This window comes from Agarivorans sp. 2_MG-2023 (assembly GCF_030548085.1).
Lineage (GTDB): Bacteria > Pseudomonadota > Gammaproteobacteria > Enterobacterales > Celerinatantimonadaceae > Agarivorans.
In genome coordinates this window covers 1-42,960 of the sequence record NZ_JAUORQ010000021.1, presented here as the reverse complement: position 1 = coordinate 42,960, position 42,960 = coordinate 1, and the positions used below count along the sequence as shown (strand labels likewise).

37 protein-coding genes are annotated in these 42,960 nt (G+C 44.8%); 20 read left to right on the top strand and 17 right to left on the bottom strand.

Going from position 1 to position 42,960, the window contains the following annotated elements:
• Nucleotides 1-130: 130 nt before the first annotated feature.
• The gene (galE, locus tag Q4549_RS20925) at nt 131-1,150 is read right to left on the bottom strand and encodes a UDP-glucose 4-epimerase GalE (RefSeq protein WP_303554374.1); all 1,020 of its coding nucleotides are present in this window, start codon (nt 1,148-1,150) and stop codon (nt 131-133) included.
• Nucleotides 1,151-1,498: 348 nt separating this feature from the next.
• Here galE and Q4549_RS20920 point away from each other — a divergent pair, with 348 nt between their 5' ends.
• The 3 genes from Q4549_RS20920 to Q4549_RS20910 are packed head-to-tail and all read left to right on the top strand — an operon-like array spanning nt 1,499 to nt 4,478.
• Nucleotides 1,499-2,722, top strand: a complete 1,224-nt coding sequence (locus Q4549_RS20920) for a hypothetical protein (protein ID WP_303557271.1) — start codon at nt 1,499-1,501, stop codon at nt 2,720-2,722.
• Nucleotides 2,719-3,741, top strand: a complete 1,023-nt coding sequence (locus Q4549_RS20915) for a sensor histidine kinase (RefSeq protein WP_303554370.1) — start codon at nt 2,719-2,721, stop codon at nt 3,739-3,741. The genes Q4549_RS20920 and Q4549_RS20915 overlap by 4 nt, the downstream gene beginning before the upstream one ends.
• Nucleotides 3,729-4,478 (top strand): LytTR family DNA-binding domain-containing protein, encoded by a 750-nt coding sequence (locus Q4549_RS20910; RefSeq protein ID WP_303554369.1) that lies wholly within the window; start codon nt 3,729-3,731, stop codon nt 4,476-4,478. Before Q4549_RS20915 ends, Q4549_RS20910 begins: the two co-directional genes overlap by 13 nt.
• A gap of 74 nt (nt 4,479-4,552) precedes the next feature.
• On the opposite strand, the gene Q4549_RS20905 is transcribed toward Q4549_RS20910, so the two are convergent.
• A complete protein-coding gene (locus Q4549_RS20905; protein ID WP_137672309.1) occupies nt 4,553-6,256 on the bottom strand; it encodes a solute:sodium symporter family transporter in 1,704 nt (567 codons plus the stop codon).
• A gap of 66 nt (nt 6,257-6,322) precedes the next feature.
• Entirely contained in the window at nt 6,323-8,425 is a 2,103-nt protein-coding gene (locus tag Q4549_RS20900; protein WP_303554368.1) for an alpha-galactosidase, read from the bottom strand.
• A 263-nt stretch (nt 8,426-8,688) separates the two neighbouring features.
• Here Q4549_RS20900 and Q4549_RS20895 point away from each other — a divergent pair, with 263 nt between their 5' ends.
• The gene (locus tag Q4549_RS20895) at nt 8,689-9,750 is read left to right on the top strand and encodes a LacI family DNA-binding transcriptional regulator (protein WP_303554366.1); all 1,062 of its coding nucleotides are present in this window, start codon (nt 8,689-8,691) and stop codon (nt 9,748-9,750) included.
• Here the strand turns inward: Q4549_RS20895 and Q4549_RS20890 are convergent.
• Nucleotides 9,747-10,067 carry a hypothetical protein gene (locus Q4549_RS20890; RefSeq protein ID WP_235836160.1) on the bottom strand — a complete coding sequence of 107 codons (321 nt, stop codon included), beginning with the start codon at nt 10,065-10,067 and terminating at the stop codon, nt 9,747-9,749. The genes Q4549_RS20895 and Q4549_RS20890 overlap by 4 nt on opposite strands.
• Before the next feature lie 213 nt (nt 10,068-10,280).
• Here Q4549_RS20890 and Q4549_RS20885 point away from each other — a divergent pair, with 213 nt between their 5' ends.
• Nucleotides 10,281-11,081: a PEP-CTERM sorting domain-containing protein gene (locus Q4549_RS20885; RefSeq protein WP_303513653.1), complete on the top strand. Its 801-nt coding sequence runs from the start codon at nt 10,281-10,283 to the stop codon at nt 11,079-11,081.
• A gap of 372 nt (nt 11,082-11,453) precedes the next feature.
• Here Q4549_RS20885 and Q4549_RS20880 read toward each other — a convergent pair whose 3' ends face one another.
• Nucleotides 11,454-12,110, bottom strand: a complete 657-nt coding sequence (locus Q4549_RS20880) for a cupin domain-containing protein (RefSeq protein ID WP_303554365.1) — start codon at nt 12,108-12,110, stop codon at nt 11,454-11,456.
• Between the two features lie 169 nt (nt 12,111-12,279).
• On the opposite strand from Q4549_RS20880, the gene Q4549_RS20875 reads away from it, so the two are divergent.
• A complete protein-coding gene (locus tag Q4549_RS20875; protein WP_303554362.1) occupies nt 12,280-12,744 on the top strand; it encodes an OsmC family protein in 465 nt (154 codons plus the stop codon).
• 72 nt (nt 12,745-12,816) lie between these two features.
• Here the strand turns inward: Q4549_RS20875 and Q4549_RS20870 are convergent, their stop codons facing one another.
• Complete coding sequence (locus Q4549_RS20870; protein ID WP_303554361.1) at nt 12,817-13,302, bottom strand: VOC family protein; 486 nt, start codon at nt 13,300-13,302, stop codon at nt 12,817-12,819.
• 346 nt (nt 13,303-13,648) lie between these two features.
• On the opposite strand from Q4549_RS20870, the gene Q4549_RS20865 reads away from it, so the two are divergent.
• From Q4549_RS20865 to Q4549_RS20825, 9 genes are all read left to right on the top strand, one after another.
• Nucleotides 13,649-14,278 carry a hypothetical protein gene (locus Q4549_RS20865; protein ID WP_303554360.1) on the top strand — a complete coding sequence of 210 codons (630 nt, stop codon included), beginning with the start codon at nt 13,649-13,651 and terminating at the stop codon, nt 14,276-14,278.
• 9 nt (nt 14,279-14,287) lie between these two features.
• Nucleotides 14,288-14,974 (top strand): ABC transporter ATP-binding protein, encoded by a 687-nt coding sequence (locus tag Q4549_RS20860; RefSeq protein WP_303554358.1) that lies wholly within the window; start codon nt 14,288-14,290, stop codon nt 14,972-14,974.
• On the top strand, nt 14,962-16,176 hold the full coding sequence (locus tag Q4549_RS20855) for an FtsX-like permease family protein (protein ID WP_303554357.1): 1,215 nt from the start codon (nt 14,962-14,964) through the stop codon (nt 16,174-16,176). The genes Q4549_RS20860 and Q4549_RS20855 overlap by 13 nt, the downstream gene beginning before the upstream one ends.
• Nucleotides 16,169-16,912 (top strand): outer membrane lipoprotein-sorting protein, encoded by a 744-nt coding sequence (locus Q4549_RS20850; protein WP_303554355.1) that lies wholly within the window; start codon nt 16,169-16,171, stop codon nt 16,910-16,912. The genes Q4549_RS20855 and Q4549_RS20850 overlap by 8 nt, the downstream gene beginning before the upstream one ends.
• 159 nt (nt 16,913-17,071) lie before the next feature.
• Nucleotides 17,072-17,794, top strand: a complete 723-nt coding sequence (locus Q4549_RS20845; RefSeq protein ID WP_137672320.1) for a YebC/PmpR family DNA-binding transcriptional regulator — start codon at nt 17,072-17,074, stop codon at nt 17,792-17,794.
• Nucleotides 17,795-17,908: 114 nt separating this feature from the next.
• Complete coding sequence (locus tag Q4549_RS20840) at nt 17,909-18,499, top strand: 5-formyltetrahydrofolate cyclo-ligase (RefSeq protein ID WP_303554353.1); 591 nt, start codon at nt 17,909-17,911, stop codon at nt 18,497-18,499.
• A 135-nt stretch (nt 18,500-18,634) separates the two neighbouring features.
• Nucleotides 18,635-19,288, top strand: a complete 654-nt coding sequence (rpiA, locus tag Q4549_RS20835; RefSeq protein WP_303554351.1) for a ribose-5-phosphate isomerase RpiA — start codon at nt 18,635-18,637, stop codon at nt 19,286-19,288.
• Nucleotides 19,289-19,542: 254 nt separating this feature from the next.
• Nucleotides 19,543-20,772: a phosphoglycerate dehydrogenase gene (gene serA / locus Q4549_RS20830; protein ID WP_137672322.1), complete on the top strand. Its 1,230-nt coding sequence runs from the start codon at nt 19,543-19,545 to the stop codon at nt 20,770-20,772.
• 300 nt (nt 20,773-21,072) lie between these two features.
• A complete protein-coding gene (locus tag Q4549_RS20825; RefSeq protein WP_303554349.1) occupies nt 21,073-22,422 on the top strand; it encodes a hypothetical protein in 1,350 nt (449 codons plus the stop codon).
• 187 nt (nt 22,423-22,609) lie between these two features.
• Here Q4549_RS20825 and Q4549_RS20820 read toward each other — a convergent pair whose 3' ends face one another.
• The 3 genes from Q4549_RS20820 to Q4549_RS20810 all read right to left on the bottom strand — a co-directional run bounded on the left by Q4549_RS20820 (nt 22,610) and on the right by Q4549_RS20810 (nt 24,724).
• Nucleotides 22,610-22,900: a putative quinol monooxygenase gene (locus Q4549_RS20820; protein WP_303554348.1), complete on the bottom strand. Its 291-nt coding sequence runs from the start codon at nt 22,898-22,900 to the stop codon at nt 22,610-22,612.
• A 253-nt stretch (nt 22,901-23,153) separates the two neighbouring features.
• On the bottom strand, nt 23,154-23,630 hold the full coding sequence (locus Q4549_RS20815; protein ID WP_303554346.1) for a thioredoxin family protein: 477 nt from the start codon (nt 23,628-23,630) through the stop codon (nt 23,154-23,156).
• 104 nt (nt 23,631-23,734) lie between these two features.
• Nucleotides 23,735-24,724, bottom strand: a complete 990-nt coding sequence (locus Q4549_RS20810; RefSeq protein ID WP_303554344.1) for a LacI family DNA-binding transcriptional regulator — start codon at nt 24,722-24,724, stop codon at nt 23,735-23,737.
• A gap of 351 nt (nt 24,725-25,075) precedes the next feature.
• On the opposite strand from Q4549_RS20810, the gene Q4549_RS20805 reads away from it, so the two are divergent.
• Genes Q4549_RS20805 through Q4549_RS20785 form a run of 5 tightly spaced genes read left to right on the top strand, consistent with a single transcriptional unit; the run spans nt 25,076 to nt 30,840 of the window.
• Nucleotides 25,076-26,128 (top strand): sugar phosphate isomerase/epimerase, encoded by a 1,053-nt coding sequence (locus tag Q4549_RS20805; protein ID WP_303554342.1) that lies wholly within the window; start codon nt 25,076-25,078, stop codon nt 26,126-26,128.
• Nucleotides 26,129-26,138: 10 nt separating this feature from the next.
• Nucleotides 26,139-27,308, top strand: coding sequence for a Gfo/Idh/MocA family protein (locus tag Q4549_RS20800; protein ID WP_303554340.1), 1,170 nt, complete (start codon nt 26,139-26,141; stop codon nt 27,306-27,308).
• On the top strand, nt 27,295-28,830 hold the full coding sequence (locus Q4549_RS20795; RefSeq protein ID WP_303554338.1) for a sugar ABC transporter ATP-binding protein: 1,536 nt from the start codon (nt 27,295-27,297) through the stop codon (nt 28,828-28,830). Before Q4549_RS20800 ends, Q4549_RS20795 begins: the two co-directional genes overlap by 14 nt.
• Complete coding sequence (locus Q4549_RS20790) at nt 28,827-29,828, top strand: ABC transporter permease (protein ID WP_303554337.1); 1,002 nt, start codon at nt 28,827-28,829, stop codon at nt 29,826-29,828. The genes Q4549_RS20795 and Q4549_RS20790 overlap by 4 nt, the downstream gene beginning before the upstream one ends.
• A 37-nt stretch (nt 29,829-29,865) precedes the next feature.
• Entirely contained in the window at nt 29,866-30,840 is a 975-nt protein-coding gene (locus Q4549_RS20785) for a substrate-binding domain-containing protein (protein ID WP_303513717.1), read from the top strand.
• A gap of 126 nt (nt 30,841-30,966) precedes the next feature.
• On the opposite strand, the gene Q4549_RS20780 is transcribed toward Q4549_RS20785, so the two are convergent.
• The 8 genes from Q4549_RS20780 to Q4549_RS20745 form a co-directional block, all read right to left on the bottom strand.
• Nucleotides 30,967-31,656, bottom strand: a complete 690-nt coding sequence (locus Q4549_RS20780; protein WP_303554335.1) for an SIMPL domain-containing protein — start codon at nt 31,654-31,656, stop codon at nt 30,967-30,969.
• 20 nt (nt 31,657-31,676) lie between these two features.
• Entirely contained in the window at nt 31,677-33,608 is a 1,932-nt protein-coding gene (locus Q4549_RS20775) for an EAL domain-containing protein (RefSeq protein ID WP_303554333.1), read from the bottom strand.
• A gap of 9 nt (nt 33,609-33,617) precedes the next feature.
• Complete coding sequence (locus Q4549_RS20770; RefSeq protein WP_303513725.1) at nt 33,618-34,289, bottom strand: transglutaminase-like cysteine peptidase; 672 nt, start codon at nt 34,287-34,289, stop codon at nt 33,618-33,620.
• 9 nt (nt 34,290-34,298) lie between these two features.
• Nucleotides 34,299-34,901, bottom strand: a complete 603-nt coding sequence (locus Q4549_RS20765) for an OmpA family protein (RefSeq protein WP_137675324.1) — start codon at nt 34,899-34,901, stop codon at nt 34,299-34,301.
• Nucleotides 34,901-36,196 carry a TolC family outer membrane protein gene (locus Q4549_RS20760; protein WP_303554331.1) on the bottom strand — a complete coding sequence of 432 codons (1,296 nt, stop codon included), beginning with the start codon at nt 36,194-36,196 and terminating at the stop codon, nt 34,901-34,903. The genes Q4549_RS20765 and Q4549_RS20760 overlap by 1 nt, the downstream gene beginning before the upstream one ends.
• Nucleotides 36,197-36,244: 48 nt before the next feature.
• Nucleotides 36,245-37,639 (bottom strand): HlyD family type I secretion periplasmic adaptor subunit, encoded by a 1,395-nt coding sequence (locus tag Q4549_RS20755; RefSeq protein ID WP_303554329.1) that lies wholly within the window; start codon nt 37,637-37,639, stop codon nt 36,245-36,247.
• Nucleotides 37,632-39,791, bottom strand: coding sequence for a type I secretion system permease/ATPase (locus Q4549_RS20750; protein ID WP_303554327.1), 2,160 nt, complete (start codon nt 39,789-39,791; stop codon nt 37,632-37,634). Before Q4549_RS20750 ends, Q4549_RS20755 begins: the two co-directional genes overlap by 8 nt.
• 82 nt (nt 39,792-39,873) lie before the next feature.
• Nucleotides 39,874-42,960, bottom strand: a 3,087-nt coding sequence (locus tag Q4549_RS20745; protein WP_303557267.1) for a type I secretion C-terminal target domain-containing protein, incomplete at its 5' end; no start/stop codon positions are given.

The window sequence follows — 42,960 nt, the reverse complement described above, 5'->3', positions numbered from 1 at the left end:
CCAATATCCACTGTCCCGTTAAGGGGTTATAACGGCGATGCGGATGCTCGGTAGGGTCAAAGTCTGTGTTTAACATGGGGTCTAACTCCGTTCAAAGCGCCCTTTTGAGGCGCTCATTATTTCTAAAATTCTAGTTGTCGTAACCGTTAGGGTTATTGGATTGCCAATGCCACGTATCTGCCGTCATATCTTCAACACTGCGGCTAGCCTTCCAGCCCAGCTGTTGCTCGGCTTTGTCGGTAGCTGCCCAACATTCGGCAATATCACCGTTACGGCGCGGGCAAATTTCATAGGCAATATCTTTACCGCAAGCATTGCCAAAGGCCTTAAGCATTTCCAGAACAGAACTGCCTTTACCGGTGCCTAAGTTAAAGATGTGCAAACCTGCTTGCTCGCCCACTTTGGTTAACGCGGCTACGTGGCCATCGGCTAAGTCCATTACGTGGATATAGTCGCGAACACCAGTGCCATCAGGTGTTGGGTAATCATCACCAAATACTGATAGGCTTTCGCGACGCCCTACTGCCACTTGGGCAATAAACGGCATAAGGTTGTTAGGAATACCTTGCGGATCTTCACCCATAGTGCCGCTTGGATGGGCACCTACTGGGTTAAAGTAACGTAGCAAGGTGACGCTTAAGTCAGGTGCGGCTAATTGAATATCACGGTAGCACTCTTCCACCATGTATTTGCTGCGTCCGTAAGGATTGGTTACATCACCGGTAGGTGTGTTTTCATTAATAGGCATTTCGCTAGGTTCGCCATAAACGGTAGCAGATGAGCTAAATACAATGCTTTTCACGCCCGCTTTTCGCATTACGTCGATCAGCACTAAAGAACCATTTACGTTGTTATCATAATACTCAAACGGCTTTTGCACCGACTCGCCCACGGCTTTTAGGCCAGCAAAGTGAATCACCGAGTCAATTTTGTGCTCGTTAAATATCTTTTCTAGCACACTGCGGTCTCGCACGTCACCTTGATAAAAAACCGGTTGTTGATGAGTTAAGCTTTCAATACGCGCCAGCACTTCACTTTTACTGTTGCATAAATTATCCAGAATGATCGGAGTTAAACCGGCGTTAATCATTTGCACGCAAGTGTGGCTGCCAATGTATCCCATGCCACCAGTTACTAAGATCTTATTCATTTGCTCTCCTTATTGATTGAGCGCCTTACCCATACTTTATGGCCGCGTTATACGACCGTTCAGAACCAACTAACAGTATTTAATCACAAAAAGGGAAAACGTTTCCACAACTATTCATTGAAAAGTCAACGAATCCCACCATAAACTTGATCTTCTGCACAAATACACCCCACCACCAAGGGAAAACGTTTACCCTAAGGATCACGATATTAAACAAAAACGGTAAGAAAACCGTGTTAGTGCTGCTCTTTGGTGAATCAGGGTGATTATCCAACCCCCACAATTAACCGTTTATCTGAGTTAATCCCCCTTTATCGCATTTACCCTAAGCTTTGCCAGAAGCGCTTTATGCTAAGGCTAAAAGGAATTGACCTAGGACGCATTTTGCTTGGTATTCGAATATGTAGTTACTGCTTTGCTGCTTTGATAAGCCTTAGTGTCCATGCAGCTTGGCAGCAACAATGGCAGTTAGAATTAGACAGCGGCTATGCTCAAGCATCGGCTAGCCCGGTATTTGCCAGCCAAGACCAATGGCTTGCCGATGCCGCCTTACGCTGGTATCCACAATACCATAATCTGCAAGGGCAGCTGGTCGCGCTGAGTCAGAGCAAGCAAAAACAAGACAATCAACATGACTTGATTCTTGCTGAGTTATTTTGGAAAACAGAACTGGCCGAACGTGACTTACTCGTTGGCAAGCAACGGATCGACTTAGGGGTGAGTTATGGATTCCGCCCGCTAGACATGTTTTTACCCTACCGGCGCAACCCTGTCGCGATTCAAGTAGAAGAAGGCGTAGGCGTGTTTAGCCTAAGCCAGTTTAGTGGCAATGGAGAATACGCTCTGTTTTACACTGATTCTTATTTGGCGACAGATTCAGAAGGTTTACAACAACGCGGAGCAGGCTTGCGCTGGTATCAACTTAGCAATAATAGTGAATGGCAAACCCTTGCTTACTACGATAATCAACGGGCACTAAACTTAGGCGGCAGTTGGGTAAGCACCTTTGGTGATGCCTGGGAAGTGCACGCCGAGAGCCGTTACCAGCAACATTACCGGCGCATGGTAAGCCACTTAACACAAACCAACATTGGCCAAGTTGCTCCCATCTCTGAGCAAGAGTTTGATGATGGCATACAAGCGCTGCTGGGGATGACATGGGCAAACTTAGCCGGTGACAACCTAATAGTGGAATATTGGTTTGATAACCGCGCATTAAGCCAGCAGCAGTGGCAAAAGGTAGCCGATGTTAGCCGCTATTTAGCCCAACAGGATGGTGGTTTGAATCAACTACGCTATTCGCAGGGCGCTGTGTTTAACGGACAGAATATAATGCAACACAATGTGATGCTGCATTGGCATCGCGATATAGACGATTGGCAACCAGCCTTTGACTTAATGCTAGCGCCTGAAGATGGCGGCGTGATCGCCACAGCAAGGCTGGACTATGAATTTGTCCAAGGATGGACGCTTGGTGCAAGGCTGCGTTATCTTGGAGGTGCTGACAACGCCGTTTACCAATTATTACCAGAAAGTAGAGTTGGCTTAATAAAACTTGAGGGACGCTTTTGAAATCGAATTGCTATAAATCACTAGGGCGTTCGCTAGCCATATGTGCATTGTTTTCTATTCCCATAGCATACCTTACCAATGCAATTTGGGGCGGCCCATACTGGATGCACTTTATTATTGCTTTAGTATTTGGCTGCGTGGGCACCGTGGCTACCATGCTCATCGACTGGCTTTTCCCTAAACTAGATACCTTTTGGAGTTTTGTACTCAGCGCCCCTATCACCTTAAGCTTAGGCAGCGCCCACACTTGGTATTGGATCAGCCCTTATTACGACAATTTTAATTGGCCATTAATGTTAAAAGTTGTCTTGATTGGCCTGCTATTTTGCGCGGCAATTTACTACTACTTTTTTAGCCGAGAACAAAACCTTGAAATGTCCTCTGCCCTACAAACTGCCGAGTTAGAAAAGCTTAAAGCAGAGCAAGCACTTACCTACAGCCAGCTTCAGTTATTGCAAAGCCAAATAGAACCGCATTTCTTATTTAATACCTTAGCCAACTTAAAAGCCCTCATCGCAGTAGAACCCAAACAAGCTGAGGTGCTTTTAGATAAGTTTACCGAGCTACTCAGAGTCACCCTTAAAAAGAGCCGCCAAGAAAGCATTCGCTTAGAAGATGAAGTAGCAGGAATTAGCGCTTATTTGGCGATTCAGCAAATTCGCTTAGGCGAGCGCCTGCAGTTTAATATTGAATTAGACAGCCCTAATCTCACGCAACAACAAATCCCCCCCATGTTGTTACAACCACTGGTAGAAAATGCAGTATTTCATGGTATTGAACCCAAACCCGAAGGCGGCGATGTGAGTGTTCACATCGCGATGCAAGACCAGCGCTGGAAGATAGCAATTAGTGATACTGGCATCGGTTTTCAGCCATCACCGAAGCAAGGTAATGGTATGGCATTGGCCAATATTCAGCAGCGCTTAGCCAGCCTTTACCCTAATCAGGCAAGTTTGAGCATAAGCCCACAAGCAAGCGGTGGCACCTTGGCTACCTTGGAGTTTCCATGCGAGCAATAATTGTTGATGACGAACCGCTATTGCGCTTTCACCTAGACAAAATGTTAGCTGAATGCTGGCCAGAACTAGACATTGTAGATAAAGCCGGTGATGGACCAAGTGCACTTACCGCCGTAGAACAGCTTGGCGCCGACATTGTGTTTTTAGACATTCGCATGCCCGGCATGACAGGTATCGAAGTCGCCCAAAAGCTTAATCAACTTGAGCAACCTCCACACATTGTATTTACCACCGCATTTGATGAATACGCCGTACAAGCCTTTGAGCAGCAAGCCATTGATTACTTGCTAAAACCGCTTGATGAACAGCGTTTATTACAAACTTGCCAACGAATTCAGCAGCGCCAAGCTAGCCCACAAACCAAACCAGATTATGACTTACAAGCCCTAGTGACAGCACTGGACGACAAGCCGCAATATCTGCAGTGGATTAAAGCCAGTAAAGGCGAATCGCTAGAGTTAGTGGCCATAGATAGCGTATTGGCTTTTGTTGCCGAAGATAAATACACCACGGTGCGCAGCCAGCAAGGCGATTATGTTATTCGAACTCCGCTAAAAGAGTTGCTGGGACAAATTCAGCCAGGACATTTTTGGCAAATTCATCGCTCCACCTTAGTCAAAGTGAATAGCATTAAGCGCGTTAACAAGAACATGTTAGGCAAGCTAACGGTAGAGTTAGTGGATGGCAGCCAATACCCCGTTAGCCGCAGCGCCAATCATTTGTTTAAAGCAATGTAGCCCAGACTTATTAGCGCCTCTAAAACAAAAAAGCCCAGCTAATTAGCTGGGCAAATAACACAACGAACTAGGAATTAACCTGCTTCAACCTCTGGTTGCAGTTGCTTGCGTTTCATATGTCTAAAGAAGATCCCCACTAACATAATCAAGCCACAGAAACCGTAGGTTTGCATAATCGTTGGATCGTCTGACATTAGGCCCACGTCAGAGAACATAATGAAGGCACCTAGCACCATATAAAGCACCACGGCTGAGGCTTCAAAGCGGAATTCCCACGGCGTAACGTCCATGCTTTCATTAATTGGCATCACATAGGCCTGCTCACGCGGTTTAATAGCGCCAATAACAAACATTAAGATGGTACACACCACAAACAAAATCGCTAATTGGTGTAAGAAGTGTAGCGGCGTTTCGAATACCAACTGCATCGCTGCGTAAGAAGATACAAACACAACTAACGACACTTTAGCGGCAATAGCGGGTACCCGTTTTGAAATGTAACCTACAAATACAATGGTAAAAATTGGCACACTAAAGAAGCCGGCAACCATTTGTAAGTATTGGAATAGACCTTCTGGCGCAAACATAATAAACGGGGCAATACATACTGCAATAATGGCAATCAATACCCCAAAGATTCGGCCTTTAGCTACCAGTTCTTGGTCTGATTTACCCTCGCCAAATAATGGCTTGTAAACGTTAAGCGCGAACAAGGTTGTTGAGCTGTTCAGTACGCCGTTAAAGGTACTAAGAATGGCACCAAACATTACCGCGACAAAAAAGCCCACTAATGGTTTTGGCAGTACTTCATTCACTAATCGGGTGTACATCGTGTCTGGGTTGCCTGCGTCGGCGCCAAACATATGAAATGCAATAATGCCTGGAATAATCAAAAACAGTGGCGAGATAACCTTAATGGCACCGGCTAAAATCACCCCTTTCTGGCCTTCTTTAAGGTTTTTAGCGCCTAAAGCGCGCTGGATAATCGATTGATCGGTTCCCCAGTAATATAGGTTTACTAATAGCAAACCGGTAAACAGCGTTGAGAACGGCAGTGGGTCACTGGATGTACCTACCGATTGTAACTTCTCTGGCGCAACAGTAATGATTTGGTGTAAACCGTCACCAAAGCTGCCGCCACCTAGCACCATTAAACCAAACACTGGGATCATTAAACCACCAATGATCAAACCAACACCATTGATCGTATCGGCTATCACCACAGCTTTTAAACCACCATAGATGGCGTAGAAAAAGCCGAGAATACCAATAGTGGCAGAGATAATCGCAATCGCAGCAAACTCAGAGACACCCAGTAAGGTTTGAATATCGAAGATTTCACCCAGTACCACTGCACCTGCGTACAAAGTGGTAGGCAAAATGTTAATCACGTATTGGCACAAGAACAGCAAGGTAACGAACTTCTTCACCGATAAGTCATAACGGCTTTCTAAGAAGTCTGGAATGGTAGTAATACCTTGCTTTAAATAACGCGGCACTAATAACAGCGCAATAATCACTAAGGTAACGCCCGACGCCACTTCCCAGCCCATTACACTCATATTGTGAGTGTAAGCTTGGGCACTCATGCCCACAAAACTGGTGGCACTAAGGTTGGTTAAAATCAGCGAGCTAGCAATTAAGCCGCCGGTTAAACTACGGCCACCGAGAAAGTAGCCATCTTGTGAATCGTGCTTGTTTTTCTTCACTTTGTTGTAGGTAAACACCCCAACAAAGCCAGTAAACAGCAAGAACGATAAGAACACTGTTATAGACATAGTTAATCCTTCATAAAGTTGGCGAGTGGCGGTCACTGGCCACTCGGTGAATACAAAAATTGTTGGTTAAATGCGTTTTAGGTGCACCATTAGTGCTGACTCTGGATCGAGAATCGGTAAGGTAAGGCCAATTTCTCGTAGGTTGTCGCCGCTCAAGGTGAGGGTTTTATCAAGCCAACTTGGGCGCTGCTTCATCAGTTGAAAACTGGTTTCTGGCATCTCTACTAACTTCACTTGGTAGTGCGCATTTTCGTCTACACAGCTCACTCGCAAAGGAGCTGGCAAGGCGTAATCGGGCATGGCTAATTGGCAAACAGTAATCAACATTTCGTCGTCACTTTGCACCCCATTGATATGCTGGCGATGGTCTGAAGCGTTTAAACGGAAACTACGGCCAGTGTGTAACAGCTGGCGATATTTCTTATGCAAGGCAATGTAATGAGCAAATGCTTGTTTCTCTTGCGGGTCGACTTTTACAGGATCTAGCTCTACGCCCATATGGCCGCTAAGTGCGGTCATGCCACGCATATTGATATGGTGACAACGGCGAGTAGTGTGGCTTTCTCCAGGGCCAATATGTGCGCCCATTACCTCTGGTGGGAAGAAATAGCTCATACCACGCTGAATAGTTTGGCGCTCTAAGGCATCGTTACAGTCAGAGGCCCAAAAACGGTGAGTACGTTTAAGAATTTCAAAATCGATTCGACCACCGCCCGACGAACAAGACTCAATTTCAACTTTAGGGTGTGCAGCAAGTAGTTTGTCGAGTAAGGCATATAAGGCTTTGGTTTGGCCGTTTACTGCTGGGCGACCAATATGGCCAGGCTGCACCAATTCTCGGTTCATATCCCACTTAAGGTAGGCAATATTGTAACGCGTCAGCAATTCACTTAAGCGCTCAAATAAGTACTTAAAGCAGTCTTGGTTTTGTAGATCCAATACATACTGCCATCGACCTGAAGGCTGGTGATAACCCTTAAGCTCCAATACCCACTCTGGGTGCTCACGGAACAAAATGGAATCTTTGCTGATCATCTCTGGCTCGACCCACAAACCAAACTCCATGTCCTGTTGGTTCACGTGTTCAATAACCGGCTCTAGGCCATTAGGATATTTTTTCTCATCGAGGTACCAATCGCCTAAAGCACTACGCTCACCATCGCGGCCAATAAACCAGCCATCATCAATGATGAAGCGCTCTACGCCCATCTCGGCGGCTTCGCTAGCCATTTTCATAATGTATTCAGGATCATGTTCAAAGTAGATCCCTTCCCATGTATTAAGGTGCACCGGACGAGGTTTGTTCTCTGGGAAATGAATAATGTTGGCGCGAACATAACGGTGGAAGCGATCTGAAATGCCATTTAAACCGGTATTGCTGCAACAAGCATATAACCACGGCGTACTGTAGCTTTGCATATAATCTAGGCGTACTTCACCAGCTAATAGCAGTTCACCGGCTTGAACAAACCGGCGGCCGTCACTTTTTACATCGGCGCGTAATTGGTGGTTACCGCTCCAGCCTAGGTGGAAACCCCACACTTGGCCATTTTGTTGGTCAAAGTTGTTACTGCCTGCAAATAGCCCTGGAAAGTTTTCATGCGATGTACGACCGCGACGATTCTCCTGCATAAACCCACCGTGAGAGAATGCTTGGCGATGGGTTTGAAATTCTCGGCTCCAGCGGCCATGAAAAGTCATTAGTTCATTAGCATGATGTGGCAACGGCAAGGTAGCAGACAACTTAGTGAGGTAGTATTTGGTATGAACCAAGTTGGTCACAGTAATACGCTTTTTCACCACATCACTGTCGTAATCTAATTCAATCTCAATACTTAGCTCTAGGTTAGCGACCTCATCGCGTAGGGTGAACACCGCGCAACCATCACTGGCGTAATGATTGGTGGTGGTAAACACCGGCGCCCAATCAAATCCATTGCGGTGTCCTTCAATACCCGGTGCATTAAAATGACCACTACCCAGCTCAGGACATAGCGTTAAGGGTACATCTACGTCTAAACGTGCTTGTGAAATCGGCCGCTCAGTAGACAGCAGTAAATCTTCATCAATTTGTTCAATCTTGTTTCCCCAATGCAAAATTTCGGGAACACGTTCAACTTTAATAATCAGGCTGCAATTTTTGCTACAAAGGTGAATAATCTGGCTCATCGCTATATCCATGTGTTTGCGTAAACATTGAGCGCAATATGCGCTTTTATTGCTTAATAAACTAACAAGCCGGTTTTAATGCGTGACACAGATCAAAAGGGAAAACGTTTACTTGTGACAAGGATCAAATAATGTTTACGAAAACACATAGGTGATAGGAAGCCTTATTCGCAGTTTAGGTGCATCGATAAGATTTCCTTATATCGCAGTGTTACACTTTGCCACTATTAGCAACTAGGTCGGAAGAAGTAAGGGATTTACAGGTGAACGTGACATTCAAACAAGTGGCAGAATTAGCCGGCGTATCTACGCAAACCGTGTCACGAGTCACCAATGGCGCAAGCAATGTTGCCCAAGATACCCGTGACAAAGTGAATGCGGCCATTGAACAGCTAGGTTATGTGCCCAACAAAGGGGCTCAGCTGTTAAGTGGTGCTAAATCAATGGTAATTGGGCTAATTACTTTGGACGTGTCGTTACACGGTATTTCGATTATTGCTAACAACATCCGTAAACAAGCCAAATTGCGCGACTACGGTATTGCATTGTCGGTGGTAGACGAACACGCCTTTGACAAAATTGTAGAGGCCACTCGCGAACTAAAATCACAACGCATTGAGTACATTATTGTCAATCTGCCGCTTACCAAAGTGGAAGCCGAGCAACTTGTAATGTTATTTGCCGACTTACATTTTGTATTTATTGATGTGCCCTACGATAGTCAGGTAAACCTAGTTAGCGCCGCTCATCAGCAGGGTGCAGCCGATGCCGCCAGTGTAATGTTAAAACAGCAGCGCAATCGCTTATTGCTGATTACGGGTCCCGGAGACTCCAGTGCTTCACAGTTGCGTTTGCAGGGTTGGTTAGAACAAATCCACCAGCACCAAGCTACCGTAGTAGCTCAGTTGGAAGGGAACTGGCTAGCCAGCAGTGGTTACCAACTAACCCGAGAGGCTTTAGCTAATGGCGCAAACATAAACGGAGTACTGGTAGCCAGTGACCAAATGGCGTTAGGAGTGTTGCGCGCCTTACACGAACAAGGCTTAAACGTGCCTCAACAAGTGGCGGTAATAGGCTTTGATGACAGTGCCGACAGCGCCTATTTTTACCCGCCGCTAAGCACCATTAAGCAAGATTTTGCTCAAATATCGGAGCAGGCCGTTGCCATGTTGTTTAGTGATGAAAGCAGCCCTCGGCCAATTAAGGCATCCATTGCGACTCAAGTTGTTGAACGGCAAAGTACTCAAGTGTTCACAGAAAGCAGCTACCAAAAATCAAATATTGAGCAATTACTTCAGCAAATTAAAAATGCCCTACCCGACTAGCTAAAAGCGGGTGCTAACAGCCTTACTTTTACGCTTTGCTCTTCGATAAGACTAAACACAGTGGGCCGAATGTTGTCTATCCACCACTGATCATAAAGATTTTCATAAATCTCTTGGCGGCTCACTTCATCGTCAAATTCACGCAGCCAAACAAACCACTCTCGGTTTTCCTCATCTCGATATAAGTAGCTGTTAAGTAACTTAACCCCCTTGCTGATCTGGTAAGGCAGAATCTCTTGATTCATCAACGCCAACCATTGCTCAGTTTTACCCGCTTGTATTCGATACTCGCGTAACTCTATTACTGCCATATTCATTGTCTCTATTTAACTAAGCTATTGATATTAAAAGCATGTCAGCTTCTTTTACAAATGCAACCATTTGATATGTAAAAGAAAAGTTAAATACCATACTAATCATAAGGTTATAAACATCGGACCAGTTATTGCTTATAGATAATTGAATCAATATATTTGCTGATTTAGCAAAAATCAATTAATACCAATAACTTACCAATGGAATGTATAAAAATGAAATATTTCCCCTCTCTTTGTTCCGCATTACTATTAGCTGCTTCGAGTGGAGCAAGCGCGGTACCGTTTTACTTAGATTTGGGCGGTAATACCACGGCCACCGCAGACTACCTTACAACCAATGTTCAGGCTCAATCTACCTTACAAAATGGCAGTTGTTCAGCGGGTGTATGTGGGCCAAACGCTAACTCTACCTTTACCGAAGAAGGTCATGGCAGCGCTACAGGCATATTCAGAAACCCAAATACGCCATTGTATTCAGCTGGGTTAGGTAACAACTGGGCGATGTCATTTGACTACAACGATTTGGGTGGCAACTTCAATAACGATGGCAAAGTATTTTTTGATGCTGGCGGCCACATCAATGTTAGCTACAGCGAAATTTTAGGTTTTGACCAAGTCAGTGGCGAAGTAGTCTACGGCGACAGCATTAAAGTAGCTCAACTAGTGGTTGATTCTGGTACCGCGGTTATGGGTGACGTTGCACTTAAAGGATCTTTAGATTACAGCTGGTACGATCAAGCCGTTGATGATGCCTTGGCTGAAGGGTTCTTTGGCACCGATTACGGCTCGCTATACGAGCTTTGGTTGAATGACGACAATCTAGTATGGCAGCTTAACTTTAACATTACCGATAATACGTCTAATCCTTACCTAGGTGACGAAAACAGTGCTGTTAGAAGTAGCTCACTAAACGGTAAGTTCGCCATTGTATCAGTACCAGAACCAGGCACTATCGCACTATTTGGTTTTGGCTTAATCGCTTTAGGTTTACGACGTCAACACAGCAAATCCTAATCCTTTAGGCGTTGTTTACTTGCAGGTGCCACTATTTGTCCCTTTGGCATCTGCATTTTTTACTAAAACACCCACTCCCTCACGTTTAAGCCAAGCGCAATCTTCAAGAATCTTTACCTTTACAGCGAGTTACCCCCTAATCCGATAAACTGAATGACAATACGCTGAACAGGTACGTTGTTTAATTTTCAGTCCTTCTTGGTTTGTTTTGCAAGCAGCATCAAAAATTGTAATACAATATTAATATAAAGTATTGCTCATTAAGCTACTGCAATGTTGCTAACACTTAAACGTTCAACATTGCACAAGGCAAAAAGTTTGTAAGGGCGGTGCCCGCCCGACTCTCCTCATTAGGGCACCGCTTTTACACCTTCAGTACTCAACGGGCAAATGGCCAGTTTTCACCAAAATAATGGTGTCCTGTTCAACAAAAGGGTGGTGTTTGCTCATGTGCGGGCTACGCAGCCAAGTATGTTTAGGGTAGTCTCCATGCTCGTCTTTAAATTCACCTGACAACACCATTATTTCTTCACCACCAAAATGACTATGGGGTTGAAAAACTTCTCCGGCAGGCCATTTCACTAAGGCAACATGTTCATGTTCAAAGGCATGCAAGGGCATTACCTGTAAGCCTCCTATCCCCGGTAACCAAGCGGTACTTCTGGTATCTACCCTCACCTCTTCAAGGTCGTTGGCATTGAACTGATTGAGCTTTACAAAAATCACACAGCCTTGCTTACTAAACGGGCTATGTTTACTGCCTGGTGGATTACGGATATAAGTACCCGCAAGGTAGTCACCCTGTTCATCAGAAAACACCCCCTCTAGCACAAATATTTCTTCGCCCATTGGGTGCGGATGTTCCGGAAAATACGAATCAGCGTGATACTGCACAACACTCGTCACGTGGCCTGATTCTTTCGCTTCACGCTCAAGCGGTTTACGCAGTACGCCTGCCGATGGGCTGGTTAGCCAATCCATTTGCTCGGTATTAATTGCCAAGGCTTGGCTAAAATCCATATTCAACATTACCGTTCCTCTTTTACAGCTGTATCTAATAGAGTCGACTTGTTAGCAACAAATTTCAAGCTCAGCCAAGATGACATTGACAGCACGCACCGCAATGCATTGACACGGCACTCACCGAGCAGCATGCTAACGCTTAAATAGCTGAAGTGAATGAATACAAGGAAGTGAGATGTCTAAGTATTGCGCCACCATTGAATGGCAACGCCAAGAGCATGAGAACTGCACCGATAACCAGTACAGCCGCGGTCATTTATGGCATTTTGATGGCGGCCAAAGTGTGCCCGCTTCTTCTTCGCCGCATGTGGTTCCGCTCCCTCATTCAGTAGAGGCGAACGTAGATCCCGAAGAAGCCTTTGTCGCGTCTTTATCTAGCTGCCACATGCTTTTTTTCTTGTCGATTGCCGCTAAAAACCGCTTAGTGGTAAATAGCTATGTAGACCAAGCGGTAGGCATAATGGCAATGAATGAACACGGAAAAATGGCTATGACCGAGGTAATACTTAACCCTAAGGTAAGCTTTGCAGATAAAGAGCTTAGCCTCACAAAGCTGGAAAAGATGCACCATCAAGCTCATCAGCAGTGTTTTATTGCTAATTCCGTTACCACCAAAATAACCACTCATATCGTGGCGTAATGCTAAAGCACTTATGGCTAAAGTAGATCGAAAAAGGGTTGGCCTATAGCCAACCCTTTCTTTTGCTCTCTATTATTCGTACTCAGAAGAATAGGTTTCTTCGTAGCTATGAGAGTAAAGCTCAAACAAGGTGCCAAACGGGTCTTCTAGGTACACCATTTTAGCTTGCTTGCTGTCATCTTCTGGGTGATAACGCATGATGTCCATTCTCACTTTACCGCCATACTGCTCGGTCTTTTTAATCACGCCTTCAAAGTCATCGGTTTCAAGGCTAAAGTGAAATAGTCCGATGCGAGAAAAATCTACATCGTGGCGCTTTTCACGATCTTTCATTTCAAACAGTTCAAAACCAACACCGTCGCTGGTAACTAGGTGTGCAATATTAAAACCTTTAAACCCTTCACCAAATACTGCAATACACATACGGCCAATCGCCGTTTCATGTTCTTCCACGACTTCGCTTTTACCCATTACTACCTTAAGGCCTAGTACTTTGGTGTAAAATTCAACGGCTTTATCCATATCGGCAACCATGATACCTACATGACTCATTTTCATAATTTGCTCCACAATCTGTTGTTAATTCGTGACTTGTTTTGATGGGATGAGTATATGGAACAACGCCAATCACAGGAAATTATAAAAACTTATAAAAATGATAACAATTTATTATGAATTGGCAGTACGGATAATCATGAGGCTCACAGCCGCTAGGTGCGATACCAAAACCTAGCGAGTAGCTAAAGCCTGATGGCTGTGTTTGTTGAAGCAAGCAAAGTTTGATTTCACTTATCAGCAAACCAATCCCTTGGTCAGATTATGTCACCATTCATCGCATCGAGATGTTTAAACCAAGCGCTAATCGTAACCTTAGTCAGCAACCTCACACTGACAAGGAATGATCATGAAGACGCTAACTCTCGCCAGCCTATTACTCGTTTGCAGTTACTCAGCCACCGCCAGTATTAACGACCAGCAACTCGCCTCGTACTACCAGGCAGCGCAAGGTGACTATTCACAACTTGACCAACTGTATAAAGAGTTGCAGAAAGCTCACCAGCAACAACCCACAGACCCTTGGACATTATTTTACCTAGGCGGCACCGAAACTTTTAAGGGAGATGATGCCTGGCTACCGTGGACAAAAATGAGTTACACCGAAGATGGTTTGGCTCGAATAGACAAAGCCTTAAACATGATTACCGAGCAGCAATGGCAACAACAATATCGCTACTTGCCTCAGGCCATTTATATGCAAGCAACTGCTGCGGTCACATTCACCAAAGTACCCGACTTTTTTAACTACCAACAACAAGGCATGAGCTTGTTTAAACAAGTGCTAAACGATAGCCGTTTTTTGCAATCTCCGGCGCAAGCCACCAGCTGGGTATTTAGCTACGCCATTGAAGCAGCATTAGATGCCGAGCAGCCAGAACTTGCCGAGCAATGGTTTAGCCAGCTAAAACAACGTGGCTTAAACGACGAGTTTGGTAAAAATGCTGAACAGTTAATGACGCAACACGCCAAGGGTTAGGGATCAGTTATGTTGCAATTTAAGCAGGTATCTAAGTACTACCAAACTGGGCAAATACAACAGCAAGCACTAAAGCACATCAGCGAGCAAATTCAAACGGGCGAGATGATTGGTTTGTGTGGGCCTTCTGGTTCCGGTAAAAGCACGCTGCTAAATATTTGTGGCTTGCTCGACCTAAGCTATCAAGGAGAACTGTATTTTGATGGTCACAAGTTAGATAACGACCCACAACACTGCATGATACTGCGTAGACAACAGTTGGGATTTGTCTTTCAGCGTTTCAATTTGGTGCCGGTTATGAGCGCCTTCGAGAACGTTGAATACCCGCTCATGCTAAACAAGGTAGCCACCAGCGAACGCAAACAACGAGTGATGCAAATATTGGATGCCGTGGGCATGGCCGAGTTTGCACACTCAAAACCTGATCGCCTATCTGGCGGCCAGCAACAGCGTATTGCAGTGGCTCGCGCTTTGGTACACAAGCCTCGCTTGGTCATCGCCGATGAACCCACCGCCAGCCTAGATAGCCATACCGCCCATCGGGTAGTAGAGCTAATGAAAGACATTGGTAAAAGCCACCAAACTACCTTTGTGATTGCTACTCACGATAGCCGGATGAGCGAACATTGCAGCCGGCTGATTCAACTGCAAGACGGACAAATACTGACTAAGGAGGCTGCCGCATGCGTCGCTTAAAACATGCTTTACTCAACGTGCAACGTAATCGCCGCCGCAGCGTGATGTCGGTGTTAATTATCGCCATTGCGGTACTCGCTTTAGTCAGTGCCGGGGGCTTTGGATTATTCACCTATCAATCGCTAGCTGAGGCCGCAGCCAGAGATACCGGCCACTTAACCCTATCCAGCCAGCAATACTTTACAGAGCAAGAAGACTTCCCGCTGCAATACGGCTTAGCTGACTGGCAACAGCAACGCCAAGCGTTATTGGCGATCAATGGCATAAAAGCCGTGCAACCGAGAATAGAGTTTAGTGGGCTGATCAGTAACGGCGATAAGTCAGCGATATTCATTGGCCAAGGTGTTCTCGCCAGCGAGTTCACTCAAAAAGGGCCATTTTTAGATGTAAAAGCAGGCCAACTGCTCAGCCCAGAAGAACGCCAAGAGCAACCACAAGTTTTATTAGGCGAAGAGCTCGCTCGTAACATGAAAGCCAAACCGGGCGATTGGATTACATTATTAAGCACCACCACCGAAGGCGCGCTAAATGCTTACGACTTCATGGTGCAAGGTATTGTTTCTACAGGCGTACCAGAAATGGACAAACGCTTGGTATATGTATCATTAGATTTTAGCCAAGCCTTATTAGCCACCAATAAAGTGAGCTTGATGTCGGTATTTGCCTTCGCCAATCAAGACATAGAACAATTAAAACAACAGGTTGAGCAGCAACAAGCTAGCTTGTTAGTCACCCCTTGGTGGAAACAAGCTTTCTTCTACGAAGCCGTGAAAGGTTTGTATAACCGCATTTTTGGTGTAATGGGCATCATCATGGCTTTAGTGGTATTTGTATCGCTATTCAATACCTTAAGCATGTCGGTGACCGAACGCACTCGAGAAATTGGCACTTTGTCGGCGCTAGGCACTGCTAACTCAGAACAACTAATAGGTTTTGTATTAGAAGCGGTTGTACTGGCGGTTATCGGCAGCTTAATAGGTCTGCTTTTAAGTGGGTCGGTATCGCTATTTCTATTGTTCGCCGATATTCAAATGCCACCGCCACCCGGGCGCAGCGTAGGTTACCCCTTGCATATTACTTTCTCTTTGTTTCTTGCTGCTATCGTCTCTTTCGGCGTGGTGTGTATTTGTGCGCTAGCCTCGGCTATTGCCGCGAACAAAGGTCTAAAGAAACCCATCACCGAGGCACTTATTTATGTTTAGTCTCTTTAAGTTGTGGCTGCTCGGCAGCTTATTTTCAATCGGCTTTGCTCAGGCCAATGATGAGGTCACGCTGCGCTTACTGGAAGCCGATAGTTATCGGCTGCAAAGCAGCTCGGCAAAAATAGTCACTCAAGTCAGCCAGTTTGAAAAGCAAACCCTAAAAAAGAAACACTATTACAACGTGTATATTCGCCCAGAACGGGAGTCTTTAGTGGTGTTTAAGGCCCAGTCGGAGCTGGGCCAAAAAATGTTGATGTTAGGTGATAACTATTGGTTATTGATGCCAAACAGCCGCCGACCTATTCGCATTACACCAATGCAAAAGCTGCTTGGCGAAGCCTCGGTAGGTGATGTGTCTACCTTAACTTGGAGTGAGGATTACCAAGGTGAACTGGGCGAAACCACACAAATAGAGGGTGTGAAGGCGATTCACTTAAAACTGGAGGCGAAAACCAGTGGCGCGAGTTATCAAAAAATTGATTTATGGCTCGCCCAAGAAAGCAATTTTCCACTGCAAGCCGATTTATATTTAAAGTCAGGAAAACTCGCCAAGCAAGCCTACTTTGAGCAAGGCCAACGGCAGGGCCGCGCCGTAGTAAAAACCATGACCTTGGTGGATAGTATTCAAACCAGTAAAAGCACGGTGATTAACTATCAGTCGGTGGAACCCCACAGCTTAGCCGACAAATATTATAACCCGGCATATTTGAGTAAACAGTCACTAGAGCAGCTCTAAACACCAATAAATCGTGAGGTGGTAACAGTTAAATGCCTCACGATTTAGCAACTTTAGCCTTATTCTTTGCTCTGAAACCGCGCCAGCCCTTGTTCCTTGCGTTTCAGCTGGTAAAATCCTCCTCAGAATTTTTAAGCATCGATAAAAAAGAGCATCCCAATGGGCAGAAGTTTTGAAGTACGTAAGGCCTCTATGGCCAAAACCGCTGGTGCAAAAACCAAGGTTTATTCTAAATACAGTAAAGAAATTTATGTTATCGCCAAAAACGGCGGTGCCGACATTGAAGCCAACCTACAGCTACGCAGCGTAGTAGACCGCGCCAAAAAAGATCAGGTGCCTAGCCACGTGATCGACAAAGCCATTGATAAAGCCAAAGGCGGCGCAGGCGAAGACTACGTGCCAGCCGTTTACGAAGGTTATGGCCCAGGCGGCTGTATGGTGATAGTGGAGTGTTTAACCGACAACAACAGCCGTACCTTTACCGACGTTCGCCAAGCCTTTGTAAAAACCAAATCTAAAATTGGTAACCAAGGCAGTGTGGCTCATATGTTTGACCACCAATCAATTTTTGCATTTAAAGGTGACGACGAAGACGCCATTCTAGAAATTCTATTAATGGACGACGTAGAAGTGACTGACGTTGAGAGTGAAGACGGCATGATTACCGTATTTGCCCCGCACACTGAGTATTTCAAGGTGAAAACCTCGCTGACTCAGGCAATGCCAGAGCTAGAATTTGAAATGGAAGAAATTAGCTTTATTCCGCAAAACTACACCACAGTAAGCGGCGACGACGTAGCCATGTTTGAAAAATTTCAAGCCATGTTAGATGACTGCGACGACGTTCAAAATGTTTACCATAACGTAGAGTTAGCAGACTAGTTAGTTTACCTCTAGTGACTTCAACCAAGCCTGTACCTCAGGCTTGGTGGCCATTCGGCCTTGCTTGATTAACCATCTCCATGCACACTGATTGTTCTACTTAACCATCTCGTTATGTTTATGACTCCGCCATATACTCGCCAGCAATTACGCCAACAAGTTCGCCAACAGCGCAGCGCGTTAAGTCACTCTCAACAGCAAGAAGCCAGCCAAGCGATTCTCGACTTACTGCAACACGATCCTAACATCGCCAATATGCAACACATTGCCTTGTATTTAGCCTTTGATGGCGAAATAAATCTCACAGGATTAATAGAATGGCTGTGGCAACAAAACAAACACGTTTATGTGCCACTTATCGACCCACATCAAGAGGGCCAAATGTGCTTTCATCGCTATCAAGCCACCAGCCCAATGCAAACCAATCGCTTTGACATTAGTGAGCCTGTGTTTGATAAAAGCCAAGTAACAACCAGCCAACAGCTCGACGTAGTGCTAGCGCCATTGGTCGCCTTTGATTCTCAAGGTAATCGCCTAGGCATGGGCGGAGGTTATTACGATCGTTTATTGGCCACAATAAACGGCGAGCAACCTTTGGTAATTGGCATGGCACATGATTGCCAGCAAATTAACCAAGTGCCCGTTCAAGCCTGGGATCAGCCTTTAAAACAAATTATTACCCCTAGCAAGCACTGGCGTTGGTAAGCTAATAATTTGTCACATTGCTTTACTAAAAAACCAGCAATCTCAATTGGCGTTAATTGCAACGCTTGGTTATAATCCGCGCCAAATTAGCCAGCTTATTGGCACCCCACTCTTCACTTTGCTCGGAGCACTGTAATGACACAAGATGAAATGAAAAAAGCCGCTGGCTGGGCCGCATTGGAATATGTTCAAGAAGACACCATTGTAGGCGTAGGCACGGGCTCTACCGTAAACCATTTCATTGACGCCTTAGCGACCATGAAAGACCGTATCCAAGGCGCTGTATCTAGCTCTGAAGCATCAACCGAAAAGCTACTAGGCTACGGCATTGAAGTGTTTGATTTAAATAGCGTTAGCGAACTATCGGTATATGTAGACGGCGCAGATGAAATTAACGAACATAACCACATGATTAAAGGCGGTGGCGCAGCGCTAACTCGCGAGAAAATCATTGCAGCGGTTGCCGACCAATTCATTTGTATTGTAGACAATACTAAAGAAGTGCCTATTTTAGGTGAGTTTCCGTTACCCGTAGAAGTGATTCCAATGGCTCGTAGCTATGTTGCTCGCCAATTAGTGAAATTAGGCGGTGACCCGGTTTACCGTGAAGGTGTAACCACCGACAACGGCAACGTGATTTTAGATGTGTACAACATGAAAATCATCGACCCAGTGCAAATGGAAAAAGATATTAACGCCATAGTGGGCGTAGTCACCAATGGCTTGTTTGCTGATCGCGGTGCAAACCAAGTGATAATTGGCACCCCAGAAGGGGCCAAAAAACGCTAAACCAGCAAGCCATTGAGAAAAAAGAGCGCAGCAAGCGCTCTTTTTTTTGTGAAATATTCCAACACACCAAAGAATACTTCGGTAAAACTTCAGATAAACATAATATTTAAGCGATAAAATTCACCAATCACGACTTTAGTAGTGAATTATTCACAATATGAATATATTTTGATGTAATAAAATTACATTCCCTAAGTGCTGCTTTTTTGCTAAATTTAGCCGCTCAGCGGTAACATGGGTATTAGGAAGCAAACATGGCAAAGTATTCGTTAGGCAAGGAAAAAATCAAAGTATTGTTGTTAGAGGGTTTACACCCTAGCTCACTGCAATCTTTCCAATCTGCGGGTTATGAAAATGTAGAAATGATCAAAACCTCGCTAGCAGAAGAAGAACTGATTGAGAAAATCAAAGATGTTCACTTCATTGGTATTCGCTCCCGTACAGACCTAAACGAACGTGTGTTAGCAGCCGCTAACAAACTGGTAGCTATTGGTTGCTTCTGTATTGGTACCAACCAAGTTGATCTTAAAGCAGCTCAACAAAAAGGTGTGCCAGTATTTAACGCCCCTTTCTCTAATACTCGAAGCGTAGCTGAACTCGTATTAGGTGAAATTATATTACTACTGCGCGGCATTCCAGAGAAAAACGCCAAAGCTCACCGCGGTGAGTGGATAAAATCTGCCGACAGCTCATATGAAGCGCGCGGTAAAAAGCTAGGTATTATTGGTTACGGCCACATTGGTACTCAGCTAGGTATTCTGGCAGAAACCTTAGGTATGCAAGTTTACTACTACGACATTGAAAACAAACTGTCGCTAGGTAACGCTACTCAAGTTGCAGACTTAGATCAGTTACTCGCCATGAGCGACGTAGTGAGCCTACACGTACCAGAAACAGCACAAACCAAATACATGTTTGGCGAAGCGCAACTGGCAGCAATGAAGCAAGGTTCTATTCTTATTAATGCCTCTCGCGGCACAGTGGTAGAGATTGACTCATTGGTTTCGGTACTCGAAAGCAAAAAGCTTGCGGGTGCTGCTATTGATGTGTTCCCAACTGAGCCTAAATCAAACAAAGAAGAGTTTGTGTCTGCATTACGCGGCTTTGACAACGTAATTCTTAGCCCACACGTAGGCGGCTCAACCCAAGAAGCGCAAGAAAACATTGGTATTGAGGTAGCCTCTAAACTGGCTAAATACTCTGATAACGGTTCAACCCTATCAGCCGTAAACTTCCCAGAAGTAGCGCTACCAGAGCACACCGGCACCAGCCGTTTGTTACACATCCACCACAACCAACCGGGCGTTCTAACCAAAATCAACTTGGCCTTTGCTGAAGATTCAATCAACATTGCAGCTCAATACCTGCAAACCAACGACAGTATTGGTTACGTAGTGATTGACGTAGAAACAGCTCAAGCCGAGCAAGCAATTAACAAACTTAAAGAGATTGAAGGCACAATTCGCGCCCGAATTCTTCACTAAGTAGTTAATGTTTAAATGAAAAAAGCCAGTCGCTAGACTGGCTGTTTTATAGGCATAAAATTGTATTCGTCGCCTTGTTCAAACAATAGTTTCGAACCCTTTCTACTTTAGTAGAGCCTCAAACCCCTCTTTTTATATTGCTACAATGATCTTGCCTAATAGATAAAAAACGTGTAAATAATGATAAACGGTAAGTAATATAAATGTGAAACGACCATTTATTCAACAAGGAAATTAATAAACATATTAATTACACCTTGTTAGCAATAAATCAATATAAAAATAAATAGAGGGAACTAAGTGAAAATATTCATTGGAAAATGGAGGCTATTAATAGCTTCAGTTATGATACTAAGTGGTTGCGCATCAAACCAATCTCAGAAATTACCAAAAGCCCAACTTTCGCCTGATGTAAAGTATCAAATCCAAGATTTCGATATTGACTTGTCATACAGCCTTAATGTTCCAAACTTCTTAGACGAAGAACACACAGAAACAATTATGGCTGCCATTTTTCAAGACAAACTAAATAAAGCAGGCTTACTGGCGAGCGCGTCTGACCAAAATGTAGCTCCAGTATCAATATACATTGACTACAAAAGAATTTTTGCTGGCGAAGCGACTCCCTTCCCAATGGATACCGTTACGCCACCAAAATTCATATACTCTATAACTTCAGAAGTAGATGGAGAGAAAGTCTCGATATATCAATCTAAAGAACTCATGGTGACTTCATACTCCGGCTTGAGAGACATGCTGAAAGCTGAAAAAAATGTTTCGAGCGATGTGGATTATTCCATCTTCGTTGCGTCCAATGTCGCGAAAAAGTTAATCGACTTAACGCTCGGCGATGATAACTCAGTTTATAACGAAGATATTGAACTTGAATTGACCGCTTACGCTAACTCAGTAATACGAGACTTCAGCAATAAAACCGTTGAACTGAGTGACCACAATTATATTCCTGCCGTTATAACTGATGATTTCGTAGACAGATTAAATAGCAACGATGCAAAGGTTCGTAAAGGCGCATATAAAGACATTCAAAAGCACTGGCTAAACCAACCTGAAATCTTTGATTTAATAGAAAGCAAGTTATTGTCTGCGTACCAGTCAGATCTATCAGAAAAAGAGTTATCAGAAGCAAAATACCAAATGGAGACCTTAGCGCGTTCAGGTTTAATCCGTTACCAAGACACGCTAATAAAGATCTCGAAAGAAGCAAAGCAGGCAAGCTTAAAGAATGCAGCTACAGGAGAGTTAGATACCTTAACATCCAGACATATTCGCGCCAGCGCGATACATCGCCCCCTTCCTAACGGTGTCGAATTAGACTGGAATCAACATCAAATATTTAACATGATTCGCTCAAATGATGCTTACTTGCAAAAGCGTGGGGTTAAAACCGTGTATAAAAAGTACCCTAAAAACCCTATTTTTCTAGATGAACTCAGCTTATCTTTAGACAACTCGGTAAGTAGAAGCAAATATAAATCAAGCTTAAATGCCGATTACCACGCATGGATTTGTCGAGTTCTCGGTCTCTCAGAGAATAAAAAGTATAAAGAAAAACTCGACTACGTAGCCCTGAATGCTAGAGAGAAAAAAGTTAGAAACTTTGCTGAAGAGTACGCTGAAGAGCTAGAGTAAATAAGTTCTGCGATTGTATTAGAAGCTTAGTGTTCAACGTTGAAACGGCTCTAGTCGGTTAAGCAATTAACTAACTAAAAGAGATTGAAGGCACAATTCGCGCCCGTATTCTTCACTAAGTTGTTAATGCTTAAATGAAAAAAGCCAGTCACTAGACTGGCTTTTTTGTATCTGTTCCAAAACAAAACTAAGCGATTTGGGTCATCTCATTTAGTACAAACTCTTCTACTGCGCCTTCGGTGGCTGCCATATACTCAGCTAAATGAGTATTACCCATGTGAGTTTGCCATAGCTCGCGAGAGGTCCAATTCTCGTAAAACATGAAGTGAGCTGGGTTATCATTGTCTTGATGAAGATCGTAATTAATACAGCCTTCTTCTGCGCGAGTTACTTCGATTAGCTTTAACAACTCGGCTTTTACCAAATCAATCTTATCTGCATTTGCTTTAATGTTTGCAACAATTGTTAGTTTAGGCATGGTGAATTCCTCTCAGTGATATGTCGTGCTTTGCTCTAACATAATCAATACTAGCTTTGCTTCGTGAAACGTAAAACAGCCTTAAGTTTGAATTATTATCAATTACTTTTTGATAATTTTTACTCTAGCCTTTTAAGAACATAGTTGTCTCCCAACAACACCACGTAAGTAAAAACCAGCTGTTAGTTTCGCCATTTTATTGAGCAGCCCATACTTGGCACTTGCTCTTTTGGTCCTAGATCTGTTGCGGCGATTAGCCGCATTGCGTTAAGCAGCTCAGGCGTCTAGCCGATGCTTCCCCCATGCGAGCATCATCTAAACGTCCTCGGTATTGCAACTCTCCTCGGTGATTAAAGCCAAAGAAATCAGGCGTACATACCGCCTTGTATTGCTTACCTACCACTTGGTTTTCATCCACCAAATAAGGAAACTCAAAAGCATGTTTTTCGGCAAACAGTTTCATGTTCTCTGGTGAATCTTCAGCGACCGTCCGGTAGTCATTCGACATAACAGCCAGTACATTGATACCTTCACTCATTAGCTGCTTAGTGTCTTCGGCTAAGCGTTCAGCAATTCGTTGAACATAAGGGCAATGATTACAAATAAACATAATCAACAAGCCTTTATCACCTAAGTGCTCACTCAGGGTATAAGCATTTCCGTCAGCATCTTTTAAGCTAAAGTTAGGCGCTTGCCAGCCGAAATCACAGATGGAGGAATCTAATAACATAATTAATCCTTACCACATAAAGCTGTAGTTTACTTGCTTTAAGATAGCAGGTAATGGTTAAGAGAAAGAGCAAAAAGCTTCGTCAGTAAATTCGCTTCAACACGCTATTTTTTCGGCGAAGTACAACTGGCTCGGACTAACAACTGGGTAGGAACAATGGTGTCTTGGTTGGCCTTTCCACCCTGCAGAATCTTCATTAAAGTATTAGCGGCGGTTTTGCCAATATCTTCTTGAGGCTGGCGAATAGTGGTGAGTTCTGGGTTGGTATATTCAGCAAATAGCAGATCATCGAAGCCGACTATTGATAAGTCTTGCGGCACTTTTATGCCCAGCTGTGTAGCGGCTTTCATTGCGCCCAGTGCCATCATATCGTTAAAGCAGAATAATGCGGTCATTGCATAATGCTGATACAGGCGCATAAACGCGCTATAGCCCGACTGAAAACTAAAATCACCATCCTCAAAAGCGGCTTCATCGCTCTCTATATTTACTTGCTGCAGGCCATCCTGATAACCGGCTTTTCGGTCTACACATATTGGGTTTTCCATAGGTCCTGTAATGCAACCTATTCGGCTATGGCCGATATCTAGCAAATAATCTACCGCCCGCTTGGCCGAGCCTCGATTATCAATTCGAACAGTAGGAATCGGAAAACCAGGGAAATACTCACAAGCCATGACCATGGGAATTTCAGTACCTTGACGGATCTCCATAGGTAGCTCAGCGGTAAGCGAAATAATGCCATCGGCTTGTTTACTGCGCACTAAATCCATATAAGCCTTAGCTTGTGCAACGGTATGAATAGAGTCCCCCAGCAGAACCTTATAGCCATTATTTAAAGCCACTTGCTGAATACCACGAACAATACTGGCAAAAAACATGTTGGCAATATCTGGCACAATAACCACTATGGTCTTGGACTCACTACGGCGTAAGTTACGCGCAATAACGTTGGGCGAAAAGCCTGACTCCGCCACCGCTAATTCCACCTTCAAGCGCGTTTTTTCAGACACTTTTTCGGGGTTCATCATCGCACGTGATACCGTTGCGGTAGAGACTCCCGCCAACTTGGCAACATCTTTAATGGTCGGCATAGTGCGTCCTTTCTAGCCACAAAACTTAGCAAAAACTGCTTAAACTCTGCACAAAATGTAACGGATTACATCAATTATTGTAAAGTACTTTATTTTAAATCACTTACAGCCGCCCACCCTCAATCGTTCAAAAAATAAACTTTTACAGCCGTCACATTTTCGCAACATCATCTAGATAAAAGGAAAAATATTGTATAAGTTTTATTCAGCTACTAAATAAATGCCATGCAATGCGGCGAACTAAGCCACTAGCCCAAACTGGGAGCATGGTTTTTTTAAACAACAAAATGTAATCGATTACATTGATGACGATGAACGGCATCACTCTAAACATCGATAAAAGGATTGCTGATGAAAACTCTTCAAGGACCAGCCTTATTCCTCGCCCAATTTGCTAGCGACGAAGCGCCCTTTAATTCACTCGCATCAATATCCGCTTGGGCGGCTAGCGTGGGGTATAAAGGCGTACAAATGCCCTCTTGGGATAAACGCTTATTTGATCTAGAGCGCGCAGCAGAAGATCTTTCTTATTGCCAAGATGTATTAAGCCTACTCAAAAACAATGGCCTTACCCTTACCGAGCTTTCTACTCACCTTCAAGGGCAGCTTGTGGCGGTACACCCAGCTTACGATGAAATGTTCGATGGATTCGCTCCTGAATCAGTAAGAGGTAACCCCAGCCTTCGCCAAGAGTGGGCCGTAAACCAAATGCTACTCGCAGCAAAAGCCTCTAAAAACTTAGGTTTACGCGCACACGCTACTTTCTCGGGTGCATTACTTTGGCCTTACATGTACCCATGGCCACAGCGCCCGCAAGGTTTGGTTGAAACGGGCTTTGCTGAACTGGCTAAGCGCTGGCTACCGATCCTTGATGCCTTTGATGAAGCAGGCGTAGATGTTTGCTACGAGATCCACCCCGGAGAAGATTTACATGACGGCATTAGTTTTGAAATGTTCTTGGAAGCAGTTAAGCAGCATCCGCGTTGCAATATCTTGTATGACCCTAGCCATTTTGTTCTGCAGCAACTGGATTATTTAGACTTTATTGACCGCTACCACCCTCGAATAAAAATGTTCCATGTAAAAGATGCTGAATTTAACCCAACCGGGCAGCAAGGTGTATATGGCGGTTATCAAAGCTGGACGGAACGCGCCGGGCGCTTTCGCTCGCTAGGTGATGGCCAAGTGGACTTTGTTGGTATTTTTTCCAAGTTAGCGCAATACAACTTCGATGGCTGGGCAGTAGTTGAGTGGGAATGCTGCCTCAAACATCCAGAAGCAGGCGCTATAGAAGGTGCCGCCTTTGTCGATCAGCACATCATTGAAGTCACCGACAAAGCCTTCGACGATTTTGCCGACAGTGCCATCGACCAAGCTGCTAACCAACGTATTTTGGGTTTGTAAGGAGAGCATTATGGATAGAATTAAACTAGGAATGGTTGGCGGTGGCAACGGAGCATTTATTGGTGCTATTCACCGAATTGCTGCTCGCTTGGATAACCATTATGAATTAGTTGCAGGGGCTTTGAGTGCTAATCCAGAGCGAGCGGCACAGTCGGCGCTTGATTTTGGCATTGCGAGCGAACGCAGTTACAGTGATTACACAGTGATGGCAAGCGCTGAAGCCGCTCGTAAAGATGGTATTGAGGCGGTAAGTATTGTTACCCCTAATCACTTGCACTTCCCCATTGCTAAGGCATTTTTAGCGGCCGGTATTCATGTAATTTGCGATAAACCCATGACGTGCTCGTTGCATGAAGCCTTAGAGCTGAAAAACCTTGCCAATAACAGCGGCAAGCTATTTGTACTCACCCATAATTACAGCGCCTACCCCATGGTTCGCCAAGCTCAGCACATGGTGAGTGAAGGCATACTCGGTAAGCTGCGCTTAGTACAAGTTGAGTACGCCCAAGACTGGCTTACTACTGCAGCAGAAAATACCGGTAACAAACAAGCCGAATGGCGCACCGATCCAAAACGCTCTGGCCCCGCCGGTTGCTTAGGCGACATTGGCACTCACGCCTTTAACTTAGCCGCGTTTATTAGTGGCTTACAACTTGAACAAGTGAGTGCTGAACTAAGCACCTTTGTTGAAGGACGAGTATTGGACGACAATGTTCAAGCCATGCTGCGCTTTGAACAAGGCGTGCGCGGTATGTTGTGGAGTTCGCAGGTTGCCCCAGGTAATGAAAACGGCTTACGCATTCGAATTTACGGCAGTGATGGCGGCCTTGAATGGTCGCAAGAGCACCCCAACCAATTACTCTACAGCCCGTTTGCTCAACCCAGTCGTATCCTCAGTCGCGCAGGGTACGGTTATCAATCAGAGGCTGAACACCTAGCTCGAACACCAGCAGGTCACCCTGAAGGTTACCTAGAGGGTTTTGCCAACCTTTATACCGAAACAGCTCAAGCTATACGGGCGGCCCGTAATGGTGATTCTCCCACCGAGATTTTAAACAACAGTTTGTTACCTGGAGTGAAACAAGGTGTAGAAGGTTTGCAGTTCATCAACGCGATGATTCATTCCTCACAAAACGATGGCAAGTGGACACCTTTGGAGAATGTGCATGAGCTTGCCTGAACCCATTTTAAGCTTAGAGAAGATCTCTAAAAGCTTTTCCGGCGTGCAAGTGTTGCATGCGATTAGCGTGCAAGTAAACGCCGGAGAAGTGATGGGGATTTTGGGTGAAAACGGCGCGGGAAAATCCACTCTGCTTAAAATCATTTCAGGGATTTACCAACGCAGTAGTGGGCAAGTATTGGTGGCTGGTGAGGCGGTAGAAATCACCAGCCCTAGTGATGCTAAAGCCTTGGGTATTGCAATGATCCCGCAAGAATTTAACTTAATTGCTAGCTTAAGTGTCTTTGAAAACATCTTTTTAGGCCAAGAGCTAAAAGGTCGCCTATTACTCAACAAAAAAGCGATGCGCCAACGCACTCACCAACTGCTGAATTTACTAGAGACCCAGCTATCGCCAGATGCACTAATCGAAGAACTTAGCGTGGCTGAAAAGCAAATGGTGGAGATTGCTAAGGCCCTGGTCAACGAAGCGCGCATTTTGATTATGGATGAGCCCACCACCGTGCTTACCAGCCAAGAAGTGGAAGTGCTGTTTAAGCTTATCGACAAACTAAAAGCGCAGGGTGTCACTATTTTATTCATTTCTCACAAACTAAAAGAAGTGAAACAACTCTGCGACCGTTTGATTATTTTGCGCGATGGTGAGCTGATTTCAGTCGATCAGGTTAGCGAAATCGATGAGCAAGACATGGCGCGAAAAATGGTAGGGCGCGAACTCAACCAAGTGTTTCCCCCTCGCTCACAAGTACAACGTAAAGTCGCCTTAAAGGTAGAAAACTTGGCCGTTAAAAATCTGTTAAGCAACATCAGCTTTGAAGTACGCCAAGGCGAAGTACTGGGGTTTGCAGGGTTAATAGGCAGTGGCCGTACCGAAACCGCCGAAGCCATTATGGGTTTACGCCGCCGCCAAACAGGCGACATTTATGTGCAGCAGCAAGCGGTGCAAATTAACAACATTAAAGATGCAGTAAAACATGGCTTAGCTTATTTAAGTGAAGATCGCCAAGGCTGCGGTTTAACGATGAACTTTAATTTGCCTGAAAACATTAGCCTTATCTCACTAAACAACTACAGCAAAGGCTTTATTAATCACGCTCAAACCCGAGAAAAAGCCCAGCAATATGTTCGAAAGTTCGATATTAAAGCCGCCTCATTGGATACCGAATTGCTCTATTTGAGCGGAGGTAATCAGCAAAAGGTGTACTTGTCTAAATGGATGGACACTCAACCACAAGTACTGATTTTAGATGAGCCTACTCGCGGGGTAGATGTAAACACTAAAAAAGAAATTTACCACTTTGTGCAGAGCATGACCGAGCAAGGTTTAGCGGTAGTGGTTATTTCATCAGATATGGAAGAACTCATTGGGCTCGCTCACCGGGTATTGGTGATGCGCGAAGGTCAGATTCAAGGAGAGTTACATGATCAGGACATCAACGAACAACAAATCATGTTTTTGGCCGCAGGTTTGCAAAGCCAGGCAGCGCCGTTATCTGCGACGCTACAGGAGAACCACCAATGAGTGAGGTAGCCAAAATGGATACTAAATCTAACTCTTCGTCAGCTAGTTGGGTAGCTAGGCTACCTAAATTTACACTCTCTAACTGGGCACCGTTAGTTGCGTTATTGGTATTAGTGGTACTTTCTGCCATGGCCAGTGAGCACTTTCTCATCCCTAGAAACCTTACCAATGTATTACGCCAAGTGTCTTATACCGGCATTATCGCACTAGGGATGACTTTTGTGATTATTGCTGGCGGCATCGATTTATCGGTAGGCTCCATGGTGGCATTAGTGGGCGTATTGGTGATTATGCTGCTCAACTATATGGGCGATGGCTGGATGGCGGTAACCGTATCAATCGCGGCTGCCATGGCCATGGGAGCGGCTTTTGGTGCGGTAAATGGTTTACTTACCACCAAGGGGAAGATTACCGCCTTTGTTGCCACCTTAGCCACCATGTCTATCTTTCGCTCGCTCACCCTATACATCAGTGATGCCGGAGAAATGGTCTCGCAAAACAATCACTACCCAGATATTGGCGGCGGTTACTGGATGGGCATTCCTATTCCGGTGTGGTTGTTTATTGGCTTAGCCTTTGTGGGCCACATCATTTTACGCCATACCGCTTTTGGTCGCCATGTGTGCGCGGTGGGGTCAAACCCAAAAGTTGCCACCTACTCGGCGATTAACGTTAAGCGCGTTTACTTCTTAACTTTTGTGATTGTGGGATTCACCGTGGGTTTGTCTGCGGTAATGCTGTCATCACGTCTTAATTCGGTGAGCCCTGGTGACGCGGGTTTGTTTTACGAACTGGATGCCATTGCCGCGGTAGTTATTGGCGGAACCTCGCTAGCGGGCGGCAAAGGCACACTATGGGGCACCGTTATTGGTGCCATCATCTTAGGCATTATTAACAACATGCTGAACTTAATGGGGGTTTCACCCTATTTACAAGGAACGGTAAAAGGTTTGGTTATTTTGATTGCAGTGTTAATGCAATTCAAACGTGACCGCTAAAACCAAGCCGTAGATAACAAACAAAGGAGAGTAACTCATGCGTTTATTGCAACACATAGGAAAACTACTACTTGCGGCTATGCTAATTGCCTCGCTGGGCATTAATGCGGCGGTAGCCAAAACCTTAAAAGTGGGTGTATCCGTTCCCTCAGCAGATCACGGTTGGACAGCCGGTTTACTTTGGTGGGCTGAAAAAGCTGCCGCAGACTTTAAGAAAAGTGAAGATGATGTTGAGTTCTACGTGGTGGCTGCGAGCTCGGGCTCTAAGCAAGTGGGCGATGTAGAAGATTTAATGATTAAAGGCATTGATGCCTTAGTTATTTTGCCGCACAACCCAGCCACATTGCAAAAAGTGATTGAAGAGGCTTATGGCAGTGGTATTTATACCGTAGTGGTAGACCGCGAGCTTGAAACCCCAGCGCAAAACGTGTTTATTGCCGGCGACAATGCAGGCCTAGGCAGCGTGAGCGGTGAATGGTTAGCCAAGGAAATGGATGGTAAAGGCAAAGTGGTAGTAATTGAAGGCATGTCGATCCCGATTAATAAGCAGCGGGTAGATGCTTTTAACGATGTGATTGCCCAACATAAAGGCATGAGCATACTAGACAGCCAGCCTGCTGATTGGTCAACCCAGAAAGCCTTAGCCGTAATGGAAAACTACTTACAAAAACACCCTGAAATTGATGCGGTTTGGTGCCAAGATGACGACATGTTAAAAGGCGTGATGCAGGCAATTAAAGAGTCAGGCCGAACTGACATTAAAACAGTACTTGGCGGTGCAGGCTCGCAAGACATCATCAAAATGGTGGTAGATGGAAACCCTGTAGTGCGTGCTACCGTGACTTACCCGCCGAGCATGGTGGCCTCTGGCATCGCATTAGCGATTACCGGCGCTCGTCATGAAATGCTAGGTAAGATGTACCATAGTGCGCCATCGCGAGTTATTTTGGCGGCAGAATTGGTGGATACAAATAACGCTAGTGAGTTTGTCGTCGCCGATGCCGCATATTAGTACGCGACTGAGTTAAATTACTTAACGGTCAAGTTAAATTTCACCTACAAAAAAGCGAAATAGACCTAGTCTGTTTCGCTTTTTAATTCCTCACCTCAGTAACTGATTAAGGTAATAGCCCAAATACTACTCTTCAGTCAATAACTCAAAGCTCACATCAACACTGTCGTTATACGTTAACTGCGCCGCTTGATAAGAACTTGCACCAGCATCTGCCGCGGCCATGCTAACCCGTTCAATCTTCATTAATGGAATAGCAGACTGATTACGGTAGTTAATCTCAACCACAGGGCCTAGTTGGCCATTATAACCATCGGCTAACTGTTTAGCTTTAGCGTAAGAGTCGGCAATAGCCATTGAACGCACTTGTTGCTTGTGTTGATCTTCTTGCGAGCTTTTATACTGCAAGTTACGTACTTCATTCACGCCACTCAACATGGCTGCATCGAGTACTTGAGTAAGCCCGTCTAAATTAGCGAGTTCAACAATAATGCTACGCTGTGCGCGATAACCTACAAATACCCGCTCACGATCTTGGTATTTATATTCCGCTTGAATTTGCAGTTGGCTGGCTTCAAAGCGGTCAGAGTCGGTTAACAAACCGGCTAAGTTAGATTGAGTCACTTTTACTACTTGATCAACTTGTTGCTTAGCGTCACTAGCTGATTTCGCTAAACTGCTTGCATGTAGGTCTAATTGAACTTGGTCTGCAATAACCACCAGTTTCGCCTCGCCGCTGGTATGTAACAAAGCCGCAAATGCGGGCATGGCAGTCACGCTACAAGCCAATAACACCGGTAATAAAATCTTCTTCATCTCTACCCCTTTAAACTTCACTATTCAGCCAATTTAAAACGCTGAGGAGGTGCAACATAACCCTGATAGGCATCCACTGGCAAGGCCGATAACAATTCTACCTGCTGCTGGTTCTCTACTCGTTGCGCCACCGTTACAATTTGTAAGTTCCTTGCCGCCCGGCAAATGGCACTAAGGAAATGAGTATCACCCTCTTCTGCCAGCGCTTGAGCGGTATACCCATAATCAATTTTCACGTAATTAGGTTTTACCCTGCTTAAATAGCTTAATGAGTTTAAATTACGCCCGTATTGATCAATCCCAATCTGGAAGCCTAACGCTCGCAACAAGCCTAAAGTTTTTTCCAACTCTGCATTTTCTTGGAGAAAAGCCGTTTCCGGGATCTCAAAGGCCATTCTGTGAGCGACTGATTTAAACTGCACTGCAGCATCACCCAACCAAGTTAAAAAACTTTGCTCACTAATGGCAGACAATGTTAGGTTAATGGCTAAACTCAAATCCGCATGTTTGCTCAGCGCACTAGCGGCTTGCTCAACCACCATTTGGTCAAACTTGGCACCTAACCTAAACTGCTCAACAGCAGGCATAAATTGCCCTGCCGCATAGTGCTGAGCGTCTACTTCAATTGTTGTAAATAGCTCATGGTGCAATACTTTATCGCTATGGATAAAATTCACAATCTGGGTTTTGTAAGCCAAGCTCTGGCGGCTAATGGTGGTTTCTAACAACTGCTTCCATTGGCTGCGTGGAATATGCGTATGTTCCACATCCGCTAAACTAAAGAACCCCTCTCGCAGCTCCCGTGCGACATGCAAAGCAGTATCAGCAGCAGTCAGTAGTTCGCCAATGTTTTCGTCTTTTTGGCGCAATACCAAGCCAATCACTAACGGCCGTGGCATGTATTGTTTCCACGTTGCTAAGCGCTCTAAGATGTCTTGGTGAACTTGCTGTGCTAAGTCCAGCAACTGTTGCTGATCAAATCCCTCGGCTAATACCGCAAACTCAAGATTACTGATACGCGCAAACACTAACTGTTGCTGCTGTTGGGTATAGGCAGTAAACAGCTCGCCAACTGAATGAATAAATTCGTCGCGGGCGCTAAACCCTTCTTTTACATGAATCGCTTCAATAATGTCTAAAGATATTAAGGCTAAGCCACCCACCCCAGATTCTGCCAACCATGACTTACTTTGATTAATAAAATAGGCGCGGTTCCCTAAACCAGATACCGAATCTTGAAAAGCTTGTTCGCGTAATGCGTTGGCTTCTTTAACTTGGCTTTCAAACTGCTGAGCGATGTTGTCAGACATATGATTAATCGCCCCCACAACACTGCGCAGCTCTAGGGTATGCGGCAGTGGAATAGTTTGGCCAAACTCGCGTTGCTCAATTAACTTAGCTTGCTGCTGGATTTGCTCTAGTGGCTTAAGTACGTATCGTAGCGCCCGCATTAACATAAGCACCGTGGCTAAGTAGCCCACTACAAATAACTTGGCGAGATCTACCATGGCATTCCATAGCTGCAAATAAGCAAAGCCAGAATGCCCCACCACGGTTAGCTCGCCTAACTGCATCCACCCGCTGGTAAGCACTTGCTGTTGAGAGCTAGGCTGGAATAGTTCAAAGGAAGTAAACCACTCTGGTACACCTTCAATAGCGCTGCTGTTTTGGCGATCAATCACGCTTTCGTCGGCAAATAGCGTCAAGCTAATTTGTTGGTAATAACCACTATCGAACATGGCATTGATTACCGACTCAGCCCCTACTACATCACCATCTTCCAAATAAGGGCTTAAAGATAAACCCAAAGAGGTGCTGGTATTGTTTACATCCGATAATTGCTGCTCAGACAAATAGCTACGGGTATTGCCAATTTCAATACTGAACACTACGGCTAACAAACCTCCGTAGATAAGCAGTACTACAATCAACAATTGTCGATATAAGGTCATAGTGTTCCCCTAAGCATCAAAATTCTTTATCGGTTTTTTAAGTTTATTCAGTCGCCAGCGCTGCTGTAAATCAGTCCACAATTTCAAACGACTCGATTTACCCGCCAGCTGGCCGCGGCCTTTTTCTTTCATCAACCAAAGATGCTGACCATTAAAGCTGTAAATAGGCACAAGGTCATCACGCTGAGTCGCGGGTAAAATAGTTGGGTTGATATTATCGAGAATAATCGGCACAGATGAAGGCGTTTGATAATAAGCTACCACCATATGAAATTGGTTGTAGGTAAGTGATTTGACATAAACTAGGCGCATTTTCTCATCACTTACGCCTAGCTCAATCAGTGAGAAATATTTGGCAATACTGAAGTCGTCACAGTCACCGGCTGCTGCGCCCAAAAACTCTACAGGTGTCGCCCAATAGTCTTTTTGGCCCCAAACATCGATATCGTCGACAAACTGCATTTGATTGAAGAAGTCATTCACGGTGTGCAGCTGTTCTGTTTCCGATAGCGCATGGCCGTCGCTAATCACCTGTCGCCAGGCTCTTACGCGTTGCTCGGCTTTGTCACCATAGAAAGAGCGAACAGTTGCGGCGAGTTCTTCTAGCTGATAACCGGTGGCAAGAATGAGTACTGGCCAAAGCAGTACTAGCATCCACCACCGAGCTAGAAGACGCCGCATCTAGAGTCTCTACTGTTTTAAATGAGGAGTGTAGATAGACCAACGAGGAACAACTTTGCGGTACTCTTCTTGAACAAAGATTCTCGCTCTACGATTAGCTGCCTCAGACTGCTCAGAATCTCCCGCTACTAGCAGCTCTTCTTCGCCAATGGCTTCTAGCTCTATGCGCTCAGCTGGCACCGCATAATCAGTAATCAATTGCTGACGAACACTCGCCGCTCGACGCTTAGAAAGTTTCAAGTTGTAAGATTTACTACCACTGGCACTGGCGTAGCCTTCAACGCTGATTTTAACCTCAGGGTATTTTTGCATGAAGTCAGCCACTTGTTGCAACTGAGGCTCAAATTCACCAGTAAGTTTACTGGAATCGTGGCCAAAAAAGACCATTAATTCGTAACCGTCATCAATGCTTTGAAATTCAGAACAGCCGTCGTTATCTACTGCGGCTCCTTCTTCAGTATCAGGGCAAAGGTCTCGTTCATTAATCACGCCGTCGCTGTCTTGATCTTGACGGTCATAGTTGGCGGTTTCAGCCTTATAAGTTTCGGCAGATTGACTACACGCAGTTAGGGCTAAAATAGCGGCTGCGACAATTAAGCTTTTGTTGTTCATTAAAAGTTCCAGTCCTCAGGTCGGTTAACACGTAATGCTTCAAGCAGTAGGCCGGTAGCATTTAGTAAGCGGTATTTAGCACGCAGCTCATCGATATCTGCGCCAATAAATTCGTTTTGAGCTTCGAAAAGTTCGTTTTCGGTATTCAGTACATCAAGCAAGCTACGCTTACCTAAATTGAATTGTTTTTTGTAGGCCTCAACCGTTTGAAAGCTCGCTTCTACGTGTTGTTGTAGAAACGATTTCTGGCGCACTAATACATCCCATGCGTTCCAGGCTAAACGAGTGCCTTCGGTGACTTGTCGGTGGGCGTCATCTCCCACGGCCTTGGCGCGATTTACATCATAAGCACTGCGGCGAATTTCGGCAGCATCACTACCACCATTGAATAAGTTGTAACGCAAACGCAGCATGGCTGCTAATTCGTAATCTTTGGTATCATCAAAACCGTTTTGGTTTCGGTCCCAATTGCCATCTAGTTCTACTGCAATCTCAGGGTAGTTGCTGGCTTTGGCTACGGTGTTTTGGGCGTTGGCTGCGGCAACATCAAACTGAGCAGCTTTTAGGGTAGGATGAACATCTAATGCTGCGGCCAAAGCGGCATCTAAATCAGCGGGTAATAAGGCAATATCAGCACCGGGTAGCACCAAATCATTAGGTAAGGTATTTACCACTCGTAAAAACTGAGTTTGTGCATCAAGCAGGTTATTTTTAGCCGATAAAGCGTTAGTTGTCGCCCGCGCTACCCTGCCGTTTACTTGGGTTAAATCGGCACTAGAACCCACTCCTGAATCGGTGCGTTTTTTAATGTCTTTTTGAATGGCTAAGTGAGTTTGCAGATTACTATCTGCGAGTTCTAACAGTTGTTCTTGCTTTACGACTTCTAGGTAAACATCAACGACCCGCAGCGCTATATTTTCAGCGTCGTTATATAGTAGCCACTGATCGGCTCGCGCTTCATTTTCAGTACGCGATACTTCACCTGTTGTTGAAAAGCCACTAAACAAGAGCTGACGAATACTTACCCCAACCTCGGTTGGGTTGGCACTGTTCACCCCAAAGTTTTCGGTTTCACTCTGGCCCCAGCCCGCTCCAGCAGTTAAATCTACGGTTGGGTAGTAGCCACCTTTCGCCCCTTGGTATTGCTCGGTACTGGCTTTAAACTGGTTAAAAGAAGATTGTAACTGAGGGTGCTCAGTTAATACTTTAGCCACCGCCTGCTCAAGAGACTGAGCACAAGCAAGGTTAGAGCCCATTAACAGACCTGATGCTAAGGTCAAGCTCAGCTTATTCATTAACACTCCTTGTCATTTGCTAAGCAACGGCTTAGCAAATACACATTCTTATCGTTCGCGTAGCGCAGATTGTTGCGCTTTAATTATTGGTTTTAATAGATAATCTAAAATACTTTTCTTACCCGTAATGATATCCACACTTGATAGCATTCCTGGAATAATCGGCAATGGTGTATCGTCTGTACCGAGATAATTCTTGTCGGTTCTCACTCTCACCAAATAATAACTATTGCCTTCTTCATCTAAAATAGTGTCTGCACTAATATGTTCTAGCCGCCCGTCTAAGCCACCATAGATGGAAAAGTCGTAAGCACTGAATTTAACAACAGTTTTAAGCCCCGGGCGAAGAAATGCAATATCTTTCGGCTGAATTTTCGCTTCCACCAATAACTTATCTTCAATTGGTACGATTTCCATGATGCTCATGCCCGGCTGAACCACACCACCAACGGTATTAATGTAAATCTTTTTAACCGTGCCTTTAACCGGCGAAACTACCGAGGTTCTGTCTACCCTATCACGCAAGCCCACTTGCCCTTCGCTCAGTGGTTGTAGCTCAGCTTCAATTTGATTCAGCTCTCGCCGCGCTTCGCTTAAAAACGCTAACGCAATATCACGGCGCTTATATATTGTTTCGGCAATCGCGCTGCGAATTTTAGGTTCAAGTAACTTGCTGCTTTGTAACTCACCCTTTAAATCGTTCGCTTGTCGGCGCAATTTAAGAATTTCTACTTGTGAAACAATGCCTTCTTCCGCCAAGGGTTTGGTAATTTTTAGTTCTTCTAATACTAAATTGTAACTTTGATTTACGTGCAAGATTTTGGACTTTAGCTCCACTATCTCTTGTTGTTTCTGATCGATTTGCCCTGCAGTAATAGAAAGCTGATTTTGCAAGGCTCGTAAGCGAGCGGTTTTTTGTAGTTGCTGGCCGGTCACTTCCGATGGGTATTTCAACTTAAACTCATCGTTAAACTCGATTTCTACATCGGTAACTTTTACCTGTTCTTGCCATTGCTCGAACGCCAAATTAGGGTCTAACTGAATACTGGCAATTTCACTTCTTAAGCGAGCAACATCACCTTCTAGGTTTATCACTCTTTGCTCTTGCTCGCGAAAGTCTGAGCGAAAACGAGTATCGTCGATAAGCAATAAGGGCTGAGAAGGTTCTACTTGCTCGCCTTCCCTAACCAAAATTTGTTTAAGGATACCGCCTTCCAAGTTTTGAATTGTTTGAATCTGTTGAGATGGGATCACCTTGCCATTGCCAATAGTGACTTCATCTACCTGAGCCCAATGCGCCCAAGATATTGCGCTCACTAGTAAGACAAAAATAAGCCACAACAAGCGACGCGAGCGACGCGGTGTTTTCATCAACATTGCGGCGTTAATGTCGTCAACAAACTTAAGCTCTGCCTCAGAAATATCAGGCCTTTGCTTACTCATTGGGAGACCTCACTTTGCCGCTGCGTAATAGCTCTAATACTTCCGCTTTAGAACCATTGGCCACCACCGCTCCTCTATCTAGTACAATGATGCGGTCTACTAGATCTAACATCGACATCTTGTGAGTGATTAAAATAAAAGTTTTGTCCTCTGCTACTTGCTTTAATCGAGATTTAACTAAGTTCTCAGAGAACGCGTCCATACTGCTTGTTGGTTCGTCTAACACTAATACTGGCGGGTTAAACAACAAAGCGCGGGCTAATGCGACCGCTTGGCGTTGTCCACCAGAGAGATACTGACCTCGCTCGCCTACTTGTCTGTCTAAACCCTCGGGATCAACGTCAGTGAACTGCGTCACTCCGGCAAGCTCTGCGGCACGGAAGATTAGCTCATCTTCAATGTGCGGCACCCCGAGCGTAATGTTGTCTCGAATAGAACCATAAAATAAATTTATGTCTTGCGGCAAACAGCCGATTTTTTGGCGAACATCCGCCGGGCTAATTTGCTTTAAATCGACACCATCGAGGCGAATGGCACCTTGTTGGGGTATATAGAAACCGAGTAATAGTTTTTCTAAGCTGGTTTTTCCCGCGCCAATTTTACCAATAATGGCTACTTTATCTTTGGCTTTAATTGAGAAGCTCACTTGCTTCAAAACTTGCTGCTCACTGCCAGGATAAGTAAAACTCACATCGCTAAAACTAATCGCACCATCAAAATGAGAGCGATGCATATAGCGCTCTAAATTCTCATCAGGCAGCTTCATAATATCTTCAAGGTTTTCTAGAGCCGATTGCGCTTGGTTATATCTTGTAGCCAATAGCGACACCTGAGAAAAAGGCACTAACGCTCGCCCAGTTAACATAACTGCGGCAACTAAGCCTCCCATCGAGAGATTACCTTGAGAGATTTGGAATACCCCCACCACTACCAGCAATACAGTAGTACTTTGAGAGACAAAGGCATTCACATTACCTACCGAGGTAGCAAGCTTTCTAATAGCCATATTCCAAGTAGCAATGTTACCAACGAGCTCTTCCCACTTATGTTGAAACTGGCTTTCGGCTCCTGCCAATTTAAGGGATTCGATACCATTTAAACTCTCAATTAAGTGAGCATTTTTTTGGCTAGCAAACCGGCTGCCTAACTCAACTTCTTGATGCATTTTGCGTTTAATGTAAAACGAATAAAGCAGCATTAATACTGCAGCCCCTGCTGGCACTAATGCCAAGGGGCCAGCCACCAAGGCGATGACTAACAAGAACAGCAATGAGAACGGTACATCAACCAAGGCAGCAACCGTAGAAGAAGTAATAAACTCTCGAATAGAATCAAATTCTTGCACGTTTTTAGCAAAAGCTCCCACCGATGGCGGCCTTACTTCTGCCTTAATATTTAACAGTTTTTCAAAGATTCGAGCAGACAACAAAATGTCCGATTTTTTAGCCGCTAAATCCAGCGTATAAGCGCGCATTTGCTTTAAGGCAAAATCAAACACCAATACCAAAGCCATACCTGCGGTAAGCACCCACAAAGTATCAATGGCTGAGTTTGGCACGACTCTGTCGTAGACGTTCATAACAAACAGCGGTGAAGCTATCGCAAACAAGTTAAGGAATAACGATGCCACCAAGGCATCCCGATAAATGGGCGCAGAACGACGTAGAGTATTCCAAAACCAATGGCCCTGCTTGTTGCTCAGGGATTCCGGCGAGCGAGCGTCAAAACGGTAGCGTTTGCGCACATAGCAGCAAAAACCCGTGTAGTCTGGGGCGATTTTGTCTAGAGAGATGGTTTCATGGCTATCTGGAAGTTCTGGCCAAGCTACCTCAACAGAATCAGAAGTACGTGAAACGAGAACACACGAACGACCATCTTTTAACAATAAGATACAGGGTAAGAGTAATTCAGGAATTTTGCCGATAGGCTTTTTTACAAGGGATGCATCCATGCCTGCTCGCAAAGCAGCACGCGGCAATAAAGCCGGTGTGAGCAGCCCTTCTTCCAAAGGTAATCCCGCTGACAACGCTCGAGCAGAAAAAGGCTTACCATAAAACTTGGACAAAAATACCAAACTGTTCAGTAAGGGATCAATGCGTTCTGCGGTTACATCTAAATCACGATATTGCTGCTGTGGTTTTGCGTCCTGCACCTAGCATCCTTTCCTAAATATAAAACATCAAGAGTAAGCCTTAGCTTACTCTTGAAAATGGGTTTTCCCAAACGTAAACGGCTTAGTTGTCTACATTAAGCTGCTGATCTTCAATCAATTGAGTTAGAATATCATTATCACTCATACCACTGAAATCGACATCTTTAAGGGTGATGGTTTGATGAACACTCTCGCCATTAGCTCCACCATCTTTATCAATTGATATGATTGTTTCAACAGCGCCACCATTGCTTATGGTTTCAAATGACAAATAAGACTCTAAACTCGCTTCGGTTTCGCCTTGTAATAAATCACTCAAGTTAAGTACATCAGCATCACCGTCACCTTTTAAGGTAAAGTCGTTAATAGTGTCATTGGTGGTGCCTTGATCGTCACCGTCAAGCCAAGCAAACATATCACTATCATCACCACCAATTAATACGTCGTTACCTTGGCCACCAATTAATAAATCAGCGCCTTCGCCACCCTCAAGTTGATCGTCGCCAGCATAGCCTACCAAAGCATCATCACCCGCTTCACCAGTAATGGTATTGGCAGATTCATTACCCACCAACACCTCATCACCATCTCCGCCATCAACAGAGTTACCATGAACACCAATAAGCTCTGCAGTTGTGCTATCAACCTCGCCGTCACCAATAATGCTATATTCAAATTGCTCATGAACATCGCTATCAGCGCCTTTTTGATAGACAGCATTACGCGCGTCAATACTTAAATGAAGTTGATAAAAACCGCTATCGGTATCCGAATCAGCAACAACCTGAATGTAGTAGTCGCCCTCTACTGTAGCGGTAAAGCTACCACGAGGACCTTGCCAATCTTCTTGAAACTTAGTGGTACCATTATCGGTTCCTAAAAGGTTGCCATTTGCATCATAAATAAACGCGTCCACCTTAACTCGCTCAGTACCTGAAATTGTGGCCATGTTTGCCCACAAAGTTTCCCCTTCTGCAAGAGTCACTTTAATCCAATCTTCATCAGCTGAGGTAAGTGGATCGCTATCGTTGACTAACTCACTTTGATAAGTGTAAGAATACCCACCACTAACAATCTGCGGGATATTACCGTCATTAAGACTAAACAAGGACCGGTCACTCAAATCGACTGTATTATGACCATTGAAATCAACAAAGCTAACGTCGGCTTCAGTACCAATTATCGATAAAGCCTCAGTTTCGAAGTTACTATCGTGGATACCAAGACCTACCCCGTCATTTGAGTCAAACAGGATTTCATCACCGGCTGTCACTGCCCCCCCCACAGCCGTTCCAACTTTATCTAAAGAAATCCCCGCACCACTATCGTTCCAGAGCAAGGCTAAACTTGGTACGCTAATTGTGCTACTACCATCTTGGTTTGTAATAATAACATCACGATTAGCATCAACCACCGATTCAAAAACAGTATTTATTTCAATATTTACCGAATGAGAATCACCATCAAAATCGGTAACTGCTACGGTAAAGTTTTCTTGCTGTCCCCAGCCATCACCTCCAACATCCAACTCATAAGAATAGGCTCCAGTGGAGAAATCAAGCAGTAACAAACCACCTAAGGCAGTTGATACGCTAATGGTTTTAGGCTGCTCAGGGTCGGCATCAGGATCATAATTGTAGGTTGTACCGTCAATAGTGATGGCACTAACATAACCGTCATCAGCCCCGACCATAAACCCATCAGTAGAAGCTGTTTCCAATAAGCCTAAAGAGGCGTCTACTTCAGCCTCTAGGTAGCTTTCTACAAGTGTAGTAGAGAGATCATTTACATTATCAACGATAAAGGCAAACTCATCATTTGAAGAATCCGATGCCACGTCTTTGAGCACGTCCAAATCAGCTTGGCCGATACCAATTCCATAACTGGTATCGATATTGTTTGCAACAAACGAGTCCCAAGCTTGCAAGCCGTTTTCACCATTATAATCAGCTACATCTTCTAAACGGTGACCAAAGTTTGGTTCACCATCTGAAATAAAGTACAACAGAGTATTGTCAGCATCAGGTTGCATATCTACTCCGCTACTGGCTATCACTTCATTAAGAGCAGCGTCATAATGTGTGCCTCCGCCCGAACTTAAGTCTTCAAGGAATGCTAATGCCTCCGCGACGTTGTCACTTATCCAGCCACTGCTTATAACCGAGTCTGAAAAGCCAACTATTTGCACATTTACGTTGCCAGCGGCATCAGCTTGCTCGATTAAGTTAGACAAGGCGTCTACTGCTATTTGCAAATAATCGAGACCATCTCCATGTTCACCGTTAGTCATACTCGCTGATGTATCTAATACCAATACTAAATTGGTGGTAACCAGTAGCGGACTAGACTCCAAGCTATGCGAAACATTACTACCCACCGGAGCATCATCAACGATACTAACTTCTAACTTAGCTTGAGTAGCGAAGCCCTCTGCGGGATTACTCACAACATAATCGAAGCTTTCGGTGACGCTATCACCTTTAAGACTTGACGAGTTCAATTGGTACTCGTAATCGCCTTTGGAAAAGCCGTTGTAGTCTTCGGTATAAACCGTTAGCGAGCCTTGTTCAGTATCAACGCTAATCACACCATTTACGTCAGCAGTGTTCACTCCACCATCATAACCGATACTAGAAATGTCTAAGCCATCAACCACCCCACCATCATTACTGAGCAAGTTACCCGTTGTTAGCGTAGCAGCTACGCCCGCGTCCGAACCAGTATCTAAACCAGCTTCAAATACTTGCGCTGAATCATTAACGAGATCAACGACATTTCCAGATACACTAGCTGAACTTTCAGCGCCAAATTCGTCCTGTAAAACATAAGTAAAATCAACTGAGCCATTACCATCTGCATTAGCGGTAAAACTAATTACTCCTGCCGCTGTCACGTTAACAACGCCATTAGCTACAGCAATATCTTGCGCAATTCCAGGGGTAAGTTCTGTGCCGTTAATTGATTTAATGCTTATCGCATCACCTTCCAGATCTCTATCGTTAGCCAACAAATCTAACTGGACAGATTCAGAAGGCGCTACATTTGAGAAATCATCGTCTTGAGCATCTGGCGTGTCATTATCTGGTCTTAAATCTAAGCTGGCACTACCGTCTACCGTTTGCGGGTCACTAGCGCCATTAGTACTGCCATTGTCGGTGATGTCGTAGCT

Coding starts and splice junctions, on each gene's coding strand:
- galE (WP_303554374.1), bottom strand. CDS start 1,150: ATGAATAAGATCTTAGTAACTGGTGGCATGGGATACATTGGCAGCCAC.
- Q4549_RS20920 (WP_303557271.1), top strand. CDS start 1,499: ATGCTAAGGCTAAAAGGAATTGACCTAGGACGCATTTTGCTTGGTATT.
- Q4549_RS20910 (WP_303554369.1), top strand. CDS start 3,729: ATGCGAGCAATAATTGTTGATGACGAACCGCTATTGCGCTTTCACCTA.
- Q4549_RS20905 (WP_137672309.1), bottom strand. CDS start 6,256: ATGTCTATAACAGTGTTCTTATCGTTCTTGCTGTTTACTGGCTTTGTT.
- Q4549_RS20900 (WP_303554368.1), bottom strand. CDS start 8,425: ATGAGCCAGATTATTCACCTTTGTAGCAAAAATTGCAGCCTGATTATT.
- Q4549_RS20890 (WP_235836160.1), bottom strand. CDS start 10,067: ATGAATATGGCAGTAATAGAGTTACGCGAGTATCGAATACAAGCGGGT.
- Q4549_RS20885 (WP_303513653.1), top strand. CDS start 10,281: ATGAAATATTTCCCCTCTCTTTGTTCCGCATTACTATTAGCTGCTTCG.
- Q4549_RS20880 (WP_303554365.1), bottom strand. CDS start 12,110: ATGTTGAATATGGATTTTAGCCAAGCCTTGGCAATTAATACCGAGCAA.
- Q4549_RS20875 (WP_303554362.1), top strand. CDS start 12,280: ATGTCTAAGTATTGCGCCACCATTGAATGGCAACGCCAAGAGCATGAG.
- Q4549_RS20870 (WP_303554361.1), bottom strand. CDS start 13,302: ATGAAAATGAGTCATGTAGGTATCATGGTTGCCGATATGGATAAAGCC.
- Q4549_RS20865 (WP_303554360.1), top strand. CDS start 13,649: ATGAAGACGCTAACTCTCGCCAGCCTATTACTCGTTTGCAGTTACTCA.
- Q4549_RS20860 (WP_303554358.1), top strand. CDS start 14,288: ATGTTGCAATTTAAGCAGGTATCTAAGTACTACCAAACTGGGCAAATA.
- Q4549_RS20855 (WP_303554357.1), top strand. CDS start 14,962: ATGCGTCGCTTAAAACATGCTTTACTCAACGTGCAACGTAATCGCCGC.
- Q4549_RS20850 (WP_303554355.1), top strand. CDS start 16,169: ATGTTTAGTCTCTTTAAGTTGTGGCTGCTCGGCAGCTTATTTTCAATC.
- Q4549_RS20845 (WP_137672320.1), top strand. CDS start 17,072: ATGGGCAGAAGTTTTGAAGTACGTAAGGCCTCTATGGCCAAAACCGCT.
- Q4549_RS20840 (WP_303554353.1), top strand. CDS start 17,909: ATGTTTATGACTCCGCCATATACTCGCCAGCAATTACGCCAACAAGTT.
- rpiA (WP_303554351.1), top strand. CDS start 18,635: ATGACACAAGATGAAATGAAAAAAGCCGCTGGCTGGGCCGCATTGGAA.
- serA (WP_137672322.1), top strand. CDS start 19,543: ATGGCAAAGTATTCGTTAGGCAAGGAAAAAATCAAAGTATTGTTGTTA.
- Q4549_RS20820 (WP_303554348.1), bottom strand. CDS start 22,900: ATGCCTAAACTAACAATTGTTGCAAACATTAAAGCAAATGCAGATAAG.
- Q4549_RS20815 (WP_303554346.1), bottom strand. CDS start 23,630: ATGTTATTAGATTCCTCCATCTGTGATTTCGGCTGGCAAGCGCCTAAC.
- Q4549_RS20810 (WP_303554344.1), bottom strand. CDS start 24,724: ATGCCGACCATTAAAGATGTTGCCAAGTTGGCGGGAGTCTCTACCGCA.
- Q4549_RS20805 (WP_303554342.1), top strand. CDS start 25,076: ATGAAAACTCTTCAAGGACCAGCCTTATTCCTCGCCCAATTTGCTAGC.
- Q4549_RS20800 (WP_303554340.1), top strand. CDS start 26,139: ATGGATAGAATTAAACTAGGAATGGTTGGCGGTGGCAACGGAGCATTT.
- Q4549_RS20795 (WP_303554338.1), top strand. CDS start 27,295: ATGAGCTTGCCTGAACCCATTTTAAGCTTAGAGAAGATCTCTAAAAGC.
- Q4549_RS20790 (WP_303554337.1), top strand. CDS start 28,827: ATGAGTGAGGTAGCCAAAATGGATACTAAATCTAACTCTTCGTCAGCT.
- Q4549_RS20785 (WP_303513717.1), top strand. CDS start 29,866: ATGCGTTTATTGCAACACATAGGAAAACTACTACTTGCGGCTATGCTA.
- Q4549_RS20780 (WP_303554335.1), bottom strand. CDS start 31,656: ATGAAGAAGATTTTATTACCGGTGTTATTGGCTTGTAGCGTGACTGCC.
- Q4549_RS20775 (WP_303554333.1), bottom strand. CDS start 33,608: ATGACCTTATATCGACAATTGTTGATTGTAGTACTGCTTATCTACGGA.
- Q4549_RS20770 (WP_303513725.1), bottom strand. CDS start 34,289: ATGCGGCGTCTTCTAGCTCGGTGGTGGATGCTAGTACTGCTTTGGCCA.
- Q4549_RS20765 (WP_137675324.1), bottom strand. CDS start 34,901: ATGAACAACAAAAGCTTAATTGTCGCAGCCGCTATTTTAGCCCTAACT.
- Q4549_RS20760 (WP_303554331.1), bottom strand. CDS start 36,196: ATGAATAAGCTGAGCTTGACCTTAGCATCAGGTCTGTTAATGGGCTCT.
- Q4549_RS20755 (WP_303554329.1), bottom strand. CDS start 37,639: ATGAGTAAGCAAAGGCCTGATATTTCTGAGGCAGAGCTTAAGTTTGTT.